Origin of the sequence: Stenotrophomonas sp. A3_2 (assembly GCF_036624925.1) — a bacterium.
Lineage (GTDB): Bacteria > Pseudomonadota > Gammaproteobacteria > Xanthomonadales > Xanthomonadaceae > Stenotrophomonas > Stenotrophomonas hibiscicola.
Genome location: NZ_JAZKVY010000217.1, coordinates 1 through 42,019, shown reverse-complemented (window position 1 = coordinate 42,019; position 42,019 = coordinate 1). Strand labels below are relative to the sequence as shown.

The following is a 42,019-nucleotide window of genomic DNA, read 5'->3' as shown; positions in this document are numbered from 1 at the left end:
GCTGACTGCTGACTGCTGTTGGTGGGTGTCGACCTTGGTCGTCACCAGAGCAAGCGCAGCGAAGCGACCCGCTTTTGCTTTTCTTTTTTCTTTTCCGTGGCTGGACGCCCACGGAAACTGTCAGAGGCCGGGCGGGGTGGGTTCGCGGGGGTGTCCGCGGCATGGATGCCGCGGCCAAGCCCCCAGGGACGGGTCCACGGCGTCCCCCGCGAACCCACACCGCCCGGCCAAGCACGGCTGTTGATTTGAGCGACCAGCCACGAGGGGCTCAGCCGTTCGCCGCCAACTCAGCATCCAGCGCGCGCAGGCGATCCACGGTACCCACATCGGTCCAACGCCCGCGATGGTGCTGCCCCGTCATCAACCCCTGCGCCATGAAATGCTTCTGCAGCGGCACCACCGAGAACTTCGGCGGCAGCCGCTCGCTACCCGGCGCATCGCCGATCACCGCGCGCCAGTCGGCCACGATCGAAGGACGGTACACGCCGATGCCGGCATAGGTCAGGCAGGGACCTTCGCGGTCATGGTGCAGCACCCCCTGCGTATCGAGGCGGTAGTCACCGTCGGGGTGTTGCGCCGGATTGTCGACCAGCACCAGGTGTGCCTGGCCCTGCGGCTCGCGCGGCAGCGTGGCGAAATCGAAATCGGTCCAGATATCGCCGTTCACCACCAGGAACGGGGCATCGCCCAGCACCGGCAATGCGTTGAGGATGCCGCCGCCGGTTTCCAGCGGGGTCGGCCCTTCGTGCAGGAAATGCAGGCGCACGCCCCATTGGCTGCCATCGCCCAGCGTTGCAGGGAACTGCTCGGCCAGCCACGCGGTGTTGACCACCACCTCGCGCACGCCGAGTGCGGCCAGGCGTTCCAGGTGCCAGACGATCAGCGGCTTGCCAGCCACTTCCAGCAGCGGCTTGGGCGTGTGCAGGGTCAGCGGGCGCATGCGCTCGCCGAGGCCGGCGGCAAAGACCAGCGCCTTCATCGGGCCACGCGCATCGGTGCACCCAGCTCGGCCAGCGCCGGCTTGATGCGCTCGTCCAGCAGCTGCTGCAGCGGTGCCAGCTCGCGGTAGCGCGGCAGTACTTCATCCAGGTAGCCGATGAAGCGCGGCGCGTCGTCCAGGTAATGGCCCTTGTTGTCGCGGTAGCGCAGGCGGCAGAACAGGCCAAGGATCTTCACGTGGCGCTGGATACCCATCCAGTCGGCATCGCGCAGGAAGGTGGCGCGGTCGGGTACCGGCAGGCCGGCGTCGCGTGCGCGCTCGTGGTACTGCGCCAGCCACTCGTCCACGCGCTGCAGCGGCCAGCTCAGGAAGGCGTCCTTGAACAGGCTCACCGCATCGTAGGCGATCGGGCCACGCACCAGGTCCTGGAAATCCAGCACCGCGGGGCCGTCGTCGACCGGCATCAGGTTGCGCGGCATGTAGTCGCGGTGGGTCATCAGCTGGGCCTGGCCCAATGCGTTGTCCATCAATCGGCGGTGTACCAGCTGCAGCCCTTCGATCTCGCCGCAGTCCAGTTCCAGCTGCAGGTGGCGTTGCAGGAACCATTCGTCGAACAGGCCGGCATCGCGCTGCAGCAGCGCTTCGCCGAACTGGCCGAAGTCGGCCGGTACCGGGATCGCCTGCAGGCGCAGCAGCTGTTCGATCGAACGGCCGAACCATTCATCGGCGTTGCGCTCGTCGAGGATCCTGGCCAGGGTCGGGCCGCCGAGATCTTCCAGCAGCAGGAAGCCGGCTTCCAGGTCCTGCGCCAGCAATGCAGGCACGCGCAGGCCGTTGTCGTGCAGCAGGCCGCGCATGCGCAGCCACGGCCGCGGATCTTCCAGCCCCGGCGGAGCGTCCATCACGATGTGGCTGCCGCGCGTGCTGGTGGTACGCCAGTAGCTGCGCATGCCGGCATCCACCGAAGCGCGTTCGACTACCGCGTTGGCGTCATCGAGCTGGGTACGGGCCCACTGCAGGCGCTGCGCGCTGCGCTGGGGATCGGAGGCGGGTTCGGTCATGCGGGCATATCCGGGCGCGCCGGGCGCGCCAACGTCGGGAGCAGGGGGGAAGGAGGGACGGCGTCAGCGGCGACCGCTGAACAGGCGCAGGACGGCCAGCACGGCCACCGCGCCCACCACCGCGCCGAGAAAACCGGCCGGTTCGCCGGGGGCGTACCAGCCCATGTACTGGCCGAACCAACCGGCCACCAGCGCGCCAATGATGCCCAGCACGATGGTCAGCAGGCAGCCCATGCGGTTGTTGCCGGGCATGAAGAAGCGCCCGAGCAGGCCGACGACGAAGCCGACCAGCAGGATGTACAGCCAGCTGCTGCTGCCGAACAGACCATTCATGTGCATGTGTTCCGCTTTGGGTGGACGCAGCCTAGCAAGGCCAGGCTGCGTCCGTCACGGTGTGCCGTAATCAGCAGCAGCCGTGGTCGCCGTGGCGGGTGCCGCTGTCGGCAGCCACCGGCGAACCGCTGGTCTCGCCGCGCAGGCTGGCGGCATAGTGCTCGCTGATCACCTTGGACACGCAGGCGGTGACCTTCTTGCCCATCGGGATGTGCAGGAACTCGTTGGGGCCATGTGCATTGGAATGCGGGCCGAGCACGCCGGTGATCATGAACTGCGCGCCCGGGAACTTCTCGCCCAGCATGCCCATGAACGGGATCGAGCCGCCTTCGCCCATGTACATCGCCGGCTTGCCGAAGAAGGCCTGGCTGGCGTCGTCAATGGCCTGGGTCAGCCACGGCGCCATGGCCGGTGCGTTCCAGCCGGTGGAGGCCTTTTCCAGGTCCAGGGTGACCTGCGCGCCGTTCGGCGGGTCGCGCAGCAGTGCTTCCTTCAACAGTTCGCCGCAGGTCTTGCCATCGGCAGTCGGCGGCAGGCGCAGCGAGAGCTTCACCGAGGTCTGCGGACGCAGCACGTTGCCGGCCGATTCCAGCGGCGGCATGCCACCGACGCCGGTGACCGACAGCGCCGGGCGCCAGGTGCGGTTGAGCACCAGCTCGGTCAGGTCCTCGTTCATGGGGCGCAGGCCGTCGACCATCGGGAACTTCTCGAAGATCTCGGTATCCACCACTTCGGCCGCGCGCTTGGCCTGTTCCAGACGTTCGGCCGGGATTTCCACGTTCATGCCGTCGATCAGGATGCGGCCGGTGTCCTGGTCCTCGATGCGCGACAGCAGCTGGCGCAGCAGGCGGAAGCTGGACGGCACCACGCCGGAGGCATCGCCGGAATGCACGCCTTCGTTGAGCACCTTCACGGTGAAGTTGCCGCCGGTCAGGCCGCGCAGCGAGGTGGTGCACCACAGCTGGTCGTAGTTGGCGCAGCCCGAATCCAGGCAGACCACCAGCGACGGCTTGCCAATGCGGTCGGCCAAGTGGTCGACGTAGGCCGGCAGGTCGTAGCTGCCCGATTCTTCACAGGCTTCGATCAGCACCACGCAGCGGGCGTGCGGCAGGCCCTGGGCCTGCAGCGCCAGCACCGCGGCCAGCGAGCCGAAGATGGCGTAGCCGTCATCCGCACCGCCGCGGCCATACAGTTTGTCGCCGCGCAGGACCGGGGTCCACGGGCCGAGATCGTCGTCCCAGCCGGTCATTTCCGGCTGCTTGTCCAGATGGCCGTAGAGCAGGATGGTGTCGTCGCCGGTTTCCGGGCCGGAGGCCGGAATTTCCAGGAAGATCAGCGGGGTGCGGCCTTCCAGGCGCACCACTTCAACCTTCAGGCCGGGCAGCTGCTGGGCCCTGGCCCAGTTCTCCATCAGCGTGACCGCCTGTTCCATGTAGCCGTTCTGCACCCAATTGGCGTCGAACATCGGCGACTTGTTGGGAATGCGGATGTAGTCGACCAACTGCGGGACGATTTCACTGTCCCACTTGTCATTGACGAATTGGCCGAGCTTGGCGCTGTCCATCTGAAACTCCGGTTGCATGGGCTGATCCCGCCATTCTACGCCTGTGCCACGGGTAGGGTTTTTCCTACATCACGTTGGGTATTTGGCTGGCTTTTAGAAATCCAGGAAACCGATAGGCTGTGTGCATGTGGTGACGGACACTGTTCCTACCGACGGGATTGCCGGTCGGGACGTCCAGAATCACAAGGAGATACACGTCGTGCCTTGGAGTGTCGTGTTGAGGGCACTGGTGCTGGTCGTGTGGATCGCTGGGGCGCATGCCGCCGAACCGATCGACATCAACCGCGCCGATGCCCAGGCGCTGCAGCAGGGATTGACGATGGTCGGAGCCGCCAAGGCTGAGGCGATCGTCGAGCACCGGCGCAGACACGGCCCGTTTCATCGCGTCGAGGACTTGGCGCAGGTGAAGGGGATAGGGAAAGCCATCGTCGAACGGAATCGACAGCGGATCACCGTAGGCAACAGGTTGTTGCCGGCGGATCCGGTACCCGGATCGGTACCGGTGCGAACCGTACCGAGGCGCTGACAGCAGGAATCGTCGGAACCGGCAGGACGCTGGTTCACCGGTCACGGACAGGACGCCCGTGACCACCGACCGCCGCAGGACGCGGCACCACTCACCAGGATGGTGGCATCACAGACCTGTGGAAGGGGCTGAGATACAAACAGGACAGACGCGGCCGCGTGCAGGATGCAACGCTACCCCCACAGCGCAGGATGCGAGGGGGCGGCAGCAGGCCGACAAGGACGTAACGATTGCCCGGTACGACACATGGCTGTGTCGCCGGGCAGTTTCATTTCCGGCGCCTGGTTTTGCCGCGGCCACCACGGGCCGATGGTGTACGGTGGCCGCTCCGCATGGAAAGGACCCCGCTGGATGCTTGTGCACCGCCCCACCACCCTGATGCTCGCCTTGGCACTGACCCTGCCACTGCAGGCCCACGCCGCTGCGCCTACGCCGGCCGCCAAGCCTGCAGCTGCCGCTGCGGCCACCGCCGAGGTACGCGGACCGACCGACCTCAAGCCGGGCGAATACCTGTGGCATCCGGAAATCTCGCCGACCGGCCCGATCGTGCTGGTGGTCAGCCTCGATGAGCAGCGCGCCTATGTCTACCGCAACGGTATCGCCATCGGCCTGACCACGATCAGCTCGGGCAAGGCTGGGCACGAGACGCCAACCGGCGTGTTCACCATCCTGCAGAAGGACAAGGACCACAGGTCCAACCTCTACAACAGCGCGCCGATGCCGTACATGCAGCGGCTGACCTGGGACGGTATCGCTCTGCATGGCGGCAGCCTGCCCGGGCATCCCGCCTCGCACGGCTGCGTGCGCCTGCCGCAGGCCTTCGCGCAGAAGCTGTTCAGCGAAACCCAGCGTGGCGATACCGTGGTCGTGGCCGACGCCAAGAGCTCGCCGATGACCCTGGCCTATCCGTCGGTACTGGCACCCGTGAATGCGCGTGGGCAGGCCCTGCCGGAGGCAGAGGGCGGAGCGCCGGCGCAGGCGTGGTGGAACGACAGCGCAGCCCCGGCCGGGCAGGTCGGCATCCTGGTCAGCCTGCACGACCAGCGCCTGTACGTGCTGCGCGATGGCGTGATGATCGGCGAGTCGCCGTTGAAGGCGGACGCGCTGCCGGCCTTCCAAGGGACCACGCTGTTCGTGATGGGGCAGGGTTACAGCGACACCCCCAGCCCGCTGGACGTGAACCAGCGCCTGCACCAGTGGACGGCCTACCCGTTGCTGGGCCAGGATCGCGCCCAGGCCACGCCGGACCTGCTGGCCACGCCCTCGCTGCCGATGGCGCTGCCGGCCGATTTCGCCCGCCAGCTGTACCAGGTGCTGGTGCCGGGCACGACCCTGCTGGTGACCTCGCTGCCGGCGGTCCGCCCAAGCCCGGCTGAATCCGGAATGCAGCCGGTCTTGGAATCCGAGCCGCCAGGGTCCACCCTCAAGGGCAACTGAGTCCCCTCGTTGTGCCCATGACTGCATCCCGCCTGTGCCGGCTGGCCGCGTTCGGCCTGCTGGCGACCTCGGCCAGCGCCCCGGCGCTGGCACAGACGCCCGCCCTCGCCACCTCTGCCGATGATCTGGCTGCCCTGCTGTCGCGCAGTGCGCCCAAGGCCGACCGCCACGTGTTGCAGCTGGCGGCGCGCGCCATGCGCTGCGCGCTGCAGCGGCCGGAGCTGGGCATCAACGGTGATCGGCTCAGCGTGATCGATTACTCGCGCCCGTCCACCGAGCCGCGCCTGTGGGTGTTCGACCTGGCCCACCAGCGCCTGCTGTTCGAGGAATGGGTGGCGCATGGCCGCAACAGCGGCGAGAACCGCACCGAGCACTTCTCCAACCGCGACGGCAGTTTCATGTCCAGCCTCGGCGCGTTCACCGCGCAGGAAACCTACATGGGCGGCAACGGCTATTCGCTGCGCCTGGCCGGGCTGGAACCGGGCTTCAATGACCGCGCGCGTGACCGAGCGATCGTCATCCATGGTGCGCCGTACGTGAACCCGGCTACCGCGCAGCTGCAGGGGCGGCTGGGACGCAGCCTGGGTTGCCCGGCGGTGCGGCTGTCGGTGGCCAAGCCGCTGATCGATGCGTTGCGTGGTGGCACGATGGTGTTTGCTTACTACCCCGACCAGGATTGGCTGAAGCACTCGCAGCTGCTGGCCGGCGGGTGCGGTGGACAGGGCACGCTCGCCACGCGGTGATGCACGACGGCGCGCGGCATGATGCAATGCGTGGATGAACATCGACTCCCTGCTGCACACTCCGAGCCAGGTCATTTCCAGCCTGGACTATCGCCGCGAACGCTGGCGGAATGGACTTGGCTGGACCCGCGAGATCCTGCGCCTGCCTGCGCAGGGGGATGACTGGGCGCTGCGCCTGTCGGTGGCCGAGATCGAGCAGGACGCCGCGTTCTCCGCCTTCCCCGGCGTGGAGCGCGAACTGGTACTGCTGCAGGGCAATGGCGTGCGCCTGCGCTTCGACGGTGGCCGTGTGGCCGAGGTGCTGCCGCCGCATGGACGGGTGCGCTTTGCCGGCGAGGAAACCCTGCATGGTGAACTGGTCGATGGCACCACCCACGACTTCAACCTGATGTGGAAGCGCGAGCTGCTGCAGGCCGAACTGTTGCACCGGCCACTGGTGGGCGCGATGTTCTTCTTCTGCGAACCGGGCGTGGCCTGGGCGCTGCATCTGTTGGCCGGTCAGGCGGCGTTCGGTGCCGACAGTGGCCTGCCGCCGCTGCAGGCCGGCGATACCGCGTGGTTGGCGGCCGGCGAACGTCAGCGGCACGCGTTGCAGGGCGGGGGCGAGTTGTTGGTGATCCGGGTCAGTGCGGCGGCGGGATGATGCCTCGGCACCGGTGGCTCAATCCACGCATGGCGTGGATCTACTGGGGTGTAGTTGCCATGCCTGGACACGCCGCGCAGTAGATCCACGCCATGCGTGGATACGGCCGCCAATGCTGCGTCATGGTGCGAACCAAGATTCGCACCCACCAGAAGGCGGTTCGCAGGCGTCGGTGCGTTCAGTAGATCCACGCCATGCGTGGATGCGGCAACCTCAATACACATCGCGCCGGTAACGACCGGCCAGCAACAGCGCTTCCTTGCCCGCAACACCCAGCACCTGTTCGATCACCGCATCCACCGCCGGGGCCATGCCCTGCAGGCTGCCGCAGACCAGGATCGTGGCGCCCTCATCCACCCACCGCCGCAGTGTTGCCGCTTCGGCCAGCAACCGGTCCTGCACGTAGCGATGCGCACCGCCATCGCGGCTGAACACTGCATCCAGCCGCGCCAGCGTGCCGTCGGCCAGCATCGCCTGCAGTTCTTCACCGAAGTGGAAGTCGTGCGTGGCGGTGCGCTCACCGAACAGCAGCCAGGTGCGGCGGGCGCCACTGCGTACGCGTTCGTGCAGGTGTGCGCGCAGGCCGGCGATGCCGGTGCCGTTGCCGATCAGCAGCAGCGGTACCTCGGCGGCGACGCCGTGGAAATTGTCGTTGCGGCGCAGGCGCAGCTGCACCGGCTCGCCAATGGCCGCGTGGTCGCACAGCCAGCCACTGCCGATGCCGGGTGTTCCGTCGGCGCGAAGCTGGCGGCGCAGCAGCAGCTCGACCGCACCGTCGGTCATCACCGAGGCGATCGAGTACTCGCGATGCGGCAGCGGTTGCAAGGTCGCCAGCAATGCGGGCAGGTCACCCGGAGCAACCAATGAGGGCAGGTGTGAGCGCGCAACGCGTGCCAGCAACGTCTGCCCGTCATCAAGCGCGATGTCCGCATCGAAGCCTTGTGCGTCCAGCCAGGCACGCACGGTGTGCGGTGCATGCTGCGGGCCGATTTCGGCGATGTCACCGGCCTGCCACTGCGCATCTGCATCGGCCGGGGGCTGCAGGCGCAGCCAATACACCGCGCCGCCGGGGCTGCCCGGGTTCAGATGCTCACGTTGCAGCAGCGTCCACGGCTGGTACTCGGCCGGCCTCCAGTCGGGCAGTTCGCTGGCGCCGCCGCCGAGCTGGCCCAGCAACTGCTGCCAATGGCGCAGCGCGGCCGGATCGGCGTTGTCGACGTCGATCGCATCGAACAGCGGATGCGCACCGTGCTGGCGCAGCCACTGGTCGAGCTGGTGGCCGAATCCGCAGAAGTGGCCGTAACTGCGGTCGCCCAGTGCGAGCACGCCGTACTGCAAGTGCTGCAGCGCAGGCGGTGAGGCCATCACGCCGCGCAGGAACGGCAGCGCATGATCGGGTGGGTCGCCTTCGCCAGTGGTGCTGGCGATGAACAATGCACGCTGGCTGTCGGCCAGCAGCGTGGCGTCGACCTCATGCAGGCCGCGCACACGCACCGGCACGCCGGCACCGCGCAATGCCTCGGCACTGCGTTCGGCCAGTTCGCGGGCAAAACCGGTCTGGCTGGACCAGACCATCAGGATCGGTGCGACGTCGCCAGAGGCAGCATCGTCGCGCGGTCGCCCACGCCACCGCAGTGCGGCGCAGGCCAGCGCATACAGCGCGGTGGCGATGATCGCGATCTGCGTTTGCCGTGCCGGCGGCGCGCCCTGCCACCAGGCTTCGCCGAGATGCAGTCGCAGCAGCGCGCAGGCGATCAGCGCCAGCAGGAGCAGGACCAGTGCGTTGCCGAGCCACGCGCGCGATGGACGTGCGCTCATGCGTCCTGCTCGTCGAGCAGGCGCTGTAAGGCGCTGCTGAGAAATTCCCGCGGGCCGTCTGCTGCACGCTGCAGGTAGCGTGCAGCCAGGCCTTCGCGTTCGGCCAGCGCCATGCCCTGTTCGTGGCCGAGCACGGTCAGTGCGGTGGCCCAGGCATCGGCGTGCATGGCGTCGTCGGCCACCACGGTGACCGCTGCGGCGACCTGGCGTACCGGCATGCCGGTGCGCGGGTCGAGACTATGGCTGAAGGCCTGGCCATCGGCCTGGTACTGGTGCCAGCGATCACCGGAGGTGGCCACCGCCTTGTCCTCCAGCGCCAGCACCCGCGGTGGTGTTTCGGTGTGCGCGTCTTCTTCCGGTGCGGATTCCACCAGTACGCGCCAGGGGTGGCCGTCCGGTTTTCGGCCGTAGCCGGCCAGTTCGCCACCGACCTCGATCAGTGCAGCAGCGATACCCTGATCGCGCAGCCAGGCGGCCACGTGATCGACGCCGAACCCCTTGGCGATCGCAGAGAGATCCAGTTCCAGTCCGCCCGGTTGCAGCAGCGCATCGCTGCGCCATTGCAGGCGCTGCCAACCGCAGCGCTCGCGCGTGGCCTGCACGGTGGTGGCATCGGGTTGGCGGCGTTCGCCGGCATGTGCACCGAAACCCCACAGTGCCACCAACGGGCCGACGGTAGGATCGAATGCACCATCGCTGGCGGCGGCGATGGCCTGTGCGCAGGCCAGCACCTGGCGGGTTTCAGCCGGCAGCACGCACCATTGGCCCGCGTTGGCGCGGTTGTAGCGACTCAGGTCCGAGCCGGGCTCCCAGGTGCTCATCTGCGCGACCACCGCATCCAGCCGCGCCTGGATGCCGGCATGCAGCAGGTGCAGGTCGCGCTGGCGCGGCGCAACCAGCGACACGCTCCAGGTGGTGCCCATGGTGGTGCCGCCGAGGCGGGCGATGTCGAGCTGGGGATCGGTCATGGTGGTGTGCTGCAGATGCGATGCCGGGGCTGCCCGGCATCGCGGTCCACATTACTGCGGCAGCACTTCCAGCGTGGCGACGTAGCTCAGGCGGCGCTTGGCGGCCTGCTTCACCGAGGTCTTGTTGTCCTCGGTGCCGGTCTCCAGCCAGTACATGCCGGCTTCCGGCCAGGTCACCTTGATCTCGCCCTTGGCATCGCTGGTGACCTTCAGTTCGTCCTGTGCGTTGCGGTAGCGGGTGGCACCACGCACGATCTCGAATTCCAGGCCGGCGGCCGGCTTGCCGTCGACCAGCACGCGGAAGGTGGCTTCCTCGCCGGCGAACAGATCGTTCGGGTGGCCGACCGCGACCAGCTCGATGCCGCGGTTGGTCGGCTTCAGCGCGGTGTCGTTCGGCGCACCGTTGGTGACGAAGGTCTCCACGCGGCCGACCGACTGGCTCACTTCCAGCTTCTTCGCATCCTTCGGCAGTTCACCGAAAGTGGCAACGCTGCCACGCCAGCGCTTGCGCTCGCCGTTCTGCTCGTAGGTGGCGAACAGGCCGTCATTGACCGACGCGATGCGGTAGGTGCCGGGCTGCTTCAGTTCGATGTCGAACACGCTGCGGTACTTGCCGGTGGAGGCGTTCTGCGGCTGCACGGTGCTGCCGTCCGGCGCGGTGATCACCAGCGATTCCAGGCGCAGCGGCACGTGGTTGAAATAGAACAGGTCGTTGGAGACCGCACCGTCGACAGTGATCCACGGCGCGTTGCCGGCGATCACGGTCTGCGAGGGCAGCAGCCAGGCCTTGTGGGCCAGGGCGGAGAAGGGAAGGGCAGCGGCCAGGGCGGCGGCGAGGACGAGCGTGCGCTTCATGCGGAGGACTCCAGTGGATGCGGGGTGATGCGGCAAGGAGAAGGGGATTACGACTTAATCCCCTCCGTCCCCTCTCAGGGTTTGACGGACAGGGTGACCTGGCCCAGTTCGGTGGCGCCCTGCGCCTTGCCGTTCTGCGCGGCGGTGGCCGGCCAGGTAAAGGGGATCTTCAGCAGTTCACGGCCGCCGACTTCGCGCACCGCCTCGACCACCAGGGTGTAGTTGCCGGGGGCCAGCTGCTTCAGTGCCGGCTGCTTGTCGTTGAACGACAGCGCGTGCTTGCCGGCCGGGCGGGTCGGGCCGGTCACGCCGTCCACCGGCACCTGCAGGGTGCGGCCGCTCTTGCGCCACCACTGGCGCAGGTCGGGCAGCCACTTGGTGCCGTGGCCTTCGCTGTTGCTGGTCTGCTGGTACCAGACCGACAGATTGGCCGCGACCTTCTGGTCGGCGCCTTCCAGCCACACTGCCACGTACGGGCGGTGGTACTCGGCCACGTTGAGCTTGGGCACTTCGACGTTGATGTCGAGGGTGGTGGCATAGGCCGGCGAGGTGGCCAGCAGGCCGCTGAGGGCGATGGTCAGGGTGACGCGCATGGGGCGGCTCCGGAAACGAAGGAAAGTCAGTGGATCAGCAGCAGGGCGATCAGCAGCGGGATCATCAGACCGAGGCCGACCAGCGGCCAGGTCATGCGCCGCTGCCGCGCATGCAGGTGCAGCAGGAACAGGCCGGTGATGCAGAACACCAGGCAGGCCACGGCGAACAGGTCCAGGAACCAGCCCCACGCCGGGCCCGCGTTGCGGCCCTTGTGCAGGTCGTTGAGGTAGGACACCGCGCCGCGCGAGGTCGATTCGTATTCCACCGCGCCGGTCTCGCGGTCGATGCTCAGCCAGGCGTCGCCACCGGGGCGCGGCAGCGACAGGTAGATCTCCTCGGTCGACCACTCGGCCGGGCGGCCGCCAATGGCGATGCCCAGCTGCGTGTCCAGCCATTGCCGGGCAGGGCGCGGAATCGGTGCGTTGCCGTCCTCGCGCGTGCCCAGTTGGCCCAGCAGTTCGGCCGGCAGCTCCAGATGCTGGTTCTGCACCTCGGGCTTGGCCTCGATCTTCGCTGCATGGTTGAGGGTCAGGCCGGTCACCGCGAACAGCAGCATGCCGATCAGGCACACCGCCGAGCTGATCCAGTGCCACTGGTGCAGCGTCCGCAGCCAGAAGCCACGGTTCTGTTGCTGCTGCACGGTGGAAGAGGCAGGACGGCTCACGGCACGGTTCGAGGCGGACGGGGACTGCCCATTACATCATTGATGAGAATAGCTCGCAATTGCGTGTCGTTCTGTATCCCTGGAGGGCGATTGCCGGCCAGCGGCCGGCACTACCGGGGTTCCGGGAAACAACGTCGGATTGCCGGCCAGCGGCCGGCACTACCGGTGCGTGGCGGTCAGAACTTCGCGTTGAGCGAGATCCAGTAGCTGCGGCGCTGGTCCTTGGTCGCATAGTCGTCCACGCAGTTGAATTCGCTCTGGCTGATCAACAGGCACGACTGCGAGACGAAATCCTTGTCGAGCAGGTTGTTGACCCGTGCGTTCACCGTCAGCCAGGGCGTGGCCTTCCAGCTGCCACCGAGATGGAAGATCGTGTAGTCCTCGTAGTAGCGGGTGTGGCTGGCGCCGCTGGCATCCAGCAGCGTGTCGCGGTAGCGGTCGTAGCGGCCCTCACCGATCAGCGACAGGCTGACCGCTTCATTGATCTGCCAGTTGAGGCTGGCGTTGGCCATGTGTTTTGCCGGCATGGTGCCGCTGATCGGCAGCCCCTTCTGTGCGCCACTGGTCTGCTCACTCTTCGTCCAGGTGTAGTTGCCGCGCAGCTGCAGGGTGTCGAGCAGGTCGACATGACCGGCCAGCTCGGCACCGCGGGTCTCGGCCTTGTCGATGTTCACGCTCTGGGTGAAGGTGCTGTAGCCCAGTGCTGCCCAGCCTGGGCCGATGTCCACGCAGTAGCCGCTGCCGGCGCGGGCCACTTCGCAGTTGGGGAAGGTGCCGCCGCTGGCGATCTTGTCCTCGAATTTGTTGAAGAAGCCGGTCACGTTGAAGCCCCAGCGCTGGCCCTCGTAGTAGGCGGCCAACTCGTAGTTGGTGCTGGTTTCAGGCTTCAGGTTCGGCGAACCCACCAGCGGCAGCACGCCCTGGCCACCGAAGCCGGTGATGCCCGGGAACAGCTGGTCCGGACGCGGGGTCTTGTAGCCGGTGCTGACGCCGCCCTTGAAGGTCCACGCGTCGCTGGCGTTCCACACAAGGTAGCCGCGCGGGCTGACATGGCTGCCGAACACGTTGTGGTCGTCGTAGCGCAGGCCGAAGGTAGCGGTGAGGGTATCGGTCAGGGCCCAGTTGTCCTCGGCGAACAGCGCCCACATGCGGTGCTTCTGCTTGGTGTTGCTGCGGTAGCCGGCGCCATCCATGCCGAACACGCCGTCAATCATGTCGGTGTCGTTGTACTGGCCGCCGACGGTCAGCGTGTGTGCGCCGAAATCCAGATCGAGCATCGTGTCGAGCACGTAGCCTTCCAGCTCCATGGTGCGCAGCGGACGCGGCAGGAACGCCTGCAGGCGCGCCATCTCGCTGGGATTGAGCGCAGTCAGCGCATTGCCACGGCCGGCCGCGCAGTTGTTGGCAGCACCGGTACGACGGCAGACGTCATTCCACAGCGTCTGCAGGTTGGCGCGCTCGTCCAGGGTCAGCGGCAGCGAACGACCCAGGTTGCTGCTCTTGCTGTGGGTCAGCGAGGTCTGCCAGGTGCCGAAGCTGTAGCGGCCCTGGTGGGTCAGCGATACCTGGTCACGCTCATAGCGCTGGTAGGCGGTGTAGCCCACGCGCGGCTGCACCACGCGGCGGGTGACGGTGCCGCTGCCGTTCGGGTTGGGGATGACCGCATTGCCGACGCGCCACAGGCTGGCCAGGCTGTCCAGCGTGCCGGTCTGGCCTTCGCTGTTGTCGTACTTCTGCCGCGACACGTCGTAGTCCAGCCACAGTTCGTGATCGTCGTTGACGCGGAAGTCCAGGCGTACGCCGGTGTTCCAGTTGGTGTTGGCCACCGACTTGCCACCGCCGCCGAAGCCGATGCTGCGCTCCCACAGGCTGCCGTCGGGCAGGGGCAGTGCATCCCACTCCGGATTGGAGGCCTTGGCGTCGTAGTAGCTGCCGCGCACCGCCAGGCTGAGGCGGTCCTTCAGCAGCGGGCCGCTGAGGTACAGGTCGGTGGTGCGTGCATCACCGAACTGGTCATCCTGCTGCACGGTGAAGCCCTGGGTCACGGCGCCGTGCCAGCTGTCCTGGTTGCGTCGGGTGATGATGTTGATGACGCCGCCCATCGCGTCCGAGCCATACAGCGTGGACATCGGGCCGCGCACCACTTCGATGCGTTCGATCGCGTCCAGCGGCGGCAGGTAGGCGAACTGGCCGCCACCGAAGTTGTTCGGGTACAGCTGGCCGACATTGCTCTGGCGGCGGCCGTCGATCAGCACCAGGGTGTACTCGGACGGCAGGCCGCGCATGGAGATGGTGGCGCGGCCGTTCTTGTCGCTGGCCTCCAGGCCGACATCGATGCCTTCGACGTCGCGCAGCGCGTCGACCAGGTTGGTGTAGGGGCGCTTGCTGAGTTCTTCGCGACTGACCACGCTGATGCTGGCCGGTGCATCGACCACCTTCTGCTCGAAGCCGGAGGCGGTGACCACCACCTTGTCCAGCGTCTGTGGCGTGCCGGAAGCGTCACCGTGGGCGAAGGCAGGGGCGGTCATGGCCACCAGCACGGCGCTGGTCAGCAGGGTACGGGACAGGGACGAACGGACACGATGGCGCTGGGCCATGGCAGTAACCTCGAAGGATGCAGGGTGGTGCGATGCCAGGCGCGAACGGTCGGCATGCACGGGGAGGCCCGGTCAGGGGCGGCAGGGATGAAGCAGGCAGCGGCGCGCTGACGCGACCGTGCAGGTGGTCACGCGGGGCCGTGAATCAGGCGAGCGGCGGCGCCTGGCCGCGTTGCTGGCGGCGTCCGGGCGCGTCGGCCCAGGGCGTGTCCGGAGCGGCCAGCGGCCAGTCCGGGCGCACGCCGGGCATGGCCGGCGTAGCGGGTACGAGTTCAAGCTCGGTGCGCAGCCATTGGCTGGCCAGCAGCAACGGCGGGCGTGCCTTCTCGGCTGATTTCACCGGGGCGGCAGCACAGCGGCGCAGCTTGGCCGGTGCCTCTTCCAGCAGGGGGGCTTCGCCACCGCGCTCTTCCAGCGGCATCTGCACGGCCATTCCGGCTTGCCCGTGTGGCAGCAGGGGCAGGGTGCCCAGCAGCAAGGCCAGCATCGCCACCCACGCCAGCAGGCTGGCCAGCGCAGGACGCTGGCCGCGCATGGCGGTGCCCATCTTGCGATGGATGAGTGGGCGAGGGCGAAGCGGGCGCAGCAAGCAGGGGTCCCCAAGGGTCTGCCGGCAGCGGCCGGCATCAACGGGGCGTGATTGTAATGAGAGCTGTTATCTGTTGCAAATGAGAATGATTGCCAAAATGTCGCGGACTGGCCGGATGGGGCTCAGACTTCGCTCCATCGCCGCAGCAGGTTGTGGTACACGCCGGTCAGCTGCAGCACCGCCTCGGCGTCGCCGCCGGTCTGCCGCAGGCGCTCGATCGCGCCATCCATTTCCCACAGCAGGCGGCGCTGCACATCGTCGCGGATCATGCTTTGTACCCAGAAGAACGAGGCCACGCGCGCACCTCGGGTGACCGGCCGCACCTGGTGCAGGCTGCTGGACGGGTACACGATCAGGTCGCCAGCGGGCAGCTTCACTTCATGCTCGCCGTAGGTATCGCTGATGATCAGTTCGCCGCCCTCGTACTCGTCCGGCGCGGACAGGAACAGGGTGCAGGAGATGTCCGAACGCAGCTGTTCGCCGTTGGCCAGGTTCATCACCGCGCCGTCGACGTGGAAACCATAGGTGCCGCCGCCGCTGTAGCGGTTGAAGCGCGGTGGCAGGTACTTCAGTGGCAGCGCGGCGCTGAAGAACAGCGGATGCCGGGCCAGCGCGACGAGGATGATCTCGCCCAGTTCGCGGCGCAGCGGCGAGGCCTCGGGCAGCTGCTGGTTGTGCTTGGCCTGCGCGCCCAGATGGCCGACGGTCTCGCGGCCATCGGTCCAGTCGGCGGCATCCAGCCGGCGGCGGAAGTCGGCCACCTGGTCGGCGCTGAGAACGTCGGGGATGTGCAGCAGCATGCGGGACTCCTCAGAGGGACGGCGGTGCGACCAGGGCGCGCACCTGTGGATGCGGCGATGCGGCCAGTTCCGGCACGAGATGCGCCATGAACGCCGGGCTGCCGTGGGCCAGTGCAAGCCGCAGCCAGTGCACGGCCTGCTCGACCTGGCCGGCCTGCAGCAGGATCGAGGCGTAGTTGGCCTGGCCGCGGAAATCACCGGCCTCGGCCGCGCGCTGGTACCAGTCCAGCGCCGCCTGCGGATCGCGCTCGATCTCCAGTCCGTCTTCGAGGTGGCGGGCCAGCAGGTTCATCGATTTGGCGTGGCCCAGGTGCGCGGCGCGCGTGTACAGCGCCAGCGCCTGCGCGCGGTCCAGCGGCACGCCGCGACCGGTGGCCAGCAGGTTGGCCAGGTTGTACAGGCCCCAGTCCAGCCCGGTATCGGCCGCGCGGCGGTACCACACCGCGGCCAGCGCCGGGTCGGGGGCGGTGCCCTGGCCCAGTTCGTGGCAGCGGCCCAGCATGTTCATCGCCATCGGCGCGCCGTTGTTGGCGGCGGTTTCGTACCAGAGCCGTGCCGCCGAGGCGTCCTGTGCGGTGCCTTTGCCTTCCATGTGCATCTGCGCGAGCAGCAGTTGTGCCTCGACCTGTCCGGCCCGCGCGGCGTCGCGCACATGCGCGAAGGCCGCCTGCGGATCGTGCTGCAGCAGCTCGGCCAGAGCTTCGCTGTCGATGGGGGTACGGGGTGCCATGGGGTGAGTATCGCCGGAAACAAAAACGGCGGCAGGAGAGCCTGCCGCCGTGGTGGAGCGCAGTTACATCAGAACTTCACGTTCAGTGCCAGGGTGGCCGAGCGACCCGGGGCGATGCTCGCGTAGTGCGAGGCATAGGCCTTGGTGAAGTAGGTCTTGTCGGTCAGGTTCTGCACGTTGAGCTGCAGGCTGATGTTGTCCTGGATCGCGTAGCTGGCCATCGCGTCGAAGCGGGTGTAGCTGGCAATCCACTTGGTGTTGGCCACATCACCGTACTGCTTGTCCGAGTAGAACGCACCGGCGCCGACGGTCAGGCCGATCGGGAAGCGGTACGTGGTCCACAGGTTGGCGCTGTGCCTGGCGGTGTTCGGGAATTCGTTGCCGTTGTTCGGCGATGGCACGTAGACGTTGGACGGGCAGGTGCGGCCCACCGGTGCGCCACAGACAAAGCCATTGTCCTTCAGCTCGGAATCGAGGTAGGTGTAGCCGCCGTACAGGCTCCAGGCCTCGGTCAACTGGCCGTTGAAGCCCAGCTCGAAACCGTTGATCTCTTTCTTGCCGGCGTTCTGGCTGGTGCCGTTGTCGATGGTCACGCGCGCGTTGTTCATCACGGTGTGGAAGATCGCAGCAGTCAGGTTCAGGCGGTTGTCCAGCAGGTCCCACTTGGTGCCCAGTTCGAGGTTCTTCGTGTCCTGCGGCTTGAGGTCGGCAACGGCCGCGCTCAGGCCGTCCGAACCGTCACCACCGTCCATGCCCGGCGGGGTCGAGGAGGTGCCCCAGGACAGGTAGATGCTGCCGTTGGCGGCCGGCTTGAACACCACGCCGGCCTGGTAGTTCAGGAAGTCGTTGCTGTTGCGCACGCGGGTCGGTGCCTTGCCGGCCACCGGCGTGGTCAGGGTGGTACGGAAGTCGTCGTAGCGCAGGCCGAGGTTGATCATCCACTGCTCATTGAGCTCGATGGTGTCGAACACGTAGGCCGAGGTGGTCCTGGTGCGCTGCTCGACGTCCAGCGCCTTGTCGCTGCGATAGACGATCTGACCGGCCGCCCACGGATCGTTCGGGTTCGGCTTGTTGAAGTCGGTGCAGTTGTAGCCGGTGGCCGCGCCGGACACCTGGCAGCGAGTGCTGTTGGCGCTGTTTTCAAGGGGATTGGCGGTGCCCGGCGACATCAGGTAGCTGCCACGGGTCATCTTCTCGTCGCTGTACTCCAGGCCCGCGCTGTAGCTGTGCTTGAGCGCGCCGGTCTGGAACGCACCGGTCAGGCCCAGCTGGTCGGCGAAGCTCTTGACGTCGACCGCACGGGTGTTGGTGCGACGCCACAAGGTGCCGTACAGGTTGGGGTTGCCCTTGCTGTCGTCCGGCTGGGTCCACAGGTAGTCGTTGCTGGTGTTGCCCAGGCGCGCGATGTTGCGCAGCTTGTGGCCACCGAAGTCGTAGCTGGCGTCCAGAGTGCTGATGTCGGCGCGGGTGCGCTGGAAGTCACGGTCGACCAGGCCGTAGTAGTTGTTGCGGTCCGGCACCATTGGGCGGCCATCACCGTTCCTGGCCACGTTCGGGCCGCTGGAGAACGGATTGTTGTAGGGGAAGCCACCCGCATCGGGCAGGTCATCGCTCTGCATGTGGTAGTGGCTGGCGATCAGCTGCGCCGGGCCGTTCAGGCCGAACGCGATCGACGGCGCGATGCCCCAACGGCTGACGTTGGCGGCGTCGCGGCCGGCGATGTCCGATTCGTGCTTCATCAGGTTCAGGCGGGCGGCGATGCCATCGCCCAGCACGTAGTTGGCGTCCACGGTGCCGCGTGCGTAGCTGTCGGTACCGATGCCCATGCTGGCGCTGGTCTCGTTCTTCAGCTTCGGCGTCTTGCTCACCAGGTTCAGGCTACCACCACCGGAGTCACGGCCGCCGTAGGCCGAGCTCGGGCCCTTGACGACTTCCACCTGCTCCAGGTCGAAGATCTCGCGGGTCTGCGAGCCGACGTCGCGCAGGCCGTCGACGAACACGTTGCTCTGCGAATCGAAGCCACGGATGAAGGGGCGGTCACCGGTCGGGTTGCCGCCTTCGCCGGCACCGAAGGTGATACCCGGGACCATGCGCAGCGCATCCTGCAGGTTGGTCGCACCGGTTTCGGCGATCAGCTTTTCCGACACGATCGACACCGACTTCGGGGTGTCCAGCAGCTCGGCGGTGAACTTCGGCGAGGACGGGTTGAACCAGCTGCCGCGCACCTGCACCTTGTCCAGCTCAGTGGCGTTGCGGGAGCCGGCGTCGGCGCTGTCGGCGGCCTGCGCAGCCAGCGGCGCGAAGCCCGCGGCCAGGGTGGCGGTGGCGAGCAGGGAAACGCGCGGGGCGTGCTTGCGGGACGTGATGTAGGTCATGGCGATGGGTCGTGGCGTGGATCGGGAAAGGGGAGAGCCGTAGCGCAGGCAGCGCGTGGGCACGTGGAGAGCTTCGTCTGTAGAGCCGAGCCGATGCTCGGCTATGGGCGAATGACGTCAGACGCACGGCAACAGCCGCAGGGCGTCTCAGCTGGCGTGCGGTGCGGGCGGTGCGTGGCCGGGGTTCAACCGCAGTGCGGGATCGTGCAGCTGCCAGCGCAGGGCGTTGGAGCGCCACAGCGGAACATGCGCGACCAGGGCGGCGCGCGGGGGAGCCAGTTCGGTACAGGGCGTGGTGCCCTCGCCATCCAGCGGCGGCTCCGGTGCTGGCGCGGCATGGTGCGGGCACTCGTCCGCCGGCGGGGCCGGCATCGGCATGACCTGATGCAGATCTTCAGCCTGTGCCTGCCAGCCGTTGGCAGCAGGGCCGTTGTCGCGTCCTTCGTGCAGTGCCGACCAGCCCAGCAGCAGCGTCAGCAGCACGGCCACAAGCAGCGGCCACCCTTGACGGGCAAGCTGGCACAGCGTGGCGGTGGGCGCGGGCGAAGCCATGGCGCGAGGGGCGGAGTCGTTACGAAGATGTTACGTAGAATAACATCAACGATAATGATTCGCATGTACGGGGCGTGGCGGCCCCCCGAGGCGGCCACGGGGCGCCCTGGAAGGGTCCTCATGGCCTTCCGGTAGATCCACCCTATGGGTGGATGCTCTCTGGCGGGGCGCCCCGTGAATGATCTCTCCGGGCGGAGCGCCGCCTCATTCCCGGTCGTCGCGGGTCCAGATGGCGTCGTGCTCGCGCTTCACCGGAAACTTGGGCACAGGGCTGTAGGCCGGCGCGCACAAAGCGCGCCCGTCACGCACGTTGAAGCGCGCCCCGTGCAGCACGCACTCCACACTGCCTTCGGTGGTGTTGAACTCGCCCGAGGACAGCTCGAACTCTTCATGCGTGCACTGGTCTTCCAGGGCGTACAGCTCGCCGTCGAGGTTGAATACCACGATCGGCGTGCCGGTCACCTCGTCGAACACACTCTTCATTTCGCCCGGCAACAGCTCGGCGCCGGCACAGACAAAGGTCCAGGCCTCGCTCACGCGACGGCTCCGGACAACGGCTTTTCAAGGATCTCGAAGCGCAGGTCGTCGCGCTTGGGGATGCCGAAACGCTCGTCGCCATACGGGAACGGCTTCTTGATGCCGGTGCGGCTGTAGCCGCGACGCTCGTAGAAGGCGATCAGTTCGTCGCGCACGTCGATCACCGTCATCTGCATCACCGGCACGTTCCATTCGCGTGCGGCGTGCGCTTCGGCGGCGTCCATCAGCTGCTTGCCAACGCCGCCACCCTGCTGGGCCGGGTCGACCGAGAACATGCCGAAGTAGCCCTTGCCGTCGACATCGGCGACATGGGCGCAGGCCACCAGCTGGTCCCCGCGCTCGGCCAGAAGGATGGTGGAGCGCGGGCGGTCCAGGTCGGCCTGGATGCCTTCGGCGTCGATGCGGGCGCCGTCCAGCAGGTCGGCTTCGGTGGTCCAGCCGACGCGGCTGGCATCGCCGCGGTAGGCCGAGGTGACGAGGGCAATGAGGGCGGGGATGTCGGCCGGCGTGGCGGCGCGGAAGGTCAGGGTGCTCATGGGGACATTCTAGGTGGAGCGGGGAAGGGCACGGGAGGCCGCTGGCTGACGTGACTTTGCCGAGTGTGGCCAATACGTGGACTTGACGCCATCTTCATTATTCGTTCATATCTGTGACCAGCACCCGCCCACCGTGAAGCGACGCGTGGCTGTCTGCCGGCGTGGGTGCCGCCTGGTCGAAGGTCAACTGCCGTTCGGCGCGGGTGGGGCACACAGGGACGTCGATCCAGGGAGGATCTGCATGCAGTCTGGCCTCATTTCATATCCGCGCGCCGCAATGGCTGCCAAGGGTCTTCTTCTCGGTGTCGTTGCCCTGTGCGTGCTGGCACCGGTCGGCGTTTCCGCCCAGATCGTTCCCACCTGGCGGCAGGAGTACGACAAGCGACTGAAGTACGGGGACCTTGTCGAACCGCTGAAGGGCGAGATCTTCGGCGAGCAGGTCAATCTCTACGACGGCTCGATCAGCTTCAAGGCCACGGATGTTTCGATTCCGGGCAATGGCAGCCTGACGATGACCTTGGGCCGCAGCTATCGCGATGGCGATGGCAGTAGTGAGAGCCCATTCTCGGATTGGGATCTGGATATTCCGTCCATGTCCGGCGTCTATGGTGATCTGCCGGAGACCGCTGCTGTCGGCTACTGGGCGCCTGCTGCGCGCTGCAGTACGGTGGCGGCGCCCCCAGCGCTGGAGGTCTGGAACCGTCGCCAAACCCAGACCGTCAATTTCAGTCCCACTACATTCTGGGATGGCGTGCGCCTTTCCCTGCCAGGCGGTGGCGGTGAGCCGGTCCTGGGAGGCAGCGGTGATGCGCGCCAGCCGCAGCCACAGTTTGGCGAACCGGCGCCTTGGAATACCAAGGGCGGCTGGACGTTCAGTTGCCTGACCGCCCTGAAGAGCGGACAGCCGGGACAAGGCTTCCTTGGTCATGCGCCCGACGGTACCAAGTACTACTTCGACTGGATGGTCGCCAAGCCCCACAACGGTGCAACGCTGCAACCCTACGGGCCAGAGAGCAATGCACTGCTGAATCGAAAGCGTGTGTTCCTGTACCCATCGCAGGTTGTGGATCGCTTCGGCAACTGGGTGCGCTACGAGTGGAGTGGCGACCGGCTGTTGCGCATGGTTGCCAACGATGGCCGCGAGATCAGCCTGGGCTACAACGCGAAAGGACTGATCGCGTCCGCAACCGCTGCAGGGCGCACCTGGACTTATGGGTACACGGAGGCCGATATCCTGCGGACAGTGACGCTGCCGGACGGTACCCAATGGGTCTACAACCTGCCGCCGCTGTCAGTCACCCACAAGTATGCCGACTACATCGGGCAGAGCATCTGGGAGTACATGGACTACCCGGCCACATGCTCGCGCGTCAACAAGATCGTGCCCAGCGAGATCACCCTGAGCATCCAGCATCCGTCGGGTGCGCTGGGAACGTTCCTGTTCCGCCCGTTCCGCCACGGGCGCAAGAATGTAAAGCTGGATTGCCAGACCTCTGGCGACAATCACCTGTTTGCCGATGGCTGGAACTACACGCCGGTCTACCGTGACGCAATGTCGCTGGTGACCAAGACCATCAGCGGTCCGGGCATGCCCACTGCACAGTGGACTTATCAATACACCAATCTCAACGGTGCTTTCGCCCAGGACCTGGGCGGTCCAGTAATCCCGGTGGGCCAGGCAGAGCCGAAGATCACCACTGAAACGCTGCCCGATGGTGTCGTTCGCGTCTATGAGTTCGGCAAGGAAGTTGCCTACAACGACGGTCTGTTGCTGTCCACGACAACGCGATCGGGTGGCGCGGTCGTGCGCATTGACCGCAACAACTACTATCCGGATGCCCAGCTGGATGCGGCGCCATTCCCGAAGGAGGCCGGCAAGGACTTCAAGTACGGTGCCAACGATCTCAAGGCCCATTACAACCGCCCCGTCCAATCCACCGTTGTGGAACAGGATGGCGTGCAGTTCACCCGCACCGTGCAGGCCTTTGATGCATTTGCGCGCGAAGTCACCGTTGTCGAAGCGAATTCCGCCGGCCAGAGTCGCACCAGCAGCACCAGCTACTACGACAATCCCGCGCTGTGGGTGAACGGCCAGGTGGCGCGCAGTGTGCTCAATGGCATCGAGCAGTCCCGCACCGAATTCGATACGGCCAAAGCACTGCCGCTACGCGCCTATGCATTCGGCCGCCTGGCGCAGCAGGTGACCTACGCAGCCGACGGCACGGTTGCCTCGGTGGCCGATGGCCGCGGCAATACCAGCCATCTGTCGGGATGGAAGCGTGGCGTTCCGCAGCAGCTGCGCATGCCGGCTACGCCCGAAGCGCCCAATGGCGCGGTGCGCACGGTTGCCGTCGACGACAACGGTTGGATCACCTCGCTGACCGACGAAACCGGCGCAACCACCAGCTTCAGCTACGACAGCATGGGCAGGCTGCGCAGCCAGCAGTTCCCAGGCGGTGACAGCGTGAACTGGAATGGCGTGACCATGGACCTGCAACGACTGGGGGGCGCGCAGCTGGGGGTGCCCGCTGGTGCGTGGAAGCACTCCCGCACGCAGGGCGGGCGGCGCACGGATACCTACCTGGATGCGATGTTCCGCCCGGTGCTGGTGACCGAAAACGCCAACAACGTGCTGGACAGCGCCGTGGTGACCCGCTACGACACCAGCGGCAAGACCGTGTTTGCCTCGTATCCCACGCGGCAGTTCTCCGATATCAATGCCACCCTGACCGGCACCACGACGCAGTACGACGCGTTGGGCCGCCCCACCGTGGTCAGTCAATCGTCCGAGCTGGGGGCACTGGTTACCCGCACCGAGTACGTGGGCAATCTGTCGGTGAAGGTGACCAATCCACGCGGCCAGGCCACGACGACCCGTCATCTTGCGTACGACCAGCCCAGCTATGAGATGCCGCTGACGCTGCAGCATCCGGAAGGCGTGGTGACCGAGATCCAGCGAGACACGTTGGGCAAGCCGCTGGCGATCACCCGCCGCAGTGCAGACGGCAGCCAGTCGCTGACCCGCCGCTACGTCTATGACGGCTACCAGCAGCTGTGCAAGACCATCGAACCGGAAACCGGCGCGACCGTGCAGGACTACGACGCGGCAGGCAACGTGCTGTGGTCGGCGGCCGGCACGGGTTTGACCAGCACCACCGACTGCAACCGCAGTGAAGCGCTGGCCAGTGGACGTGCGGTGAAGCGTAGTTACGATGCTGCCAACCGCCTGTCGACCCTGATCTTCCCGGATGGGCGCGGAAATCAGAACTGGTCCTACGCGCCTGATGGTCTGCCTGCCGAGATCAGTACGCAGAACGACCCGGCCCGGCCGATGGTCGTCAACCGCTACCAGTACAACCGCCGCCGCCTGCTCAGCGGCGAACCCTGCAGCATCCGGATCTGGGAAGCCTGAGCCTGGCCTATGGCTACGATGCCAACGGCACACTGGCCAGCAATACCTATCCGGGGGGGCGTGTCGTCAGCTATGCGCCGGATGCACTGGGTCGGGCGACGACGGTCGGCGGCTATGCAAAGGAGGCCAGTTACTTTGCCAATGGCGCGTTGGCCCGCTTTGTCTATGGCAACGGGATCGTGCACACGTTGACCCAGAATGCCCGCGGGCTGCCCGACCGCAGCCGCGATGCCACTGCAGCGGCCGCAGTGCTGGATGACAGCTACGACTACGATGCTGGCGGCAACGTGATGGCCATTTCCGATGGCCTGCCCGGGGCGCCCGGCAACCGGGACATGACCTATGACGGCCTGGACCGGTTGCGGACGGTCACTGCACCGGGCTTCGGCAACGCATTGTATGAGTATGACGCGCTGGACAACCTGCGCCGTGCCAAGGTCGGCAGCCGCGATCGTACGCACTATTTCGATCCGACCAATCGGCTGGTCAACGTGATCGAAACCGGAACCGGGGCAACCGTGACCGGTCTTGGCTATGACGTGCAGGGCAATCTATCGGTGCGCAATGGTCAAGCTTTCGCGTTTGATTACGGCAACCGACTGCGTGCGGCGGGTACAGCAGAGAGTTACGAGTACGACGCCCACGGGCGCCGGGTGAAGGCCAGCGCCAGTGGCAAGGGGGCGATCTATTCGTTCTACGACAACGGCGGTGTGCTACGATTCCAGCGCAACGAACGTACCGGCAAACAGACCGACTATCTCTACCTGTCAGGCAGCCTGGTGTCCCAGGTGCATGGCGAAGCCGCACCCAGCGTTCCCGCGCTGAGTGCGCCGGGCTACATCATCCAGGGCAGCGTGAACCTGACCTGGAGCCCGGCCGGTGGTGCCAACCGCTATGAGCTGCAGCGCGCCCTTGCGGGCACCTGGAGCACGGTCTTTGATGGCGCGGCGCAATCGTTCACCAGCACCGGCCTGGTCACGGGAACCTATCAGTTCCGGGTGCGCGGCTGCCGGGCGGTGTGCGGCGGATGGAGCAATGTCGCATCAGTGGCCGTCGCACTGGCGCCATCCACCGTACCGACCTTGAACCTGCCTGCCACGGCCTTCAATGGCAGCTACAGCGTGGGGTGGTCTGCGGCTTCCGGTGCCGAGCGCTATGAGCTGGAGGAAAGCGCCAATGGTGGTGCTTGGGCCCAGGTGCACAACGCCATTGGTCAGTCCAAGGCCTTCAGTGGCAAGGCAGCGGGAAGCTACAACTACCGGGTTCGCGCATGTAACCCGGTGGGGTGCACGGGATACAGCGCCACGGCTGCAGTGACGGTGGTGTATCCGCCTGCTACTGCGCCAGGTCTTTCTGCGCCGGCACGCGCTGCGCCGGGCAGTATCGGCATTGGCTGGAACGGGGTGGCTGGTGCCACGCGCTACACCCTGCAGGAAAGCAGCAATGGTGGTGGATGGGTCACGCTGTTCGACGGCAACGCGGGTTCCTATGCCACCGCCGCGCGCGGGGTCGGCAGCTATGGCTATCGGGTTGCCGCCTGCAATGGCGCAGGCTGCGGACCGTGGTCGGCCACGTCGACGGTAGCGGTGATCGGACCGCCGACGATCGAGCCGGTGATCAGCGCGCCGGGCCTGGTGAACGTGCCGCAGTACAGCCTGAGCTGGTCGGTGCCGGCCAACAGCGAGAGTTTCGTGCTGGAGGAGAGTGCCAACGGTGGTGGCTGGACGGTGGTGCATAACGGCGGCGGGAACAGCTTTGGTGCCAGCCGTGGCAAAGGCAGCTACGCCTATCGCGTGAGGGCGTGCAATTTCGCGGGGTGCAGTCCGTACTCGGGCATTGCGACGGTTGTGGTCGCACTTCCGCCTGGCACGCCCAGCTTCTACCTTGCCGAATGGTTGACCACCCGCAAGGCGCCGTATCAGGTGCAGTGCTCGGTGGGCTGGAGCCAAGTGGCCGATGCGACCGAGTACCAGCTTGAGAGTGGTGGCGGTGGAAAGCGCCTGTATACCGGGCCGAACGCTTATGTGAGTGCAGGCGGCAATGCCTACTGTGCTGGTGACTATCGCGTGCGTGCCTGCAATGCCGGTGGTTGCTCGCCGTGGTCGGCCGACCATCCCGTCACCCGCGGCGTACTGAGCTGGGACTAAGCCATGAATGGACTCTCTTTGCTGTTGATTCGGGCGGTGCTCACGGTGGTGGTGCTGGCGGCCTGTGTGGCTCCGGCGGCCGCACAGGAAGTCGTCGAGTACATCCACACTGATGCACTGGGTTCACCGGTGGCGATCACCGATGCCAGCGGAAACGTCATCGAGCGTACGGTGTATGAGCCGTATGGGACGGTGGTCAACCGGCCGTTGAAGGATGGACCGGGATATACGGGGCATGTGACGGACCCGGGGACCGGGCTGAGTTACATGCAGCAGCGGTACATGGATCCGGCGTTAGGGGCTTTCCTGAGCGTTGATCCGGTAACGGCTGAAGGGGGCGATATGCGCCATCTAAACCGCTACGCCTATGCTTACAACAGCCCGTACAAGTTCAAAGATCCGGATGGGCGCTGCCCCCAGTGCTTGTGGGGCGCGCCAATAGGCGCAGTTGTGAACATCGGTGTTCAGATGGCTATGGCTGAAGGGTCGATGGGCGAAAGATTCTCCCAAGTAAAATGGGGGCAAGTTGCTGTCGCAACAGCGGCTGGTGCGCTAAGTGGTGGAGTAAGTGCCGTTGCAAGCACAGCTGCCACTACCGGTGGAGCCATTGCCGCAAACGTGGTTGGAAATGCAGCCGTCGGCGCGGTTTCAGTTCAAGCAAATGCACAGCTTGAAGGTAAGACCGCTTCTGTATCCGAGGTTGCGAAGGGCGCAGCCTTGAGCGGAGGAACGGCTGGCTTAGGGGCAGCTGTTTCTGCTGCGCCTGGTGTGGCGGCTAGAAGTGCGAGTGCTGGGATGACACAGACTGAGCGAACTGCGACAGGAAATCTGATGCAGGGTATAAAGGAAGCCACTCCTGGGTTTAAATACTCCAATCCCACCCAAACAGCGGCCAATGCCGTCGGTACGGCGGTCAGTTCATCAGGCGATCTGGAACCACTTGTGAACGATAAGTTGAAGTAGGAAAAGTTGAAGTAGGATATGAAGATCAAATTGATCCTGAAGGGCGTCGCCGTCTATTACGCAAAAGCTGCCGTTTTCACGATTGCCAGCTATGGGTTGCTGCGTCTCGTTTACGGGCATACAGGGATTTCATTCATTGAGTGGACGCTCATACTTCTGGCGGCGTTTACGGTGGCTTACATACCACTTTTCGTTGGCTTGCTGCGCGGGAAGAGTTCGTAGCTGTCTTAGGCAGAAGCGGCAAATCCGCCCAGTGCTTACCGCCCTTTGATGATCCTCTGAGCAACCATTTCGGTAGTGCCGGCCGCTGGTCGGCCGCATGAGAGACAATGGCGGCACACGTTGAGAAGCTATCCATGCAGCTGATATTTGATGATGCCGAGGGTCTGGGCAAGCGTGAGCAGACCAGGCGCGAGATCTGGACCGGCCAGATGCGTCGACGGACGATCTACTTCTTGGCGGAATCCATGCTCCGCTTGATGTCTGATTTCTTCGGGTCCCCGGCCCAATGCCACGTGGCGCCTTTGAGGAAGTGGCGCTGGATCTGGAAGACTTGAAGTGACTGCAGCGGTTGTGAAGTGGCCCGCGGATGAATACTGTCCATAAGCCTGCAGTAGTGCGCAGCGTTTGTACCTTTTTCCGATTGAAGCGCATGCGTTGATCGGGTGGGCGCGCAACCGCCCCTCGGGGCGCTCGTGTAGTTGCAAATGCAGGAGACTCCTGATGGCTGAAGATGAACTGCTGCTTGAACGGCTTTACAAGATGTCGCGGGTTCTCACGGCCGAACCCGACTCTTCAAACTATGTATTGGTATCGAGGTCATTGTTCCATTGTGATCCGGAGATCCGAGAGAGGGCCATTTTCATCGGCGGGTTGCGTTGGGCAGATCCGTTGATTCTTGGTTGTTTTATTGGAATTGTTACGGTGGGGCAGGAGCCTGTTGATGATAATCGGAGGCTTATGATTGAATCGCTTGTTTCTGCAGTGCTTCGGAGGAGGCTTGATGCAGCTTCAATCGAGGAATGGCTCAGGGCGGTGCTCCGTTCGAATGATTCTAAGTCACTCCTGGCTAAGTCAGCCTACATTGGCTTGCTGCGCATTCAAGGGAAGATGTCGGTTTCTGAGTTTGCATCTATTGATTACGATGGGGTGTCTGTTGATTCATCATTAGTTTCTTGACGCCCACATTTCTTTTTTCGCTTTGAAGATGGTAGTGTCGCGTGATGGTGGTTGGGGCTCGTTCGTCGATCAACCGTTAGGGACGGTTGCGTCACTGGCTTCCAACTGGAGAGCGGTGCCGATGGCGGGGAGATGCATTCCGGTCCAGGCCCATGTCGGATCCAGCTGCGATGTCTGCCGCGCTGGTGGTTTTGCACGCCTTCAACCGTAGCGTGCTGAGCCGGAACCTTTCCTGCTGATTCGCGCGAGGAGCGTGCCAACGGTGGTGGCTGGACGGTGGTGCATAACGGCGGCGGGAACAGCTTTGTTGCCAGCCGTGGCAATGGCAGCTACGCCTATCGCGTGAGGGCATGCAATTTCGCGGGGTGCAGTCCCTACTCGGGCATCGCCAGTGTCTCCGTCGTGCTTCCTCCTGCAGCCACTCAGATCTACGTGGCGGAGTGGCTCAGCACGCGCAAGGCGCCCTATCAGGTGCAATGCAGCGTCGGCTGGCGCGCGGTTCCGGGGGCAACGGAGTATCAGCTTGAGCCTTCCGGAGCTGGACGGCGCCTGTACACCGGCCCCAATACCTACGTGCAGTCGAGCGGCGGGACCTACTGCGCCAGTCTCTACATTGTCAGGGCCTGCAACGCCGGTGGCTGTTCGGCATGGTCCGCAGACTTCCCCGTCACCCGCGGCGTATTGAATTGGGACTAAGCCATGAATGGACTCTGTTCGCTGTTGATTCGGGCGGTGCCCACGGTGGTGCTGCTGGCGGCCTGTGTGGCTCCGGCGGTCGCACAGGAAGTCGTCGAGTACATCCACACTGACGCACTGGGTCACCTGTGGCGATCACCGATGCCAGCGGAAACGTCATCGAGCGTACGGTGTATGAGCCGTATGGGGCGGTGGTGAATCGGCCGTTGAAGGATGGGCCGGGATATACGGGGCATGTGACGGACCCGGGGACCGGGCTGAGTTACATGCAGCAGCGGTACTATGACTTCCAAACTGTCGCATTTCTGGGGGCTGATCCAGTTGCAGCTAGTTCGGAAGGGGCTTCATTCAATCGCTATCGCTACGCTTCTGCCAATCCGTATAAGTTCAAGGATCCGGACGGCAGGGCAGACATGAACGTGTTCAGTGAAGCTGATCCGAACGGGCTGAGAGCGGCAGGAGATGCGCTCAACATTCCGGGCAAGTTCACGGTCGCAGGGCACGCCAATAACATGGTCATTCAGGACCAGCGAGGGGGGCGCATGGAAAACTACTCCACAGTCAGCTCCTGGGATATGGCTCGGACCCAGTTTGGGCTAAAACAGGGCCAGGAAATATTCATGGCAGGTTGCCACTTGGGGGCGGAAATCGGTCAGGCAAAGGCTTTTGCTCAGGGATGGGCGAACCTGAATAAGTCGTCCGTCTATGCTCCCAACGGATTCGTTCGCTATCCAAAAAACTACAAGCCTGGAGATGATATGACGCTCCGTGTCAGTATGGGTGAGAACGGAACCGGAGGTGCAGGTGTATGACAGAGGTTCTCGCCTGGAGGGACGGGGCCGGCGGGTCCCGCCATTCGTTCGATTACGATCAAAGCTGATGGTTCAATATCCTATCAGTTTGCTGAGCCTGAATTGGGGTCCAGAATTCGTAGAGTAGAAACGGTGAAGGTGAAGCAATGAAAATTCTTTCGAATTCTGTTGCTTTGTCTTTGCTGCTTGTTGGCTGCGGTAACGGGGAGCCCCAGGAAGAGCGGCTTTCCCGAAATGAGAAATATGATGAAGCGCCAAGTCTGGCCCTTTCCGAGGAGGAGTTGGAACGTCAGATTTCGATGGCTGAAAACGGGAGAGCAGAGGCCCGTCTAAAGCTCGAATGGCACTACTCGACGCGTGGCGACATGGAGCGGTATCGCTACTGGCTTGAGGAGGGAGTCGCACGAATTGACGTTAGTTCAATGCAGCGATTGGCACTGTTCCTCTCCCTTGAGCAAGGCGGGGGGGACTGTAGGCGCGCAATGCAAATCCTCGAGGAAGGCTTGCGTCTTGATCCGCCGGAGACTACGCGCGAATTGATGGAGATGGATCTTCAGAGGCTGCGGCATGAACGGGTCGGAATTCCACCTTGCGGGGTGGGGATTTCCAATTAGAGGTTGCAACTGCGCGAATGTCCATAATAATTCGTTCGGATTCAATGATAGGAACGGGTGGTGTGGAGCGTATTCTGGTTTGAACTCGAGGTCATTGGATGGGCAGGTTTCGATGAGGATCATAGTTTTTCTATCTGCTGCCTTATCGATGCCGCTTCTCGCCTCCTGTGTGCAGGACCGCGGTTGTCTTCTTCGGGTGGCCAACCAGGACCACGACAGCTCCTCATCTCAGAAGATCCATGCTGATATGGATGAGCTCATGCATTCGCGTCCTGTGGACGGGGCGCGGAAAGTGAATGCAGAGTTGGTGGTATCGCAGCTCGAACTCTCTCGGGAGGGTCGGAGAAATAGAAGGATTTTCTATGTACTGACTGATGGCGGCGGGAAATTCTTGACTGCGGGGACTTGTGGTATTGACGAAGGCCAGTGTGCCTCGGTCATCGTGAAGCGAATGATCGGGGCCTGTGAAAGGATGTAGACTGCGCGTGCGCTAAGTTTTGGGAGGGGATTCAGTGAAAAATTCCCAAGTGCTTGATCGCTTTGGGCGGCTGGTCGATATTATTGTAGCGGCGCTTTGCTTGTTAGGGCTTGCAGCCTGTGGCGGGAGAGATGGAGGTTTGGGTGTGGTCATAAATCATGAGCCAAGAAACGCAGCGGCTAATCACTACGCACAGGCGCTCGAGTCAGTTTTCAGTTCCGAAAGTGTGCCAGAAGCGCAAATATGCAGGGTGCATTTAATTGATGTCAGGAAATCATTTGATCAGGCTGGAAGCGCAAGATTGAGGGTATATTTCGTCTTAGCCGATCATCAAGGTGTCGTCAGGTCGGCGGACACCTGTGGGCTTCCTGTGAATGAGTGCGTGACGATTGTTGCCGAGAGGTCGAGGGCGGGCTGTCGGCTGGAAAAAGGGCTGGCTCTCCACTGATTCGGGCGGTACTCGCGGTGTTGGTGCGTGTGGCCTGAATATAGTGCTGGCCGCTGCCCAGGAAGTGGTCGAGTACAGTTACACCGATGCGTTGGTTTCAACGGTGGCGATCACCGCTGTCAATGGAAATGTCATCGAGCGTACGGTGTATGAGCCTTCTGGTGAGCTGGTTCAGATGGCCATGGCTGATGGGGCGAGGGGCGAAAGGCTATCCCAAGTAGAATGGGAGCACGTTGTCGTCAAACAGTCGCTGACGCGCTATTGATAGAATCATTACTGCAAACGCGGGGGGGGGCAGGCGGCCCACAGTGTTCCTTCCTGGGTTTCTCGACAAGTGGCGGGAGTGCTGTGAAATCCACAAGTTCATCTCGATGCCGACGACGAGCGATGGTTCTTCAAGGGCTTGCGCTAACTTCAGCGCTATGTCTCGTATCTGTCGCTGGTTGTTCGCTACATGAAATAGGAAGCGGTCGACTGGATGACGACTGTCTTTTGGTGGTGGCTGACTATGTAAAGTCGTCGCGGGGTGGGGTGGGGATATCTACAACATTGCTCCTGAGGGGACGGTGGCAGGGTTGCGCGGATATGCAGTAATGCATCGCTCGGACGACGGGAAACTACCGTCCGAGGAGTTGAAATCATTTCATGTCGATTTGGATTCCAAGTGCAAGGCTGTTGTTGATGAACTTGGCTATCAATGATTCTGCGAATTTTTCGGCTGGCAGAGGAGGGGCGGTTTGCGGGAGTGCAGCGAAAGTGAGCGGTATCCCATGGCGCTGGGTGGCGACGCGGGGGTGTGGGCGTGAATGTTGATTTCCGGTTTTTCGTGGTTATTGTTTTTATTTTTTATGGGGCTGGTTGCAGGTATCAAGAAGGTGTGGGCGTACCGTTTGGAACGACCTGTGGCGTCGAGGGCAGCTCCGCCTGCCGGGTCAGCTTCCGGGAACTGGCTGCTACGCCCCGGCTATTCGATGGAAAGTTGGTGCGGATGGAGGGCTATCTCGGGGTGAGCCGGGAGCTCTTTGTACTGAATTCAAGCAAAGAGTTGTTTGAGGCCGGAGTGACTGAGGAGACCCAAGTTCGAATTGGAGGGCCAATAGATCTGCAGCAAAGCGTATTTGATGAATACGCGTATTCATGGGTCTCGATAATCGGGGTGTTCAGGACAAGGGAGAGTGACAATTCGACAGGTGATCTGCTGCTTGGCGAAATTCACGCCCCCTTGAAGTCCGCTCCCTACGAATCCCTGGTCCCGTTCCACGTGCGGAATTTGGAGATGTGCTCGTCAATCTTGAAGATCTGAAGTGAGTGATAGGTTGTGGAAATGGCGTTATGTGCTTTCATTTCTGCCTTCTGTGGCAGGAAAGCGGGATGATCCACAGGCGCGCCTAACATGTGATCGCATGGTCTCCATGTTAGGATTGACACTTGCCAGACAGAGACTTCGGAACATTCTCGATGGCTGGCAGATTCACAGATATCACAGTACGCCATTTCACTCCTGGGCTGTTCAATTCTACACGTTGCGCGATTGCGTCTGTGTCATTGCGAGCTGATCGATCATGTCGATAGGCTTTGGGGCAATTTCCGCTTGGTTGAAGAATACGAGGTTTCGCATTGAGCGCTATCGATGTAAAGAATCTCGTTCTAGCCTGTCTGCGGAGGCTTTTGGAATCCGAGCCTGCTTCCGTGGAGCAGGTGTCTAGCTGGTGCCAGAGGGCGGAATTTATCAAGAACGTGCTTCGGTCAAGTTCGTATGAAATCGGGGTTCCTCACGTGATATGGCACTATCTTGATGATGCTGATATCCGTATTCGCGATCCCCGCTATGCCGAAGCACAAGTGTTGGCCGTTAGGCGGAGTATTGATGAGTGGGCTTGAGTGCATTCAGAGAAGCTATGAAAAATACATGTTGCTGGCCAGATTTCATTGCGGCATCTCTCTCAAACTCTAACCCTCCGGATCTCCCTCTCCTCCGGGAAGACTGGGCTGGGATGGCGTTTGATCGCAACCTGTATGAGGATTTTGCTCCGAATGATGTTTGGGTGGCGTGGCTGAGCGCACTTTCGGAGCACTTTGCAGATATCGCGATGTGCGCGGTTCAATGTTCAGAGAGCTCCGACGGCGGAAACCCCGTGGAAATTGAGCGAGGTCTGGATGGCCTGCGCTCCTACTGGTTGGAAGATGGGAACTTCATGCGTGATCATTTCTTGTTTTCGCGTGATGGTCGCTGGGTTGTAAAGCTGGATCAGGACGTGACGTTATTTGCGGGAGATGTCACTTTCCTTGCGGATGTTGTCGCGCGACTTGGTGGTGTAGAGCATGTCGAGAAGATGATGCGACGGGACCTGATTGGTACAGCTGAGGACGTAGTTGGTCTCGGTGGGTACGTCAAGGGGCTTCTTGCGCCATTGAACGCATCGAATCCATAGCTGATTGCTACGTAGAAGATTGGGTGTGCGGGCGCTATGTGATGGAGTAGCTTCAAAGGGCCTGCAACGCCGGTGATTGTTCGGCATGCTCCGCAGGCTTTTCCGTCACCCGCGGCGTATTGAATTGGGACTAAGCCATGAATGGCTCTGTTTGCTGTTGATTCGGGTGGTACTCGCGGTGGGGCCGTGGCTTGTGTGGCTCCGGCAGTCGCACAGGAAGTCGTTTCAATGTTCGGAGGCTGCAAGAAATGGCGAACTGCAAGTTGGATGCTGAGCACTCAACCGCGTGGAGTGGTCGAATCCAATCATGCCTGGCTGCTGTGGTTCTTTCGCTGGGGTTGCAGGGTTGTGATTGGTTGTCGGATCCGGTGATTGTTGTAAAGAATGTTGGAAGGGGCGTGATTTATGGCGTCAGCTTGGAGGTTGGCGGTGGTGTGGTAGGCGTAGGATCAATTCCTGTCGGTGAAAGCAGGGTTGTGAAGCCTGAGGTCGCTACTGATTCCTCACTTCTTGTAACTTACTACGAGAGCGGTGTCCAAGTGGTTTGCCATGGGGATGTGTATTTTACGAATAATCTCCACGTCAAGGTTGAGGCGGATGTGGGGGGAGGGGTTTGCCGTATTGCAGAAATTGCGGAATGATTTGATCTTCGGAGCGTGTTTGACGATTTTTTATAGCGCGGTGCCAGGGTGAAGAACGATGAAAAGCCTTGTTGAGAGCTTCCCCATTTGGGCTTCCATCATTCTAGGTGCCATGTGGATAAACGCATTTGCGGCTCACAGGATGTTGCTGAAAATCGAGCGTGAACGGCCGGAAGTACTCGCTGCAGTCGGAATCACCAAGGTTGATTGGTGGCTTAGGTGCTTGCGCGGTATTGCAGTGCTTGCCCTTACTTCCAAAGGGCAGGCGCTCCATCAGGGGGAACGGTGGGTGTTGAGGGGCGTCGTGATGATGTACGTCTTCTTGATTGTCTCCGGGGTATCCATGCTTGTTGGCATGTAGGAGACGGTGCCTCAAGGCCGTTGATGGTGGATGGATCGGCATTACGGTGAGATTGCCCGTTCCTGGCATCACTCGGTGCTTCCCGGTCACGCCTCTGCTTGGTTGTGTCCAGTGCGCAATAAAAAACGCCGCAGTTCCCTGCGGCGTTCTCGTAGTTCCCTGATTCTGGCGAATCTTCAGCCCAGCAGCTTTCGCACCTTCGTCAACGCCGTCATGAACCGCTCGATCTCGGCATGCGTGTTGTAGAACGCGAGCGAGGCGCGGCAGGTAGCCGCGACGCCGAAGTACTGCAGCAGCGGGTGTGCGCAGTGCTGACCCGAGCGCACGGCCACGCCTTCCAGATCCAGAAGGGTGGCCAGATCGTGCGCGTGCGCGCCATCGATCAGGAACGAGACCACCGCAGCCTTCTCCGGCGCTTCGCCGATGATGCGCAGGCCGTCGACGCGGCGCAGCTCTTCGGTGAAGTGCGCCAGCAGTTCGGCTTCGCGTGCTTCCACGTTCTCCTGCCCAAGCTGCTGCAGGTAGTCGGCAGCCACACCCAGGCCGATGAAACCGGCAATGTTCGGGGTGCCGGCTTCGAACTTGTGCGGGGCATCGTTGAACACGGTGCCGTCGAAGCTGACTTCCTTGATCATCTCGCCGCCACCGAGGAACGGCGGCATCGCGTCCAGGTGCTCGCGGCGCGCCCACAGCGCGCCGGTACCGGTTGGACCGCACATCTTGTGGCCGGTGATGGCGTAGAAATCGCAGCCGATCGCGGCGACGTCGACCTTGCGGTGCGGCACGGCCTGCGAGCCATCGACCACGGTGATGATGCCGCGCTTGCGCGCTTCACGGCAGATCTCGCGTACCGGATTGACCGTGCCCAGCACGTTGGAGACGTGGGTGACCGCGAGCAGCTTGACGTCGGGGGTCATCGCTGCGCGCAGCGCATCCAGGTCGAGCGCGCCGTCAGGCGTGATCTCGGCCACGCGGATGGTGGCGCCGGTACGCTGCGCGACCAGCTGCCACGGCACGATGTTGGCGTGGTGCTCCATGCGCGTGATCAGGATCACGTCGCCGGCCTTCAGCCGCGGCAGCGCCCACGAATAGGCCACCAGGTTGATGGCGAAGGTGGTACCACTGCACAGCACCAGGTCGCTGGGCCGCACGTTGAGGAAGCGTGCCAGCGTGTTGCGTGCGCCTTCGTAGGCGTCGGTGGCTTCGCTGCCCAGTGCATGCACCGCGCGGCTGACGTTGGCGTTGTAGCGGCGGTAGAACTCGTCCACCGCGCCGATCACCTGCACCGGCTTCTGGCCGGTGTTGGCATTGTCGAAATAGACCAGCGGCTTGCCGTGCACTTCACGCATCAGCAGCGGGAAGTCGAGGCGGACGCGGTCCCAGTCGGGGGCGCCGGTGCGTTCTTCGATCGGGCGCGGCGTGGACAGGTTCATGCCACACCCGCCTCGGCCAGTGCCTTGTCCAGGCGACGTGCCAGCTGCGCACGCAGCGCGTCGGGCAGGATCTTCAGCGGCTCGTGGCAGAACGCGGCGCTCAGCAGTGCCTGCGCCTGTGCCTGCGGCAGCCCGCGCGAGCGCAGGTAGAACAACGCGTTGGCGTCGAGCTGGCCGACGGTCGCGCCGTGCGCGGCCTTCACTTCATCGGCGTCGATCACCAGCGTCGGCTGGGTGTCGATCTCGGCATCGGCCGACAGCAGCAGGTTCTTGTTGGACAGGTTCGCGTCGGTGCCATCGGCGCCTTCGCGGATCTGGATGCCACCATGGAACACCACGCGGCTGCGGTTGGCGGCGACGCCGCGCCACAGCAGTTCGCAGGCGGTATCGCGTGCGATGTGGTCGATACCCAGGCGGGTTTCGACGTGGCGGCGGCCATTGCCAAGCAGCACGCCGTTGGCGGTCAGCTGGGCATTGTCGCCTTCCAGGCGCACGTTCAGTTCATGGCGGCTGAGCGCGGCGCCCAGTTCCAGGTCCACGCGGTGGTACTGCGCGTCGCGGGCCAGCACCGCGTCGGTGCGCAGGAAGCTGGTCTGGCGCGCGCTGCCGGCCTGCACGCGGGCGTGCTTGAGCACGGCATCGCGGGCGACATGGGCATGCAGCACGGTATTGTCCAGGTGGGCGGAGTCGCCCACGCTGAAGCGATGCTCGACCACGCCCAAGCTGGCGCCGGCACGCAGTTCGATCAGGTGGCGGTGATGCCAGGCCAGGTCGGTGTCACCGGCGACGCTGGCGAACACCAGCTGCAGCGGCACGTCGACCTGCACGCCTTCATCCACGCGCAGCACCACGCCTTCATCGGCCAGCGCAGCATTCAGGCGGGCGAAGATCTCCTCGCTGCGCTCGTAGCGGCGGCCAAGGAAACGCACGGCGTCTTCGCCAGCGGCCAGTGCGGCCGACAGCGGCTGCAGCTGCACGCCGGCCGGCAGGGCCTGCACGTCGCTCAGTGCGGCATCCAACCGGCTGTTGACGAACACCAAGCGCGGCGCTGGGATGTCGTCCAGCAGGGCGGCGTCCAGCGCCGGGCCCTGCAGCGGTGCCGCAGCGAACGCACGGCGTTCCAGCTGCCGCAGCGAGGTGTACTTCCAAGCCTCGTTGCGGGCGGCCGGCAGGCCGTCACGCAGGGCCGCATCCAGCACTTCGCGGCGCGCATCGCTGCCGCAGAAGGCCTGGGCCATCGAATCAAGCAAGGCGCTCATCAGACCGCCGCCTCGGGCACGACCCGGTCCTTCAGGAAATCATAGCCGTGCGCTTCCAGTTCCAGGGCCAGTTCCGGGCCACCGGTCTTGACGATGCGGCCATCGGCCAGCACGTGCACCACGTCCGGCTTGATGTAGTCCAGCAGGCGCTGGTAGTGGGTGATGACCAGGAACGAGCGATCAGCAGCGCGCAGTGCGTTGACACCATCGGCCACGCTCTTCAGTGCATCGATGTCCAGGCCCGAGTCGGTTTCGTCCAGGATCGCCAGCTTCGGTTCCAGCACGGCCAGCTGGAAGATCTCGTTGCGCTTCTTCTCGCCACCGGAGAAGCCTTCGTTGACGCCACGGTGCAGCAGTTCGTCCTTCAGGTGCAGCACGGCCAGCTTCTGGCGCACCAGCTTGAGGAACTGCATGGAATCGAGTTCTTCCTCGCCGCGTGCCTTGCGCTGGGCGTTCAGTGCCGCGCGCAGGAAGTAGGTGTTGTTCACGCCCGGGATCTCCACCGGGTACTGGAACGCCAGGAACAGGCCGGCAGCGGCGCGCGCTTCCGGGTCCTGGTCGAGCAGGTCGACGCCGTCGAACTGCACGCTGCCTTCGGTCACTTCGTAGCCGTCGCGGCCGGCCAGGACATTGCCCAGGGTGGACTTGCCGGCGCCGTTCGGGCCCATGATGGCGTGCACCTGGCCCGGCTGGACGTCCAGCGACAGGCCCTTGAGGATTTCCTTGTCGCCGATGCGGGCGTGGAGGTTTTCGATCTTCAGCATGGTGGGGATTTCCGTAGGGCGGGCCGCGGCCCGCCGGTAAAGAGAATGCGTTTGCGAGGGGCAGGGGCGGGCGGTCAGCCCACCGAACCTTCCAGCGAGACTTCCAGCAGCTTCTTGGCTTCCACCGCGAACTCCATCGGCAGTTCGCGGAACACCTGTTTGCAGAAGCCGTCGACGATCATCGACACCGCGTCTTCCTGGCTGATGCCACGGGCGCGGCAGTAGAACAGCTGGTCGTCGGAAATCTTCGAGGTGGTGGCCTCGTGCTCGACGGTGGCGCCCGGGTTCTTCACCTCGATGTAGGGGAAGGTGTGGGCGCCGCACTGCTTGCCGATCAGCAGCGAATCGCACTGGGTGTAGTTGCGCGCGCCATCGGCGTTGCGGTCCACCCGCACCAGGCCGCGGTAGGTGTTCTGGCCTCGGCCGGCGCTGATGCCCTTGCTGACGATCTTGCTCTTGGTGCGCTTGCCAACGTGGATCATCTTGGTGCCGGTGTCGGCCTGCTGGCGGTGATGGGTCAGCGCCACGGAGTGGAACTCACCCACCGAGTCGTCGCCCAGCAGCACGCAGGACGGGTACTTCCAGGTGATCGCCGAGCCGGTCTCGACCTGGGTCCAGGTGACCTTGCTGCGCGCGCCACGGCACTCGGCACGCTTGGTGACGAAGTTGTAGATGCCGCCGACGCCGTTCTCGTCGCCCGGGTACCAGTTCTGCACGGTGGAGTACTTGATCTCCGCATCTTCCAGCGCGACCAGCTCGACCACGGCGGCGTGCAGCTGGTTCTCGTCGCGCATCGGCGCGGTGCAGCCTTCCAGGTAGGACACGTAGGCCTTGTCCTCGCACACGATCAGGGTGCGCTCGAACTGGCCGGTGTGGCCGGCGTTGATGCGGAAGTAGGTGCTCAGTTCCATCGGGCAGCGCACGCCCTTGGGAATGAACACGAAGCTGCCATCGGAGAACACCGCCGAGTTGAGCGCGGCGAAGTAGTTGTCGCCCACCGGCACCACGGTGCCCAGGTACTGGCGCACCAGCTCCGGGTGCTCCTTGATGGCCTCGGACATCGAGCAGAAGATGATGCCCTTCTCGGCCAGTTCCTTGCGGAAGGTGGTACCGACCGACACCGAGTCGAACACCGCATCCACCGCCACGCCGGCCAGCTTGGCACGCTCGTGCAGCGGCACGCCCAGCTTGTCGTAGGTGTCGAGCAGTTCCTTTGGCACGTCATCCAGCGAGGCGTACTTCGGGCCCTTGGGCGCGGAGTAGTAGCTGAGCGCCTGCAGGTCGATCGGGGCGATCTCCAGCTTGGCCCAGTCCGGCATCGGCAGGGTCAGGAAGTGGCGGTAGGCGTCCAGGCGCCACTGCGTCATCCACTCCGGCTCGTCCTTCTTGGCCGACAGGGCACGGATGGTGTCTTCGTCCAGGCCCGGCGGCAGGGAGTCCGACTCGATCTCGGTGATGAAGCCGGCCGAATACTTGCGGCCGAGCTGCTCGTGGATCTCGCGGTTGGGGGTGTCGTCGTGGGCGACGTTTTCAATGGTTTCGGTGGCCATGGGGGGCTGCCTGTGGATCAGGAGACGACGTCGACAGCGATGGTGCGGCGCTGTTCGTCATCGGCAAGGGGGAGAGGGGGCAGGATCTGGGCGAGGGTGACATCGCGCAGGGCCTCGGAGACCACGTCGTTGATCAGCCGCCAGCTGCTGCGCGCGCCGCACTTGGGCGCCATGCCGCACTGGTGGTGGTCGTGGCTGCATTCGGTCAGGGCCAGCGGCCCTTCCATCGCTTCGACCACTTCGAACAGCGAGATCTCGACGGCCGGGCGGGTCAGGCGGTAGCCGCCACGGACACCGCGCAGGCCTTCGACCAGGCCGGCCTGGGCCAGTGGCTTGAGCACCTTGCTGACGGTGGGCGGCTCCAGGCCGGTGAATTCGGCCAGCTCGGTGGCACTGAGCACCTCGCCCGGACGGGCGGCAAGCACGGTCAGTACCACGGTGGCGTAATCGGTGAGCTTGGTGACACGCAACATGGGGATGCGAGTGGTTCTTAAAGCGGACTGAAATTGTACGCTTTTATTCGCCGCCATCCAACCCGGGCATTCAGCCGGCGCTGGGCCGGGCGGGAGGACGCGCCGGGCCGTTGCCGGGGCGCCATGCTGCGCTACCGGGGTGATTTTCGCAATCACCCGGAATGGGCGAGAATCCAGGTTCCATCCGCTGCAAACAGCCCGTGCCGATGCCGAAGAAGATCCAAGCCCGCAAGTCCGCCATCCATGGCAACGGCGTGTTCGCCGTGGCCCCGATCAAGCAGGGCGAGCGCGTGATCCAGTACAAGGGCCTGCTGCGCAGCCACGGCGATGTTGATGCCGATGACAGCGGCGACGTCGAAAGCGGCCACACCTTCCTGTTCACCCTCAACGACGACTGGGTGATCGATGCCAACTACAAAGGCAATGACGCGCGCTGGATCAACCACAGCTGCGAGCCGAACTGCGAGGCCGTGATCGAGGAAGACGAGGACGGCGACAGCCGCGGTGACAAGGTGTTCATCGAGGCGCTGCGTGACATCACGCCCGGCGAGGAACTGACCTACAACTACGGCATCACTCTGGCCGAGCGTCACACTGCCAAGCTGAAGAAGATCTGGGAGTGCCGCTGCGGCTCGCCCAAGTGCACCGGCACCATGCTGCAGCCCAAGCGCTGACCGGTACCGGGTAGGGCCGGCCGCTGGCCGGCATGGCGCGATGCAGGTGCCGGCCAGCGGCCGGCACCACCTGGAGCTCTCCACCTGCCGTGCACGGCAGGGTCACTGCCCTGCAAGGGCCGTTCTTCCATTCTGTCGGCACCCCCAACCGGAGTGCACCCATGGCAGAACGATTGAAGGGCAAGCAGATTGCCATCCTTGCCACCCACGGCTTTGAACAGTCCGAACTGACCGAACCCAAGCGGCTGCTGGAAGCCGAAGGCGCGCGCGTCAGCGTCGTGTCGCCTGCAAAGGAGGCGACGATCAAGGGCTGGAAAGAGAAGAACTGGGGCGACGCCGTTGCAGTGGATATTCCGCTGGATGAGGCCGATCCGGCCAGCTTCGATGCCCTGGTGCTGCCGGGAGGGGTCATCAATCCGGACACGCTGCGTACCGACGAGGCTGTACTCGGCTTTGTCCGCGCAGTAGACGAAGCAGGCAAGCCTGTGGCGGCGATCTGCCATGGCCCGTGGCTGCTGATCAACAGTGGCCTCGCCGATGGCCGCGCGCTGACGTCTTGGCCGTCCCTGCAGCAGGATCTGACCAATGCGGGGGCGAACTGGCGCGATGCCGAGGTGGTGGTCGACGGTAACGTGATCACCAGCCGCAAGCCGGATGACATTCCGGCCTTCAGCGAGGCGGTGGTAAAAGCACTTGCCGCGTGATGCCTTGCCGGTAGCGCCGGCCCCGGGGCGGCCCGCCCGGGGGGCGCGGGGGGGGGCCCCGGGGGGCCGCCCCGAGTATGGCCCCCCGCCCCGCGGGGGCCCGGGGGGCCCCGGGGG

Annotated in this window: 41 protein-coding genes; 19 read left to right on the top strand and 22 right to left on the bottom strand. The window is 64.3% G+C overall.

The features are described 5' to 3' along the window. Positions 1 to 268: 268 nt before the first annotated feature. The 4 genes from murU to R5H29_RS07400 all read right to left on the bottom strand — a co-directional run bounded on the left by murU (position 269) and on the right by R5H29_RS07400 (position 3,898). On the bottom strand, positions 269 to 979 hold the full coding sequence (gene murU / locus R5H29_RS07415) for an N-acetylmuramate alpha-1-phosphate uridylyltransferase MurU (RefSeq protein ID WP_021202581.1): 711 nt from the start codon (positions 977 to 979) through the stop codon (positions 269 to 271). Next, positions 976 to 2,001, bottom strand: coding sequence for an aminoglycoside phosphotransferase family protein (locus R5H29_RS07410; protein ID WP_019659431.1), 1,026 nt, complete (start codon positions 1,999 to 2,001; stop codon positions 976 to 978). Before R5H29_RS07410 ends, murU begins: the two co-directional genes overlap by 4 nt. A gap of 63 nt (positions 2,002 to 2,064) precedes the next feature. Further along, the gene (locus tag R5H29_RS07405) at positions 2,065 to 2,334 is read right to left on the bottom strand and encodes a GlsB/YeaQ/YmgE family stress response membrane protein (protein WP_019659430.1); all 270 of its coding nucleotides are present in this window, start codon (positions 2,332 to 2,334) and stop codon (positions 2,065 to 2,067) included. Positions 2,335 to 2,404: 70 nt separating this feature from the next. Then, positions 2,405 to 3,898 carry a M20 family metallopeptidase gene (locus R5H29_RS07400; RefSeq protein ID WP_021202579.1) on the bottom strand — a complete coding sequence of 498 codons (1,494 nt, stop codon included), beginning with the start codon at positions 3,896 to 3,898 and terminating at the stop codon, positions 2,405 to 2,407. Between the two features lie 214 nt (positions 3,899 to 4,112). Here R5H29_RS07400 and R5H29_RS07395 point away from each other — a divergent pair, with 214 nt between their 5' ends. The 4 genes from R5H29_RS07395 (at position 4,113) to R5H29_RS07380 (ending at position 7,247) form a co-directional block, all read left to right on the top strand. After that, complete coding sequence (locus R5H29_RS07395) at positions 4,113 to 4,424, top strand: helix-hairpin-helix domain-containing protein (protein WP_224329378.1); 312 nt, start codon at positions 4,113 to 4,115, stop codon at positions 4,422 to 4,424. A gap of 351 nt (positions 4,425 to 4,775) precedes the next feature. Continuing rightward, a complete protein-coding gene (locus R5H29_RS07390; protein ID WP_019659427.1) occupies positions 4,776 to 5,861 on the top strand; it encodes a L,D-transpeptidase in 1,086 nt (361 codons plus the stop codon). A 17-nt stretch (positions 5,862 to 5,878) separates the two neighbouring features. Beyond that, positions 5,879 to 6,604 (top strand): murein L,D-transpeptidase catalytic domain family protein, encoded by a 726-nt coding sequence (locus R5H29_RS07385; protein WP_019659426.1) that lies wholly within the window; start codon positions 5,879 to 5,881, stop codon positions 6,602 to 6,604. A gap of 34 nt (positions 6,605 to 6,638) precedes the next feature. Continuing rightward, positions 6,639 to 7,247: a HutD family protein gene (locus R5H29_RS07380; RefSeq protein WP_332328999.1), complete on the top strand. Its 609-nt coding sequence runs from the start codon at positions 6,639 to 6,641 to the stop codon at positions 7,245 to 7,247. A 213-nt stretch (positions 7,248 to 7,460) separates the two neighbouring features. Here the strand turns inward: R5H29_RS07380 and R5H29_RS07375 are convergent, their stop codons facing one another. The 13 genes from R5H29_RS07375 to R5H29_RS07315 form a co-directional block, all read right to left on the bottom strand. Continuing rightward, positions 7,461 to 9,065 carry a sulfite reductase subunit alpha gene (locus R5H29_RS07375; protein WP_332328998.1) on the bottom strand — a complete coding sequence of 535 codons (1,605 nt, stop codon included), beginning with the start codon at positions 9,063 to 9,065 and terminating at the stop codon, positions 7,461 to 7,463. After that, entirely contained in the window at positions 9,062 to 10,033 is a 972-nt protein-coding gene (locus R5H29_RS07370; protein WP_188250645.1) for an FAD:protein FMN transferase, read from the bottom strand. Before R5H29_RS07370 ends, R5H29_RS07375 begins: the two co-directional genes overlap by 4 nt. A gap of 51 nt (positions 10,034 to 10,084) precedes the next feature. Next, a complete protein-coding gene (locus R5H29_RS07365) occupies positions 10,085 to 10,888 on the bottom strand; it encodes a DUF4198 domain-containing protein (RefSeq protein ID WP_005408419.1) in 804 nt (267 codons plus the stop codon). A gap of 74 nt (positions 10,889 to 10,962) precedes the next feature. After that, a complete protein-coding gene (locus tag R5H29_RS07360) occupies positions 10,963 to 11,481 on the bottom strand; it encodes a DUF2271 domain-containing protein (protein WP_021202573.1) in 519 nt (172 codons plus the stop codon). A gap of 26 nt (positions 11,482 to 11,507) precedes the next feature. Continuing rightward, positions 11,508 to 12,146: a PepSY-associated TM helix domain-containing protein gene (locus R5H29_RS07355; RefSeq protein WP_111098216.1), complete on the bottom strand. Its 639-nt coding sequence runs from the start codon at positions 12,144 to 12,146 to the stop codon at positions 11,508 to 11,510. Between the two features lie 176 nt (positions 12,147 to 12,322). Next, the gene (locus R5H29_RS07350) at positions 12,323 to 14,743 is read right to left on the bottom strand and encodes a TonB-dependent receptor domain-containing protein (protein ID WP_332328997.1); all 2,421 of its coding nucleotides are present in this window, start codon (positions 14,741 to 14,743) and stop codon (positions 12,323 to 12,325) included. Positions 14,744 to 14,888: 145 nt separating this feature from the next. Next, positions 14,889 to 15,290 (bottom strand): hypothetical protein, encoded by a 402-nt coding sequence (locus tag R5H29_RS07345; protein WP_021202570.1) that lies wholly within the window; start codon positions 15,288 to 15,290, stop codon positions 14,889 to 14,891. A 164-nt stretch (positions 15,291 to 15,454) separates the two neighbouring features. Continuing rightward, entirely contained in the window at positions 15,455 to 16,132 is a 678-nt protein-coding gene (locus R5H29_RS07340; RefSeq protein WP_332328996.1) for a Fe2+-dependent dioxygenase, read from the bottom strand. A 10-nt stretch (positions 16,133 to 16,142) separates the two neighbouring features. Continuing rightward, on the bottom strand, positions 16,143 to 16,862 hold the full coding sequence (locus R5H29_RS07335; protein ID WP_332328995.1) for a tetratricopeptide repeat protein: 720 nt from the start codon (positions 16,860 to 16,862) through the stop codon (positions 16,143 to 16,145). 68 nt (positions 16,863 to 16,930) lie between these two features. Next, positions 16,931 to 19,237 carry a TonB-dependent receptor domain-containing protein gene (locus tag R5H29_RS07330; RefSeq protein WP_332328994.1) on the bottom strand — a complete coding sequence of 769 codons (2,307 nt, stop codon included), beginning with the start codon at positions 19,235 to 19,237 and terminating at the stop codon, positions 16,931 to 16,933. A 147-nt stretch (positions 19,238 to 19,384) separates the two neighbouring features. Then, the gene (locus R5H29_RS07325) at positions 19,385 to 19,789 is read right to left on the bottom strand and encodes a hypothetical protein (protein WP_332328993.1); all 405 of its coding nucleotides are present in this window, start codon (positions 19,787 to 19,789) and stop codon (positions 19,385 to 19,387) included. Between the two features lie 204 nt (positions 19,790 to 19,993). Then, complete coding sequence (locus R5H29_RS07320; protein WP_332328992.1) at positions 19,994 to 20,326, bottom strand: non-heme iron oxygenase ferredoxin subunit; 333 nt, start codon at positions 20,324 to 20,326, stop codon at positions 19,994 to 19,996. Beyond that, positions 20,323 to 20,862 (bottom strand): GNAT family N-acetyltransferase, encoded by a 540-nt coding sequence (locus R5H29_RS07315; protein WP_164144938.1) that lies wholly within the window; start codon positions 20,860 to 20,862, stop codon positions 20,323 to 20,325. The genes R5H29_RS07320 and R5H29_RS07315 overlap by 4 nt, the downstream gene beginning before the upstream one ends. Positions 20,863 to 21,103: 241 nt before the next feature. On the opposite strand from R5H29_RS07315, the gene R5H29_RS07310 reads away from it, so the two are divergent. The 13 genes from R5H29_RS07310 (at position 21,104) to R5H29_RS07250 (ending at position 35,045) form a co-directional block, all read left to right on the top strand. Further along, positions 21,104 to 24,274 carry a hypothetical protein gene (locus tag R5H29_RS07310; RefSeq protein WP_332328991.1) on the top strand — a complete coding sequence of 1,057 codons (3,171 nt, stop codon included), beginning with the start codon at positions 21,104 to 21,106 and terminating at the stop codon, positions 24,272 to 24,274. 188 nt (positions 24,275 to 24,462) lie between these two features. Continuing rightward, entirely contained in the window at positions 24,463 to 26,421 is a 1,959-nt protein-coding gene (locus tag R5H29_RS07305) for a hypothetical protein (RefSeq protein WP_332328990.1), read from the top strand. 3 nt (positions 26,422 to 26,424) lie between these two features. Further along, a complete protein-coding gene (locus R5H29_RS07300; RefSeq protein WP_332328989.1) occupies positions 26,425 to 27,384 on the top strand; it encodes an RHS repeat-associated core domain-containing protein in 960 nt (319 codons plus the stop codon). A gap of 18 nt (positions 27,385 to 27,402) precedes the next feature. Continuing rightward, complete coding sequence (locus tag R5H29_RS07295) at positions 27,403 to 27,606, top strand: hypothetical protein (protein ID WP_010485953.1); 204 nt, start codon at positions 27,403 to 27,405, stop codon at positions 27,604 to 27,606. A gap of 134 nt (positions 27,607 to 27,740) precedes the next feature. After that, positions 27,741 to 27,941 (top strand): hypothetical protein, encoded by a 201-nt coding sequence (locus R5H29_RS07290; protein ID WP_146205522.1) that lies wholly within the window; start codon positions 27,741 to 27,743, stop codon positions 27,939 to 27,941. Positions 27,942 to 28,107: 166 nt separating this feature from the next. Then, on the top strand, positions 28,108 to 28,563 hold the full coding sequence (locus tag R5H29_RS07285; RefSeq protein ID WP_126561027.1) for a hypothetical protein: 456 nt from the start codon (positions 28,108 to 28,110) through the stop codon (positions 28,561 to 28,563). An 824-nt stretch (positions 28,564 to 29,387) separates the two neighbouring features. Beyond that, positions 29,388 to 30,071, top strand: a complete 684-nt coding sequence (locus R5H29_RS07280; protein ID WP_332328988.1) for an RHS repeat-associated core domain-containing protein — start codon at positions 29,388 to 29,390, stop codon at positions 30,069 to 30,071. 146 nt (positions 30,072 to 30,217) lie between these two features. Continuing rightward, complete coding sequence (locus R5H29_RS07275) at positions 30,218 to 30,685, top strand: hypothetical protein (protein ID WP_332328987.1); 468 nt, start codon at positions 30,218 to 30,220, stop codon at positions 30,683 to 30,685. Between the two features lie 969 nt (positions 30,686 to 31,654). Then, positions 31,655 to 31,876: a hypothetical protein gene (locus tag R5H29_RS07270; protein WP_332328986.1), complete on the top strand. Its 222-nt coding sequence runs from the start codon at positions 31,655 to 31,657 to the stop codon at positions 31,874 to 31,876. A 537-nt stretch (positions 31,877 to 32,413) separates the two neighbouring features. Continuing rightward, positions 32,414 to 32,914 (top strand): hypothetical protein, encoded by a 501-nt coding sequence (locus R5H29_RS07265; RefSeq protein ID WP_332328985.1) that lies wholly within the window; start codon positions 32,414 to 32,416, stop codon positions 32,912 to 32,914. A 691-nt stretch (positions 32,915 to 33,605) separates the two neighbouring features. Then, entirely contained in the window at positions 33,606 to 34,043 is a 438-nt protein-coding gene (locus R5H29_RS07260) for a hypothetical protein (RefSeq protein WP_332328984.1), read from the top strand. A gap of 368 nt (positions 34,044 to 34,411) precedes the next feature. After that, positions 34,412 to 34,684: a hypothetical protein gene (locus tag R5H29_RS07255; protein ID WP_260833102.1), complete on the top strand. Its 273-nt coding sequence runs from the start codon at positions 34,412 to 34,414 to the stop codon at positions 34,682 to 34,684. 58 nt (positions 34,685 to 34,742) lie between these two features. Beyond that, positions 34,743 to 35,045: a hypothetical protein gene (locus R5H29_RS07250; RefSeq protein ID WP_227844100.1), complete on the top strand. Its 303-nt coding sequence runs from the start codon at positions 34,743 to 34,745 to the stop codon at positions 35,043 to 35,045. 176 nt (positions 35,046 to 35,221) lie between these two features. Here R5H29_RS07250 and R5H29_RS07245 read toward each other — a convergent pair whose 3' ends face one another. From R5H29_RS07245 to R5H29_RS07225, 5 genes are all read right to left on the bottom strand, one after another. Beyond that, positions 35,222 to 36,478 (bottom strand): cysteine desulfurase, encoded by a 1,257-nt coding sequence (locus R5H29_RS07245; RefSeq protein ID WP_134735518.1) that lies wholly within the window; start codon positions 36,476 to 36,478, stop codon positions 35,222 to 35,224. Further along, positions 36,475 to 37,737: a Fe-S cluster assembly protein SufD gene (sufD, locus tag R5H29_RS07240; RefSeq protein WP_332328983.1), complete on the bottom strand. Its 1,263-nt coding sequence runs from the start codon at positions 37,735 to 37,737 to the stop codon at positions 36,475 to 36,477. Before sufD ends, R5H29_RS07245 begins: the two co-directional genes overlap by 4 nt. Next, positions 37,737 to 38,501: a Fe-S cluster assembly ATPase SufC gene (gene sufC / locus R5H29_RS07235; protein ID WP_111098228.1), complete on the bottom strand. Its 765-nt coding sequence runs from the start codon at positions 38,499 to 38,501 to the stop codon at positions 37,737 to 37,739. Before sufC ends, sufD begins: the two co-directional genes overlap by 1 nt. A 74-nt stretch (positions 38,502 to 38,575) precedes the next feature. Further along, the gene (gene sufB / locus R5H29_RS07230; protein ID WP_019659402.1) at positions 38,576 to 40,051 is read right to left on the bottom strand and encodes a Fe-S cluster assembly protein SufB; all 1,476 of its coding nucleotides are present in this window, start codon (positions 40,049 to 40,051) and stop codon (positions 38,576 to 38,578) included. Positions 40,052 to 40,068: 17 nt separating this feature from the next. Then, positions 40,069 to 40,524, bottom strand: a complete 456-nt coding sequence (locus R5H29_RS07225; protein WP_021203135.1) for an SUF system Fe-S cluster assembly regulator — start codon at positions 40,522 to 40,524, stop codon at positions 40,069 to 40,071. A 206-nt stretch (positions 40,525 to 40,730) separates the two neighbouring features. Between R5H29_RS07225 and R5H29_RS07220 the strand changes: the two genes are divergently transcribed. Next, complete coding sequence (locus tag R5H29_RS07220; protein WP_026346957.1) at positions 40,731 to 41,198, top strand: SET domain-containing protein; 468 nt, start codon at positions 40,731 to 40,733, stop codon at positions 41,196 to 41,198. Positions 41,199 to 41,359: 161 nt separating this feature from the next. Then, on the top strand, positions 41,360 to 41,902 hold the full coding sequence (locus tag R5H29_RS07215) for a type 1 glutamine amidotransferase domain-containing protein (RefSeq protein WP_019659400.1): 543 nt from the start codon (positions 41,360 to 41,362) through the stop codon (positions 41,900 to 41,902). Positions 41,903 to 42,019 lie beyond the last annotated feature (117 nt).

Coding starts and splice junctions, on each gene's coding strand:
- murU (WP_021202581.1), bottom strand. CDS start 979: ATGAAGGCGCTGGTCTTTGCCGCCGGCCTCGGCGAGCGCATGCGCCCG.
- R5H29_RS07410 (WP_019659431.1), bottom strand. CDS start 2,001: ATGACCGAACCCGCCTCCGATCCCCAGCGCAGCGCGCAGCGCCTGCAG.
- R5H29_RS07405 (WP_019659430.1), bottom strand. CDS start 2,334: ATGAATGGTCTGTTCGGCAGCAGCAGCTGGCTGTACATCCTGCTGGTC.
- R5H29_RS07400 (WP_021202579.1), bottom strand. CDS start 3,898: ATGGACAGCGCCAAGCTCGGCCAATTCGTCAATGACAAGTGGGACAGT.
- R5H29_RS07390 (WP_019659427.1), top strand. CDS start 4,776: ATGCTTGTGCACCGCCCCACCACCCTGATGCTCGCCTTGGCACTGACC.
- R5H29_RS07385 (WP_019659426.1), top strand. CDS start 5,879: ATGACTGCATCCCGCCTGTGCCGGCTGGCCGCGTTCGGCCTGCTGGCG.
- R5H29_RS07380 (WP_332328999.1), top strand. CDS start 6,639: ATGAACATCGACTCCCTGCTGCACACTCCGAGCCAGGTCATTTCCAGC.
- R5H29_RS07375 (WP_332328998.1), bottom strand. CDS start 9,065: ATGAGCGCACGTCCATCGCGCGCGTGGCTCGGCAACGCACTGGTCCTG.
- R5H29_RS07370 (WP_188250645.1), bottom strand. CDS start 10,033: ATGACCGATCCCCAGCTCGACATCGCCCGCCTCGGCGGCACCACCATG.
- R5H29_RS07365 (WP_005408419.1), bottom strand. CDS start 10,888: ATGAAGCGCACGCTCGTCCTCGCCGCCGCCCTGGCCGCTGCCCTTCCC.
- R5H29_RS07360 (WP_021202573.1), bottom strand. CDS start 11,481: ATGCGCGTCACCCTGACCATCGCCCTCAGCGGCCTGCTGGCCACCTCG.
- R5H29_RS07350 (WP_332328997.1), bottom strand. CDS start 14,743: ATGGCCCAGCGCCATCGTGTCCGTTCGTCCCTGTCCCGTACCCTGCTG.
- R5H29_RS07345 (WP_021202570.1), bottom strand. CDS start 15,290: ATGGGCACCGCCATGCGCGGCCAGCGTCCTGCGCTGGCCAGCCTGCTG.
- R5H29_RS07340 (WP_332328996.1), bottom strand. CDS start 16,132: ATGCTGCTGCACATCCCCGACGTTCTCAGCGCCGACCAGGTGGCCGAC.
- R5H29_RS07335 (WP_332328995.1), bottom strand. CDS start 16,862: ATGGCACCCCGTACCCCCATCGACAGCGAAGCTCTGGCCGAGCTGCTG.
- R5H29_RS07330 (WP_332328994.1), bottom strand. CDS start 19,237: ATGACCTACATCACGTCCCGCAAGCACGCCCCGCGCGTTTCCCTGCTC.
- R5H29_RS07325 (WP_332328993.1), bottom strand. CDS start 19,789: ATGGCTTCGCCCGCGCCCACCGCCACGCTGTGCCAGCTTGCCCGTCAA.
- R5H29_RS07315 (WP_164144938.1), bottom strand. CDS start 20,862: ATGAGCACCCTGACCTTCCGCGCCGCCACGCCGGCCGACATCCCCGCC.
- R5H29_RS07310 (WP_332328991.1), top strand. CDS start 21,104: ATGCAGTCTGGCCTCATTTCATATCCGCGCGCCGCAATGGCTGCCAAG.
- R5H29_RS07300 (WP_332328989.1), top strand. CDS start 26,425: ATGAATGGACTCTCTTTGCTGTTGATTCGGGCGGTGCTCACGGTGGTG.
- R5H29_RS07295 (WP_010485953.1), top strand. CDS start 27,403: ATGAAGATCAAATTGATCCTGAAGGGCGTCGCCGTCTATTACGCAAAA.
- R5H29_RS07290 (WP_146205522.1), top strand. CDS start 27,741: ATGCAGCTGATATTTGATGATGCCGAGGGTCTGGGCAAGCGTGAGCAG.
- R5H29_RS07285 (WP_126561027.1), top strand. CDS start 28,108: ATGGCTGAAGATGAACTGCTGCTTGAACGGCTTTACAAGATGTCGCGG.
- R5H29_RS07275 (WP_332328987.1), top strand. CDS start 30,218: ATGAAAATTCTTTCGAATTCTGTTGCTTTGTCTTTGCTGCTTGTTGGC.
- R5H29_RS07260 (WP_332328984.1), top strand. CDS start 33,606: ATGGCGTTTGATCGCAACCTGTATGAGGATTTTGCTCCGAATGATGTT.
- R5H29_RS07250 (WP_227844100.1), top strand. CDS start 34,743: ATGAAAAGCCTTGTTGAGAGCTTCCCCATTTGGGCTTCCATCATTCTA.
- R5H29_RS07245 (WP_134735518.1), bottom strand. CDS start 36,478: ATGAACCTGTCCACGCCGCGCCCGATCGAAGAACGCACCGGCGCCCCC.
- sufD (WP_332328983.1), bottom strand. CDS start 37,737: ATGAGCGCCTTGCTTGATTCGATGGCCCAGGCCTTCTGCGGCAGCGAT.
- sufC (WP_111098228.1), bottom strand. CDS start 38,501: ATGCTGAAGATCGAAAACCTCCACGCCCGCATCGGCGACAAGGAAATC.
- sufB (WP_019659402.1), bottom strand. CDS start 40,051: ATGGCCACCGAAACCATTGAAAACGTCGCCCACGACGACACCCCCAAC.
- R5H29_RS07225 (WP_021203135.1), bottom strand. CDS start 40,524: ATGTTGCGTGTCACCAAGCTCACCGATTACGCCACCGTGGTACTGACC.
- R5H29_RS07220 (WP_026346957.1), top strand. CDS start 40,731: ATGCCGAAGAAGATCCAAGCCCGCAAGTCCGCCATCCATGGCAACGGC.
- R5H29_RS07215 (WP_019659400.1), top strand. CDS start 41,360: ATGGCAGAACGATTGAAGGGCAAGCAGATTGCCATCCTTGCCACCCAC.